The organism is Fulvimonas sp. R45 (assembly GCF_030504985.1).
GTDB lineage: Bacteria > Pseudomonadota > Gammaproteobacteria > Xanthomonadales > Rhodanobacteraceae > Rhodanobacter_A.
The window spans coordinates 110,662-165,925 of the sequence record NZ_JASERU010000007.1 but is presented as its reverse complement, the minus strand read 5'-3'; the positions used below and the strand labels follow the sequence as shown (position 1 = coordinate 165,925).

49 protein-coding genes and 1 pseudogene (2 of these 50 running past the window's edge) are annotated in these 55,264 nt (G+C 70.5%); 18 read left to right on the top strand and 32 right to left on the bottom strand.

The features are described 5' to 3' along the window. The 3 genes in view from QMK61_RS09035 to QMK61_RS09025 are tightly spaced (at most 10 nt apart) and all read right to left on the bottom strand, a layout consistent with a single transcriptional unit that may run on beyond the window. Window positions 1-359, bottom strand: the 5' portion of a protein-coding gene (locus QMK61_RS09035) for a hypothetical protein (RefSeq protein WP_302071865.1). 109 nt of this gene lie to the left of the window's left edge; only the first 359 of its 468 coding nucleotides appear in the window; its start codon is at window positions 357-359; its stop codon lies beyond the left edge, outside the window. Between the two features lies 1 nt (window position 360). After that, window positions 361-966, bottom strand: a complete 606-nt coding sequence (locus tag QMK61_RS09030) for a hypothetical protein (protein WP_302071864.1) — start codon at window positions 964-966, stop codon at window positions 361-363. A 10-nt stretch (window positions 967-976) separates the two neighbouring features. Beyond that, window positions 977-1,915, bottom strand: a complete 939-nt coding sequence (locus tag QMK61_RS09025) for an alpha/beta hydrolase (protein WP_302071863.1) — start codon at window positions 1,913-1,915, stop codon at window positions 977-979. A gap of 641 nt (window positions 1,916-2,556) precedes the next feature. Here QMK61_RS09025 and QMK61_RS09020 point away from each other — a divergent pair. From QMK61_RS09020 to QMK61_RS09005, 4 genes are all read left to right on the top strand, one after another. Beyond that, the gene (locus QMK61_RS09020) at window positions 2,557-3,105 is read left to right on the top strand and encodes a fimbrial protein (protein WP_302071862.1); all 549 of its coding nucleotides are present in this window, start codon (window positions 2,557-2,559) and stop codon (window positions 3,103-3,105) included. Window positions 3,106-3,180: 75 nt separating this feature from the next. After that, window positions 3,181-3,924 carry a fimbria/pilus periplasmic chaperone gene (locus QMK61_RS09015; protein ID WP_302071861.1) on the top strand — a complete coding sequence of 248 codons (744 nt, stop codon included), beginning with the start codon at window positions 3,181-3,183 and terminating at the stop codon, window positions 3,922-3,924. After that, window positions 3,924-6,701, top strand: a complete 2,778-nt coding sequence (locus QMK61_RS09010; protein WP_302071860.1) for a fimbria/pilus outer membrane usher protein — start codon at window positions 3,924-3,926, stop codon at window positions 6,699-6,701. Before QMK61_RS09015 ends, QMK61_RS09010 begins: the two co-directional genes overlap by 1 nt. Before the next feature lie 137 nt (window positions 6,702-6,838). Next, entirely contained in the window at window positions 6,839-7,861 is a 1,023-nt protein-coding gene (locus tag QMK61_RS09005) for a fimbrial protein (RefSeq protein WP_302071859.1), read from the top strand. A gap of 1 nt (window position 7,862) precedes the next feature. On the opposite strand, the gene QMK61_RS09000 is transcribed toward QMK61_RS09005, so the two are convergent. Both QMK61_RS09000 and QMK61_RS08995 read right to left on the bottom strand, forming a co-directional pair. Beyond that, window positions 7,863-8,222, bottom strand: a complete 360-nt coding sequence (locus QMK61_RS09000; protein WP_302071858.1) for a hypothetical protein — start codon at window positions 8,220-8,222, stop codon at window positions 7,863-7,865. Between the two features lie 408 nt (window positions 8,223-8,630). Continuing rightward, window positions 8,631-9,377 carry an FAD-binding oxidoreductase gene (locus QMK61_RS08995; protein WP_302071857.1) on the bottom strand — a complete coding sequence of 249 codons (747 nt, stop codon included), beginning with the start codon at window positions 9,375-9,377 and terminating at the stop codon, window positions 8,631-8,633. 92 nt (window positions 9,378-9,469) lie between these two features. Here QMK61_RS08995 and QMK61_RS08990 point away from each other — a divergent pair, with 92 nt between their 5' ends. Further along, window positions 9,470-10,438 (top strand): ABC transporter ATP-binding protein, encoded by a 969-nt coding sequence (locus QMK61_RS08990; RefSeq protein WP_302071856.1) that lies wholly within the window; start codon window positions 9,470-9,472, stop codon window positions 10,436-10,438. Beyond that, the gene (locus tag QMK61_RS08985; RefSeq protein ID WP_302071855.1) at window positions 10,435-11,211 is read left to right on the top strand and encodes an ABC transporter permease; all 777 of its coding nucleotides are present in this window, start codon (window positions 10,435-10,437) and stop codon (window positions 11,209-11,211) included. The genes QMK61_RS08990 and QMK61_RS08985 overlap by 4 nt, the downstream gene beginning before the upstream one ends. Window positions 11,212-11,375: 164 nt before the next feature. Here the strand turns inward: QMK61_RS08985 and QMK61_RS08980 are convergent, their stop codons facing one another. The 6 genes from QMK61_RS08980 to QMK61_RS08955 all read right to left on the bottom strand — a co-directional run bounded on the left by QMK61_RS08980 (window position 11,376) and on the right by QMK61_RS08955 (window position 21,214). Continuing rightward, on the bottom strand, window positions 11,376-11,849 hold the full coding sequence (locus QMK61_RS08980) for a hypothetical protein (protein WP_302071854.1): 474 nt from the start codon (window positions 11,847-11,849) through the stop codon (window positions 11,376-11,378). Window positions 11,850-12,156: 307 nt separating this feature from the next. Next, a complete protein-coding gene (locus QMK61_RS08975; RefSeq protein ID WP_302071853.1) occupies window positions 12,157-15,429 on the bottom strand; it encodes a TonB-dependent receptor in 3,273 nt (1,090 codons plus the stop codon). Window positions 15,430-15,665: 236 nt separating this feature from the next. Then, window positions 15,666-16,667, bottom strand: coding sequence for a FecR domain-containing protein (locus QMK61_RS08970; RefSeq protein WP_302071852.1), 1,002 nt, complete (start codon window positions 16,665-16,667; stop codon window positions 15,666-15,668). 2 nt (window positions 16,668-16,669) lie between these two features. Continuing rightward, window positions 16,670-17,257, bottom strand: coding sequence for an RNA polymerase sigma factor (locus QMK61_RS08965; protein ID WP_302071851.1), 588 nt, complete (start codon window positions 17,255-17,257; stop codon window positions 16,670-16,672). A gap of 378 nt (window positions 17,258-17,635) precedes the next feature. Beyond that, complete coding sequence (locus QMK61_RS08960; protein ID WP_302071850.1) at window positions 17,636-19,891, bottom strand: protease pro-enzyme activation domain-containing protein; 2,256 nt, start codon at window positions 19,889-19,891, stop codon at window positions 17,636-17,638. A gap of 633 nt (window positions 19,892-20,524) precedes the next feature. Continuing rightward, window positions 20,525-21,214 (bottom strand): winged helix-turn-helix domain-containing protein, encoded by a 690-nt coding sequence (locus QMK61_RS08955; protein ID WP_302071849.1) that lies wholly within the window; start codon window positions 21,212-21,214, stop codon window positions 20,525-20,527. A 125-nt stretch (window positions 21,215-21,339) separates the two neighbouring features. Here QMK61_RS08955 and QMK61_RS08950 point away from each other — a divergent pair, with 125 nt between their 5' ends. After that, window positions 21,340-22,059, top strand: a complete 720-nt coding sequence (locus tag QMK61_RS08950; RefSeq protein WP_302071848.1) for an SIMPL domain-containing protein — start codon at window positions 21,340-21,342, stop codon at window positions 22,057-22,059. Between the two features lie 18 nt (window positions 22,060-22,077). Here QMK61_RS08950 and hrpB read toward each other — a convergent pair whose 3' ends face one another. The 12 genes and pseudogenes from hrpB to gspE all read right to left on the bottom strand — a co-directional run bounded on the left by hrpB (window position 22,078) and on the right by gspE (window position 35,875). After that, window positions 22,078-24,729 carry an ATP-dependent helicase HrpB gene (hrpB, locus tag QMK61_RS08945; protein WP_302071847.1) on the bottom strand — a complete coding sequence of 884 codons (2,652 nt, stop codon included), beginning with the start codon at window positions 24,727-24,729 and terminating at the stop codon, window positions 22,078-22,080. A 76-nt stretch (window positions 24,730-24,805) separates the two neighbouring features. Beyond that, complete coding sequence (gspD, locus tag QMK61_RS08940; protein WP_302071846.1) at window positions 24,806-27,148, bottom strand: type II secretion system secretin GspD; 2,343 nt, start codon at window positions 27,146-27,148, stop codon at window positions 24,806-24,808. Window positions 27,149-27,151: 3 nt separating this feature from the next. Continuing rightward, window positions 27,152-27,877: a general secretion pathway protein GspN gene (locus tag QMK61_RS08935; RefSeq protein ID WP_302071845.1), complete on the bottom strand. Its 726-nt coding sequence runs from the start codon at window positions 27,875-27,877 to the stop codon at window positions 27,152-27,154. Beyond that, entirely contained in the window at window positions 27,874-28,527 is a 654-nt protein-coding gene (gspM, locus tag QMK61_RS08930) for a type II secretion system protein GspM (protein WP_302071844.1), read from the bottom strand. Before gspM ends, QMK61_RS08935 begins: the two co-directional genes overlap by 4 nt. Further along, the gene (locus QMK61_RS08925) at window positions 28,524-29,672 is read right to left on the bottom strand and encodes a type II secretion system protein GspL (protein ID WP_302071843.1); all 1,149 of its coding nucleotides are present in this window, start codon (window positions 29,670-29,672) and stop codon (window positions 28,524-28,526) included. Before QMK61_RS08925 ends, gspM begins: the two co-directional genes overlap by 4 nt. Continuing rightward, on the bottom strand, window positions 29,669-30,529 hold the full coding sequence (locus QMK61_RS08920; protein ID WP_302071842.1) for a type II secretion system protein GspK: 861 nt from the start codon (window positions 30,527-30,529) through the stop codon (window positions 29,669-29,671). The genes QMK61_RS08925 and QMK61_RS08920 overlap by 4 nt, the downstream gene beginning before the upstream one ends. After that, window positions 30,526-31,197, bottom strand: a complete 672-nt coding sequence (locus tag QMK61_RS08915) for a prepilin-type N-terminal cleavage/methylation domain-containing protein (RefSeq protein WP_302071841.1) — start codon at window positions 31,195-31,197, stop codon at window positions 30,526-30,528. Before QMK61_RS08915 ends, QMK61_RS08920 begins: the two co-directional genes overlap by 4 nt. Next, window positions 31,194-31,601: a prepilin-type N-terminal cleavage/methylation domain-containing protein gene (locus QMK61_RS08910; protein ID WP_302071840.1), complete on the bottom strand. Its 408-nt coding sequence runs from the start codon at window positions 31,599-31,601 to the stop codon at window positions 31,194-31,196. Before QMK61_RS08910 ends, QMK61_RS08915 begins: the two co-directional genes overlap by 4 nt. Beyond that, window positions 31,598-32,035: pseudogene (locus QMK61_RS08905) on the bottom strand (GspH/FimT family pseudopilin); the annotation flags it as partial. The pseudogene QMK61_RS08905 and the gene QMK61_RS08910, both read right to left, overlap by 4 nt. Window positions 32,036-32,154: 119 nt before the next feature. Next, window positions 32,155-32,658: a type II secretion system major pseudopilin GspG gene (gspG, locus tag QMK61_RS08900; RefSeq protein WP_302071839.1), complete on the bottom strand. Its 504-nt coding sequence runs from the start codon at window positions 32,656-32,658 to the stop codon at window positions 32,155-32,157. 13 nt (window positions 32,659-32,671) lie between these two features. Then, entirely contained in the window at window positions 32,672-33,889 is a 1,218-nt protein-coding gene (gene gspF / locus QMK61_RS08895) for a type II secretion system inner membrane protein GspF (RefSeq protein ID WP_302071838.1), read from the bottom strand. Window positions 33,890-34,141: 252 nt separating this feature from the next. Beyond that, window positions 34,142-35,875, bottom strand: a complete 1,734-nt coding sequence (gspE, locus tag QMK61_RS08890; RefSeq protein ID WP_302071837.1) for a type II secretion system ATPase GspE — start codon at window positions 35,873-35,875, stop codon at window positions 34,142-34,144. Between the two features lie 198 nt (window positions 35,876-36,073). Between gspE and QMK61_RS08885 the strand changes: the two genes are divergently transcribed. Further along, window positions 36,074-36,862 (top strand): TatD family hydrolase, encoded by a 789-nt coding sequence (locus QMK61_RS08885; protein ID WP_302071836.1) that lies wholly within the window; start codon window positions 36,074-36,076, stop codon window positions 36,860-36,862. A 24-nt stretch (window positions 36,863-36,886) separates the two neighbouring features. Here the strand turns inward: QMK61_RS08885 and QMK61_RS08880 are convergent, their stop codons facing one another. From QMK61_RS08880 to QMK61_RS08865, 4 genes are all read right to left on the bottom strand, one after another. Further along, window positions 36,887-37,423, bottom strand: a complete 537-nt coding sequence (locus QMK61_RS08880; protein ID WP_302071835.1) for a pseudouridine synthase — start codon at window positions 37,421-37,423, stop codon at window positions 36,887-36,889. 16 nt (window positions 37,424-37,439) lie between these two features. Continuing rightward, a complete protein-coding gene (locus tag QMK61_RS08875; protein WP_302071834.1) occupies window positions 37,440-38,321 on the bottom strand; it encodes a methyltransferase in 882 nt (293 codons plus the stop codon). Between the two features lie 73 nt (window positions 38,322-38,394). Then, window positions 38,395-39,057 carry an NYN domain-containing protein gene (locus QMK61_RS08870; RefSeq protein WP_302071833.1) on the bottom strand — a complete coding sequence of 221 codons (663 nt, stop codon included), beginning with the start codon at window positions 39,055-39,057 and terminating at the stop codon, window positions 38,395-38,397. Window positions 39,058-39,129: 72 nt separating this feature from the next. Then, window positions 39,130-40,083: a LysR substrate-binding domain-containing protein gene (locus QMK61_RS08865; protein ID WP_302071832.1), complete on the bottom strand. Its 954-nt coding sequence runs from the start codon at window positions 40,081-40,083 to the stop codon at window positions 39,130-39,132. A gap of 107 nt (window positions 40,084-40,190) precedes the next feature. Between QMK61_RS08865 and QMK61_RS08860 the strand changes: the two genes are divergently transcribed. Next, on the top strand, window positions 40,191-40,394 hold the full coding sequence (locus QMK61_RS08860) for a hypothetical protein (protein ID WP_302071831.1): 204 nt from the start codon (window positions 40,191-40,193) through the stop codon (window positions 40,392-40,394). A 21-nt stretch (window positions 40,395-40,415) separates the two neighbouring features. On the opposite strand, the gene QMK61_RS08855 is transcribed toward QMK61_RS08860, so the two are convergent. Further along, on the bottom strand, window positions 40,416-42,611 hold the full coding sequence (locus tag QMK61_RS08855) for a glycoside hydrolase family 3 C-terminal domain-containing protein (protein WP_302071830.1): 2,196 nt from the start codon (window positions 42,609-42,611) through the stop codon (window positions 40,416-40,418). A gap of 78 nt (window positions 42,612-42,689) precedes the next feature. Here QMK61_RS08855 and QMK61_RS08850 point away from each other — a divergent pair, with 78 nt between their 5' ends. Further along, complete coding sequence (locus QMK61_RS08850; RefSeq protein WP_302071829.1) at window positions 42,690-43,634, top strand: aldo/keto reductase; 945 nt, start codon at window positions 42,690-42,692, stop codon at window positions 43,632-43,634. 52 nt (window positions 43,635-43,686) lie between these two features. Next, entirely contained in the window at window positions 43,687-44,319 is a 633-nt protein-coding gene (locus tag QMK61_RS08845; protein WP_302071828.1) for a LysE family translocator, read from the top strand. 6 nt (window positions 44,320-44,325) lie between these two features. Here QMK61_RS08845 and QMK61_RS08840 read toward each other — a convergent pair whose 3' ends face one another. The 3 genes from QMK61_RS08840 to secB form a co-directional block, all read right to left on the bottom strand. Beyond that, window positions 44,326-47,346 carry a DEAD/DEAH box helicase gene (locus QMK61_RS08840; protein WP_302071827.1) on the bottom strand — a complete coding sequence of 1,007 codons (3,021 nt, stop codon included), beginning with the start codon at window positions 47,344-47,346 and terminating at the stop codon, window positions 44,326-44,328. A gap of 90 nt (window positions 47,347-47,436) precedes the next feature. Then, entirely contained in the window at window positions 47,437-48,462 is a 1,026-nt protein-coding gene (locus QMK61_RS08835) for an NAD(P)H-dependent glycerol-3-phosphate dehydrogenase (protein WP_302071826.1), read from the bottom strand. An 8-nt stretch (window positions 48,463-48,470) separates the two neighbouring features. Beyond that, window positions 48,471-48,977 carry a protein-export chaperone SecB gene (gene secB / locus QMK61_RS08830; protein WP_302071825.1) on the bottom strand — a complete coding sequence of 169 codons (507 nt, stop codon included), beginning with the start codon at window positions 48,975-48,977 and terminating at the stop codon, window positions 48,471-48,473. Window positions 48,978-49,266: 289 nt separating this feature from the next. Here secB and rpmB point away from each other — a divergent pair, with 289 nt between their 5' ends. From rpmB to QMK61_RS08815, 3 genes are all read left to right on the top strand, one after another. Beyond that, window positions 49,267-49,503 carry a 50S ribosomal protein L28 gene (rpmB, locus tag QMK61_RS08825; RefSeq protein ID WP_302071824.1) on the top strand — a complete coding sequence of 79 codons (237 nt, stop codon included), beginning with the start codon at window positions 49,267-49,269 and terminating at the stop codon, window positions 49,501-49,503. A gap of 11 nt (window positions 49,504-49,514) precedes the next feature. Beyond that, window positions 49,515-49,682 (top strand): 50S ribosomal protein L33, encoded by a 168-nt coding sequence (gene rpmG / locus QMK61_RS08820; RefSeq protein ID WP_302071823.1) that lies wholly within the window; start codon window positions 49,515-49,517, stop codon window positions 49,680-49,682. A gap of 383 nt (window positions 49,683-50,065) precedes the next feature. Beyond that, window positions 50,066-50,587: a DUF3016 domain-containing protein gene (locus QMK61_RS08815; protein WP_302071822.1), complete on the top strand. Its 522-nt coding sequence runs from the start codon at window positions 50,066-50,068 to the stop codon at window positions 50,585-50,587. 118 nt (window positions 50,588-50,705) lie between these two features. Here the strand turns inward: QMK61_RS08815 and QMK61_RS08810 are convergent, their stop codons facing one another. After that, window positions 50,706-51,899: a fatty acid desaturase gene (locus QMK61_RS08810; protein WP_302071821.1), complete on the bottom strand. Its 1,194-nt coding sequence runs from the start codon at window positions 51,897-51,899 to the stop codon at window positions 50,706-50,708. Window positions 51,900-52,080: 181 nt separating this feature from the next. Here QMK61_RS08810 and QMK61_RS08805 point away from each other — a divergent pair, with 181 nt between their 5' ends. The 4 genes in view from QMK61_RS08805 to QMK61_RS08790 are tightly spaced (each overlapping or abutting the next) and all read left to right on the top strand, a layout consistent with a single transcriptional unit that may run on beyond the window. Then, window positions 52,081-52,830, top strand: a complete 750-nt coding sequence (locus QMK61_RS08805) for an ABC transporter ATP-binding protein (protein ID WP_302071820.1) — start codon at window positions 52,081-52,083, stop codon at window positions 52,828-52,830. Next, a complete protein-coding gene (locus tag QMK61_RS08800) occupies window positions 52,827-53,612 on the top strand; it encodes an ABC transporter permease (RefSeq protein ID WP_302071819.1) in 786 nt (261 codons plus the stop codon). Before QMK61_RS08805 ends, QMK61_RS08800 begins: the two co-directional genes overlap by 4 nt. Continuing rightward, the gene (locus QMK61_RS08795) at window positions 53,612-54,961 is read left to right on the top strand and encodes a Gldg family protein (protein WP_302071818.1); all 1,350 of its coding nucleotides are present in this window, start codon (window positions 53,612-53,614) and stop codon (window positions 54,959-54,961) included. The genes QMK61_RS08800 and QMK61_RS08795 overlap by 1 nt, the downstream gene beginning before the upstream one ends. After that, window positions 54,958-55,264, top strand: partial view of a hypothetical protein gene (locus QMK61_RS08790; RefSeq protein ID WP_302071817.1) — the 5' portion only. 182 nt of this gene lie beyond the right edge of the window; only the first 307 of its 489 coding nucleotides appear in the window; its start codon is at window positions 54,958-54,960; its stop codon lies beyond the right edge, outside the window. The genes QMK61_RS08795 and QMK61_RS08790 overlap by 4 nt, the downstream gene beginning before the upstream one ends.

Genomic DNA, 55,264 nt, shown 5'->3' with positions numbered 1-55,264 from the left:
CAGCAGACGCCCAGGCCCAGCCAGGCGGCGATCGCCGCCACCGCCAGCGCCACGCCTTCGACGCGCCGCTGCAGTTCGTCCATCGCCACCACCCGGCGCACGGACAGCGCCACGATCGCCACGATGAACGGCAACGGCAGCAGGGCCACCGGCGCGCGCAGCGGCGACCTCACCAGCTGCGGCAGCCAGGCGCGCGATGCCAGCAGCGCGGCGAAGTAGCCCAGCAGCGCCCATGCCTGGCCGCGCGTCATGCGCCGGGCAGGTTCCACCGCGCGTTCCATGCGTTCCACCGCGCGGCGCGCCTGCGCGCGGGCCTGCCAGTCGTTGAAGCGGTCCAGCCATGTACGAAGCGCGTGCATGTCAAGGCTCCTGCCCGTGGCGGCGCGCGCGGACATGGCGCCACCGGGCCCATGCGGCCAGCACCGCGAAGAGGCCTGCCGTGGCGGCGAACCATGCCGCCTCCCGCGGGAGATGGCGCCACCACACGTACAGCGCGAGCAGTCCCATCAGCGCGCCAATGCCCGCGAAGTACCACGGCAGCCACTCGGTGCCCTCGCCGTCGCACATGCCCTCCATGCCGTAGCGGCGGCCGACCCGGCGGCTGGCCATCCCGTAGCCGAATATCAGCACCGGGAACACCCAGATCAGCACGCTGCCGTCCAGCTCCAGCACGCCGTCGGCGGCGAGAAAGCCGACCACCATGCTGAGCGCGGACACCAGCGCGGTCGCCGCGCCCAGCGACACCAGATGCATGCGCTGCTCCAGTTCGTCGCTGTCGCGGATGCGGCGCCATATCAGCGCGATCACGTAGAGCATCGGCAGCACCGGCACCACCGCCAGCATCGCCTTCAGCGGCAGGCTCGCCACGACGTGCACCAGCGAGCCGGCCCCGAGCAGCACGACCACATAGACGGCCATGGTCAGCATCAGCTGCTGCTGGTAGCGCTTGTTGGTCAGGCGCGACATGCCACGGCCCTCACGGCGATTCCAGGAAACCGTCCAGCACCTGCCGGAACTTCGCCGGCTGGTCGAGCATCACGAAGTGGCGCGACGGCGAGACCGACACCACCTTCGCATAGGGCGCATTCGCCAGCAGGCTCCGGTAATAGGTTGCCTTCTGTTCCTCGCTCATCACCGGCTGCTTGCTCATCGCGGCCGCGGCCGCGAAATCCGGCGCGTTGTACGGCGATATCTCGAGGATCGGCACGTTCGCCTGCTTCAGGCCGGGGCGATAGTCGGCCGCAAGGTCCGCGGCCATGTAGTCGGCGGTGGCGGCGGCGTCGCTGCGCGCCAGCCGCGGCGCGGCGCGCGCGGCCAGCTGCGGATCGATCACGCCCATGATGCGCATGTACGACAAGGCCGCGGCCTGGAATTGCGCCGGCGTCATCGCGGCGTACCTGGCCTTCATCTGCCCGGCCATGGCCTGGCGCTGCGCCGCGCCCACCCGCTCCATGCCGGGGAAGACCGGCAAGCCGTCCACCGCTACCACGCCCGAAAGCAGGTCCGCGTGTTCGCCGGCGAAGCGCAGCGCCAGCGTGCCGCCGATGCTGTGGCCCACCAGCACTGGCTTGTCGAGGTGCCTGCGCTCGATCAGTTTAAGCAGCGAGGCGTCGGCGCGATCCAGCAGCGTGCCGGCCTTCGCGTCCGGCGCCGGCGCGGGCACGCCGTCGAAGCCGGCCAGCGTCACCGCGTACACCACGTGGTCCTTTTCGAGGTCGGCGATGGTCCGCTGCCATACCCACGGGCCGCACTCCAGGCCCGGGATCAGGATCACCGGGCGGCCGCGATCGCCGTGGCGCTGCACCTGCAGCGTGCCGATCCGCTCCGCCGGCACGGCCTCCGCCGCCATCGACGCCCCGGCCAAACCGGCCAGCGCCACCACCAAGGCGTACCGCCAGCCACGATGCTTCCGCATGACACTCCTCCCGCGCATTCAGCGCCCATGTAAAGCAAGCTTTACACATGAAAGGGTGTAAAGCAAGCTTTACATCGCGCCTTGCGGGAAAAGGATCACCATTGCCAGCGCTGTCACCCGATTTTTTCGGAATCGTCCTACTGCCGACGTCGAACCGGGAGCCTAAGCTAGCGCCAGCCCAGCCGGCCCGGCTTTCGTGCTGGGCAGATACGGATCGGAGAATCCGAAAGCAACGGCTTCCGTTCCAGGCGGCCGTTGCCCAGCGCTCTTTGTAGAGTCCGGCGGCGCGCCATTGGCGTGCAGCGCGGATGATCGGGGGAGAAGGTGAAACGGAATGAACCCGTTGCCGCCCACTTGGGGCAATTGCCAGACAAGGCGTTTGACGCACCGCGTCAGCTTTGGACAACACCGCCTTCTTTTCAGCACCCCAACCATACCTGAACGGCTTCGTCCATAGGACTTATGGCCGAAAACGTGGCCGATCGGGCGACAAAATGTGGGGCATATCACACTATGGCACGATGATTGCTCTAGCTCCCGCCGGCGGCACAGCTCGATTGCCCGCCGGAAAGCGGCGCCCACCGAACCTGCCGCACACGATGCCGCACACCTCAATTCACTGTGGAACCCAAGGAAACATCATGAACAAGCTGCTTCTCACCTCTGCGCTTGCCGTCGCCTTCGGCGCCGCGGCGTTCGTCCCGCAGGCGGCCCGCGCCGCCGACGGCACCGTCACCTTCAACGGCAAGGTCCTGTCCTCGACCTGCACCGTCAGCAATGCGACCGGCGGCAACGTGGCGGTCACCCTGCCCGACGTCCCCGTCAGCAACTTCACCGCCCAGGGCTCCACCGCGGGCCTGACGCCGTTCTCGCTGAACCTGACCGGCTGCCCGACGACCCCGTCGGGTGTCGTGGTGGGCGCGGCGTTCTCCGGCGCCAGCATCGACGGGACGACCGGCGCCATCAAGAACGCCACCGGCGCGGGCAACTCCAACGTCGAGGTCCAGATGACCAACGCGGGGGGCACTGCTGTCAACCTGAACACGAACCCCAACCCGGTCAACGCCACCATCTCCGCCGGTGGCACGGCCACGCTGAGCTACCAGGCCCAGTACTACCAGCCGACGTCCACGGCCGTCACCGCCGGCACGGTGGCCGCGTCGGTGACCTACACGCTGACCTACAACTAAGCGCACGCCCCCCGGCTGCCGCATTCGCACGAATGCGGCAGCCGGCTGCAACCCGCCCCCGCCGCAGAGGTTCCCATGAACACCCTGACCCGTGCATTTGGCACGGCGGTACTCGCTTTGTGCCTGTCGATCCCGGTGGCCCGGGCCGGCATCGTCATCGGCGGCACCCGCGTGGTGTTCCCCGCCCAGCAGGGCGAGGTCACCGTACGCCTGTCCAACGAAGGCGATCACCCTGCGCTGGTCGAGGCGTGGATCGACACCGGCAACCAGGATTCGACACCCGACAGCGTCAGCACGCCGTTCCTGATCACGCCCCCGCTGTTCCGCATGGATCCGCACAAGGACCAGAGTCTGCGCATCCTCTCCACGCAGGGCTCCCATCCGCTGCCGACCGACCGCGAGTCGCTGTTCTGGCTGAACGTGCTGGAGATCCCGCCCAAGCCCACCGGCGCCCAGTATGCCGGCCGCAACTATCTGCAGTTCGCGATCCGTTCGCGGCTGAAACTGTTCTACCGTCCGGCCGGCCTGGCGGGCGATGCGCTGAAGGCATCCGACAAGCTGGTCTTCAAGGCCGCCGGACAGGGCGCGGCGCTGGAGGTGCACAACCCCACGCCGTACTACGTCACGATCAGCAGCCTGTCGCTCGGCGCCGGCAGCAAGCCTCTCCCTGAGACCAACGGCATGGTGGCGCCCTTCGGCGACCTGTGCCTGACCCTGAAAGGCGCTGCGCAGGCGCCTGCCGCGGGCACGCCGGTCGTGTTCGTCACCATCAACGACTTCGGCGCGGCAGATACCCACCAGGGCACCGTGGCGCCGTAATGGAACCGCAGCGCGCCCGCTCCGGCCACCTGCCGACGCGCCGCGCCGCGCTCGCGGTGGCCTGTGGCGTGGCGCTGGCCGCCGCCCTTGGCGGGTCCACTCCCGCGTGGGCGGCAGCCGCTGCGAGCGCGGCCCCCGGAGGCGCCGCCGCCGATGCCAGCGCCAGCGGCGGCTTCGCCAATTTCGACCGCAGCCTGCTGGCCGGTGCCGGCGGCAGCGCCGCCGATCTCGCGCGCTTCGAGCACGGCAACCCGGTACTGCCCGGCATCTACAACCTGGACGTCTACCTCGGCGAGAACTGGATCGGCCGGATGGACGTGCGTTTCGCCGCCCCCTCGCCCGACGCCAGCGCCGTGCCGTGCGCCAGCACCGACCTGCTCGACCGCATGGGCCTGGCGCCCGTCAAGTCCGCCGCCGCGGCCGCCGCGCGACTGCAATCGCCTGGCGCCTGCGTGGGCCTGGGCGAGCTGATTCCGGGCGCCAGGCTGGTGCTCGACATGCCGAACCTGCGCCTGGACGCCAGCGTGCCGCAGGCCTACATGAACCAGATGCCGCGCGGCTGGGTCAACCCGACGTCGTGGAGCGCGGGCGTGCCGGCGTTCCTGCTCAACTACAACTTCAACAGCTATCGCACCACCAGCAACGGGCAAGGCCAGACCAGCACCTACCTGGGACTTCGCGCCGGCCTGAACATCGGCCTCTGGCAGCTGCGGCAGGACAGTACCGTCACCTGGCAATCGGGGACGGCCAGCCGGTCCGGCCAGCGCCATTGGCAGAACATCGACACGTACGTGCAGCGCGCGCTGCCCAAGTGGCGCTCCGTGTTGAACATAGGCGACAGCTATACCGACGGCGCCGTGTTCGACAGCTACGGCCTGCGCGGCGTGCAACTGGGCACCGACGACCGCATGCTGCCCCAGTCGCTGCGCGGCTATGCGCCGGTGGTGCGCGGCGTCGCCGACACCAACGCCAAGGTCACGGTGAGCCAGAACGGCATGCAGATCTACCAGACCACCGTGGCGCCGGGTGCGTTCGTCATCGACGACCTGTACCCGACCGGCTATGGCGGCGACCTGGACGTGACCGTGACCGAAGCCGACGGCCGCCAGCACGGCTTCAAGGTGCCCTATGCCTCGGTGGCGCAGCTCATGCGCCCCGGCATCACCCGTTTCGACGTCGCCGTGGGTCAGCTGCGCGACACCGCCCTGCACGACAAGCCGGGCGTGGTCCAGGCCGCCATGCAGCACGGCTTCGGCAACCGCTTCACCGGCTACGCCGGCGTGCAGGGCTCGCAGGGCTATGCCGCGGCGCTGGTCGGCGGCGCGTTCAACACGCGCTTCGGCGCGCTGGCGCTGGACGTCACCCAGGCCCATGCGGTCATCCCGGGCAACGGCACCTACAACGGCCAGAGCTTTCGCGTCACCTACAGCAAGATCGTCCCGGAGACCAACACCTCGCTCAGCGTGGCGGCCTACCGCTATTCCACCAGCGGCTTCCTGAGCCTCAACGACGCCGAGTCCGCACGCGACTACGCGCGCCGCGGCCTGAACGCCCTGCAATACCTGCCGACCAACGTGCAGACGATCGACGGCGTGCCCGTGCAAAGCCTGCTCACGCCGGCCCAGATCGCGGCCCTGAACGGCTCGGCCTACAACAGCAACGGCCTCTACACCTCGCGCGGACTGCTGCAGCAGCGCAACCGCTTCACCCTGACCCTCAACCAGCAGCTGGGGCACGATGGCAGCTCGCTGTACGCCAACGCCACGGCCAACGACTACTGGAACCACAACGGGCGCGACACCCAGTTCCAGCTTGGCTACAACAGCCATTTCCACCGGCTGGCCTGGGGCGTGTCCGTCAGCCGCGGGCGCACCGAGTTCGGCGGCTACGACAACCAGGTCTTCTTCAACGCCAGCCTGCCGCTGGGCGACGCCCCGCATGCCCCCAGCCTTTCGTTCAACGTCAACCGCGACGACAACAACGGCACCCAGGAACAGGCGACCCTCAACGGCACGCTGGGCCAGTGGAACCAGTTCACCTACGGCGCCTCCGCCTCGCACGGCGGCGACGGCACCGGCAACACCTTCAGCGTGAATGCCGGCTACAACAGCCCCTACGCCACGCTCAACGCCAGCGTCGGCCACGGCAACGGCTACTCGCAGACGTCCTTTGGCGCCAGCGGCGCGGTCGTCGCGCACCAGGGCGGCGTCACCTTCGGCCAGCCGACGGGCGATACCGTGGCGATCGCGTACGCACCCGGCGCCGCCGGTGCGCATGTCGTCAACGCACCGGGCGTGCGCGTGAACCGCTCCGGCTACGCATTGGTGCCGTATCTTGCGCCCTATCAACTCGACACCGTCCAGATCGACCCGCAAGGCCTGCCGCTGGGCGTACAGCTGGACGCCACCAGCGCCCGTGTCGCGCCCTACGCCGGCGCGGTCGTGAAGGTCAATTTCAAGAGCCGCTACGGCCGCGCGCTGATCGCACGCATCCGCATGGCGGACGGCAAGCCGCTGCCCTTCGGCACCGAGGTGCAGGACGCCAAGGGCCAGGCGATCGGCACGGTGGGCCAGGGCGGGATGGCCCTTTTGCGGGTGGCCGGCCAGTCGGGTCGGCTCGGCGCGCAGTGGCAAGATACGCAAGGCGTCGCGCACGCGTGTTCGTTCGCTTACGCGGCGCCCGCCACGAAACAGCCCGCGCAGGCCCAGGCCGTCGTCGATGCCACTTGCACCATGGACGGACAGGCCGCCGCAGGGCACAGCGGTAGCGCACCATGACCACTCCATCATCCCTACCGCATGCAAGGCGGATCGTCATGCAGGCAGCCACCCGGCCACACCGTGATTCGCGAGGTCATGACATGTCTCCGGCCACCCCGTTCACGTCGACGATCCGCGGGTCTTCGGCAAACCGGATGCAGCGCCTGTTCGGCCTGTTCTGCACATGCCTGTTGCTGGTCGGCATGGCTATCGTGCCGGGCACGGCCAAGGCGACGTGCTGGTTCACCAGCGGCGCCGCGACCACCGTCAGCTTCAACGCCGGCACCATCACGCTGACGCCAAGCACGCAGATCAATGCAGTGCTGTGGACGTCGAACACGGCCAACCCCTCCAATCCGCCGGTGCTGGATTGCAATGGAAACACCAACGGCGGCATCGTCAACACCATCGCCGCATCGACCCCGGTCAACGGCGACAACACGCTGATCCCCACCGGCATCCCGGGCATTTCCTACCGTCTGCTGCATCCCGACAGCAGCACCTTGCTGGCGCTGTACCCCAATTACCCGGTCGGCAGCGGCAGCTCCACGTACAGCGTCACGTCCAACCTGCAACTGGTCTATACCGGACCTTACCTGCCTCCCAGCAACAGCACCCTGACCGGCCAGCTGTCGCAGTGGAAGATCGATATCTGCAGCAACCCGAATATCTTTTTCGGCTACTACCTTGGGTGCAACGGCTCCGTGGCGGCGCAGCCGGTGGAAACCTTCAACATCAGCGCCAACATCATCATCCAGGTCCCCACCTGCAGCGTCGATCCGGGTTCGGTGAACAAGACGGTCACCCTGCCGGGCATCAACACCGTGCAGCTTTCCGGGCAGGGCTCGACAGCCGGCAGCACGCCCTTCAGCCTGCAACTGACCAACTGCCCCACCAACCAGGGCGTCGTCATCACGCTCGGTACCGCCAACCCGCAACCCGGCGCCACCGGCGTGATCGCGCCCACGACGGGGTCGGGCTATGCAAGCGGCGTCGGCGTACAAGTCCTCAAGGCGGATGGCGCCACGCCCGTCACCTTCGGCACCCCCTTCAGCACGGGCACCACCTCCGCCAGCAACTACGCCATCAACCTGTATGCCCGCTATTACCAGACGGGCACGACCGTGTCGGCCGGCACGGTGAAGGGTGTCGCCACCTACACGCTGAACTACCAGTAGCCTATTCGTAGGTCCGCGTCACCAGCTGCGCGTCGGCGGCATGCATGGAGGCGCGGTAGTCGACGAAGTACTGCAACAGCGGGCTGCCGGCAGTCGCCGCCTTGTCCAGGCGCATCACTGAAAGCCGATACGTCGACGTGTCGGCGTGGCCTGTGGCCTGCGCCCGGCCACCGCAGGCGAAGGAACGGCTGGCCGGGACGTTCCGGGCGGCTTCCATCTCCGGCTCGACCGGGGCCGCGCAGGTCGGCACCACGATGGCGCCATTGAAGGTGATACGGCCGCTTTCCGCCCGTGCGGGAAACGTCAGGGACATGCCGCACACGAGGCATGCCGCGAGCACCGGACGAATCAGACCCATCATGCTGCCTCCTGCCGCCCTCTCTGGTAAGAGAGACGCCTGACGTGCAGATCGGCAGTCGACAATCGAGCTTTAGCGGCGCGCCGGACCGGCGCGCCGCCAAGCAGATCCCTGGTGCCCCCTGCCACTGCAACCCGATCGCGTCATGCGAGAGGTCACAATCGGCGCAACCGTGCGCTTTTCGGGGGAATACTCCGACGTATGTAATTGCGGCGTGAGCACCGGGCGGGACCTTTTCCAGGCGAATGGGCAGCATCAGAAAACGTGATACAAATCACATTCCCGGCCAAGACGAAAGGCCGCCCATGCCGCAGCCCAGATGCATGCCATGCCTCCGCACCGGCGCGAAAGGCCGGCGCCCTCCCCCTGCCACCCGGCCGGCCATGAGGAAGCGGCCAGCGCATCGGGCGATCAGCGCGAGGAGATGTACTTCTCGCGCCGGATCTGCGCCACCGGCAGGCCGTATTCCTTCAGCGCGTTGAAGGCCGCGTCGACCATGTCGGGGTTGCCGCACAGGTAGGCGATGTCGCGGTCGGCGCGCGGGGCGAGTTCGGCCAGCACGCCCTGCACGTGGCCGCTGCGATCGTTCGGACGCGGTACGGCGCGCGGCTGGCGGCTGAGGCAGCCGTGGAAGGTGAAGCCCGGGTGGGCCTGGGCAAAGGCTTCGAACTCCTCGCCGTAGAGCAGTTCGGTCTCGTTGCGGGCGCCGTACAGCAGCACCACCTCGCGATCGCCGGCGGCGAGCAGCTTTTCCAGCTTCGGCAGCATGGCGCGGTACGGGGTGACGCCGGTGCCGGTGGCCAGCAGCAGGTAGCGCGGATGGACGTCGGCGTCCTGCAGGCAGAAGCGGCCGTAGGGGCCGCTGGCGTCGACGGTGCCGCCGAGGGGCAGTTCGCCCAGCAGCTTCGTGGCCGCGCCGCCTTCCACGTAGCTCACCGCGATCTCGATGCGCCGCACCGGCGAGCTGCCGTCGCCCACCGTACCCACCGAATAGCTGCGCTTGGTCGGCATGCCGTCGTCGTAGTGGAAGTGGATCTGCAGGAACTGGCCGGGCACGAAGGCCAGCGGCTGGCCGTCCGCGCGCTCGAAGGCAAGGTGGCGCACGGTGGGCGCCAGCATGCGGCTGTCGACGAGGCGGAGCTGGAAATGATCGGCCATGGCGGTTCCGGAAACGGTGTGTATGTCCGGCGTGGCCAGACGGCAGGATGCGGCCCGTTATAATAAGGGGCTCAGCCTCCCCGGTGCAGCCCATGTCCCAGCCACACCCCGAGACGACGCCCGCGCTGGTCGTCGACAGCCTGCGCAAGACCTACGGCAACGGCGTCGAGGCGCTCAAGGGCGTCTCGCTGACCGTACAGCCCGGCGACTTCTTCGCCCTGCTCGGCCCCAACGGCGCGGGCAAGTCCACCCTGATCGGCATCCTCTCCTCGCTGGTCAACGCCAGCGGCGGCGACGCGCGCGTCTTCGGCGTGTCGGTGAACCGGCAGCGCAGCGAGGCGATGAAACTGATCGGCCTGGTACCGCAGGAAATCAACTTCAACCAGTTCGAGAAGCCGTTCGACATCTGCGTGAACGAGGCGGGCTTCTACGGCATCCCGCGCCGGGTCGCCGCCCCGCGCGCGGAGAAGTACCTCAAGGAGCTGCGCCTGTGGGACAAGGCCTTCGGCCAGGCGCGCGAGATGTCCGGCGGCATGAAGCGTCGCCTGATGATCGCCCGCGCGATGATGAACGAGCCGAAGCTGCTGATCCTCGACGAGCCCACCGCCGGCGTGGACATCGAGATCCGCCGCTCGATGTGGCAGTTCGTCAGCGGCATCAACGCCGCCGGCACCACGGTGATCCTCACCACGCACTACCTGGAGGAGGCCGAGCAGCTGTGCCGCAACATCGCGATCATCGACCGCGGCACCATCGTGGAGAACACCTCGATGAAGGCGCTGCTCGCCAAGCTGGACGTGGAGACCTTCGTGCTGGACATCGCCGCGCCGGCCGCCGAGCTGCCCGCGCTGGCCGGCATCGCGCTGCGCCGCCTGGACGCGCACACGCTGGAAGCGGAGATGGCCCGCACGCACGACCTCAACTCGCTGTTCGCGGGGCTTTCCGCGTGCGGCATTACGGTGACATCGATGCGCAACAAGACCAACCGGCTGGAAGAACTGTTCGTGCGCCTGGTCGAAGGCGGCCGCAACGGCCAGGCCGCCACGGAGGCCTCCGCATGAGCAACCTCGCCGCCAACCTCGTCGCCTACCGCACCATCGCCCGGCGCGAGATCGTGCGCATCCTGCGCATCTGGACGCAGACGCTGATCCCGCCGGTGATCACCATCACGCTGTACTACGTGATCTTCGGCAAGCTGATCGGCAGCCGCATCGGCACCATCGAGGGCTTTCCCTACATGCAGTACCTCGTGCCCGGCATGGTGATGATGAGCGTGATCAACAACAGCTACATGAACATCTCCAGCTCGTTCTTCGGCGCCAAGTTCCAGCGCTCGGTGGAGGAGATGCTGGTGGCGCCGATGTCGCACTGGGCGATCCTCTCCGGCTACGTCACCGGCGCGGTGGCGCGCGGCCTGGCGGTGGGCGCGCTGGTCCTGGTGGTGGCGCTGTTCTTCACCAGCCTGCACGTGGCGCATCCGCTGGTGGCGCTGGTGTCGATCCTGCTGGGCGCCACCATCTTCGCGCTGGCCGGCTTCATCAACGCCATCTACGCGAAGAAGTTCGACGACATCGCGCTGGTGCCCACCTTCGTGATCACCCCGCTCACCTACCTGGGCGGCGTGTTCTACTCGATCAGGATGCTGGGCGAGCCATGGCAGGCGATTTCCCGCGCCAACCCGATCCTGTACATGGTCAATACCTTCCGCTTCGGCGTGCTCGGCATCAGCGACGTGCACGTCGGCACCGCGCTGCTGGTGATGGTGGCCTTCGTGGTGGTGCTGTCCGTGTTCGCCCTGGGCCTGCTCAAGCGCGGCGTCGGCTTGCGTTCCTGATGAGCAGGCCAGCTCATCTCCAGAACCCGGCCAGATAGCACGCAAAGCAACGCCATCCGGCCGGGCGATGTGGAGAGTTGGCCGGCCCGTCCGGCGGCGGCCGTATGCGGTTGCCAGGACCGCGGCCCTTCAAGCTGAAGCGCCGCCGGAGCCCTGCCAGGCTCTCAGCCGTTTATCTTCGGGCTGCTTGGCAGCGTGCCGCTGGAAATGGCACAAACACCCAATGACCCGCTGAAACTGGCATCGCCATTGGCATTCACGGCAATGGATGCGTTGCCCGAGCAATTGAAGATGCCCGCCGCCGTCACATTGATACCGGAAACCGTACCGGTCCACGGCCCGCTTCCCGAAGGAGCGCTGATCATCCACGGCAGACGGTTCGCCTTGATCGACGTGCATACCGAACTGCCCGTGAAACTGGCCGCCGTCACCACCGCCACGCCGCTCGTGACCTGCACGGTAAACGTGCCGGTGCATGGGTAGGAAATCCCCAGGAAACTGAGATTGGTCGGGCCGGCTCCGACGATGCTGGTGCCGCTCGAGCTCCCTCCGACGGTCCATTGCGCGAACGCCGACGACGCACCCAACGTGCCCGCAAGAATCAGGGAACCCAACACCAGGGACTTGATCGCTTTCATGTGTTTCTCCTTGTGCATGTAAAGACTCGACAGGAAAGCGCGGCAGTGGCCCATGAGGGGCCGAACCGCCGCGGGGCTTGCTCGGCGGCAACCCCGTCACGCTCGACAGGATGTCGTCGGTCCCGGCGCGTTCACTTCCGTCTGCAGGTCGCCTCGAAAACCCGCAATCCGCTTCATCCGGCCTTCACCGGAAGATGCGCAAAAACCCGGTCGTTCGAGGTTCTCCACATGACGGCGTGTCGCCGGAAAGGGGGGTCCGGAATCGGTGCTCGCATGCCCCGGGTCAAATCCCCGGCCATGGCATGGCTCAATAGAACCCTTTGCGGATGGACAAACCGATGATCCGCGGATCCAGGGTGAAGACATTGGTGGTCAGGCCGCTGTCGGAGCTGTTGAGAAAAGCGCCGGTGATCGGCGTCTTGTCGAACAGGTTCTTGGCGTACAGCTGCACGGTCAGGTCGTTGTCCGGGTGCTCCCATGTGAGCGACAAGTTGGCATTGCTCCACCCACGAAGCCGGTCGATGGGGTCGTTGTACACGCGCGCCCAACTTGGTCCTTGACGATAAAAGTCACCACGCAGGACGAGGTCCGAAGCGCCCAGGAAGAAGGTGTACTGCGCGCCGATGTCGTAGGTGTAATGCGGCGCGTTCGGCAAGTCGTTGCCGCCGACATTGGTTGAGATGCCTCGCCCTCCATTGGGAGCCGTGGCGGGGTCATACACCACTCCGGTATAGCCCGAGTAAGGCGAGCCAGGCAGGTAGCCTCCCTGGATCAGGGGCGAAGTCTGCGTGCACAGGCCTGCCAGATAGGTTCCGGCACCGCCACCAATGGAGTCGACGTACTGAACGATCTTGGCCACGGCGGCAACCGGCGCGATGCAGCTTTGCGCAGCCTCGATGAAAGGCTGCACGGCAATCCAGTTCGGATCGCCATCGGTGAGGTTCATCGGGTCGATCGAGTACTGGCGGCCGCCGATGCGCGTACCCAGCAGGCCTACGCTGCCGTCCAGTCGGAAGTAATTGGTGGGCTGCCATGCAGCCTGCAACTCCGCACCCCATACTTTGGCATCGAAGTTCTCGTTCAGCGTGCCGCGGTTGCTGATTTGCGACACCTGGTAATTGCGGTAGTCGTAGTAGAACACGTCGGCATTCAGGCTCAGCTTGCCGCCGGCCAGCACGTTCTTGGTACCCAGCTCGAAGGCATTGACGAATTCGGGCTTGAACGTCGAGGGGTTGGGCGTATAGCTCATCAACGCAGGGTTGATATCGATGCCCGGTGAATTGGTACCACCCGCCACGTAGCCGCGCGAGTAGGAGGCATACAGCAACGTGCTGTCGGTAAACGGGAGCCGCGGCGTCCAGCTCAGCACCACCCGGCCGGTGGGTTCGGTCCAGCGCTGGTTGATGTTGGGCTGGGCCGGGTATCCGGAGTTGACGTAGCCGACCTGAATCGGCGTGAGGTTGGAAGAATCGGTAAGAGGCGACAGCAGCAACTGGCTGGGTATGGGCGTCGTGGTCTTGCGGTCACGGGTAATGCGCAGGCCTACCGTCAGTTTCAGGTCGTCGGCCAGTTGCCAGTAACCTTCGCCAAAGACCGCCGTGGAAAGCGTACGGGCGATATTGTCGCTGCGAAAGTAGTTATGGCCCTGGCCATTGATGCTTCCCAGCGCGTTGGGATCGATGTAGACGCAGCCATATGTGGCGCCCGGCGCGCAGGGCTGCGGGTTATTTCCCGGAAACGCGATGATGTCCGGCGTGCTGAGATTGAACGTATCCTCGGCGAGGGCCGTGAATACGTTATTGAAAACGTAGTAATTCTCGTCGATGTGGAAGTCCAGGAAATTGACGCCCACGTTGAAGTTGAACGGGCCATCGAAATCCGACTGAAGGCGGAACTCCTGCGACCACTGCCGGCTCCAGGACTGGCTGCGATCCACCGACAGCATGCCGCTGGACGCGCCCAACTGCGGATCGACGAACACCCCGCCCGGGGTCACACCGGGGTTGGTGGGGTTGCCGAAGAAATCGAGCAGCCCCGTCGAGTTGCCGAAGATCGGCACCGACGGGAAGCGGTTGTAATCCTGCTCGGAAAAGTAGGAATCGCGATCGAACAGGGTCTGCGAAACGAGTTTCAACGAAGGGCTCACCTCGCCATGCAGGTTGAGCTGCACCACGTCGTTCTTGGCATGGAAGATCGGGTCGAAAGTGGTGGCAATGGTGCGCAGGTTGGTCGACTGGGTGACGCCGGCATAAGGGTTGCCCATCACCAGGGGGACCACTGCCGAGAAGTCGGGCAAGATGCCGACCGCTGCCGGGCTGTTGCCGGCGATGACCTGTGGCAACGCATACCCGTTGGGTACGCCGAACGCGCCGCTGCCGTAGAGCGAGCCGTCCATGCACCCCGTGCTGAGGGAGCCGCGGGTACGAGGGTTGGCCACCGCCACGCCCCCTACCGAGCTGGGACCCGGATCGGTGTGGCACAGCTGCTTGCCGGTGCGCGCGCGATCGTCGTGCTCGCCGAAATGCTCCCAGATCAGGCTGGCGGTGAAGCGGTCGCTGGGTTTCCACAGCATGCTGGCACGCCCGCTCCACAGATTGCGGCCATCCACGTCCTTGTGGGTGACGGTGTTGCGCATGTAGCCGTCGCGATCGGTCCATGCACCCGCCAGGCGGAAGGCCAGCGTGCTGGACAGCGGCACGTTGAGCATGCCGCTGAAGCGGCGGGTGTCGTAGTTGCCGGTCTCGGCCTTGACCCAGGACTCGAAGCCATCCGGGTTCGGCAGGTTGGGGATCATGTTGACCACGCCGGCAGTGGCGTTGCGGCCGAACAGCGTGCCCTGCGGGCCGCGCAGCACCTCGACGTTATTGACGTCGAAGTACTCCTGCTCGAACAGGCGATTGCGCAGCAACGGGGTGTCGTTGAAGCTCACCGCCACGGCCGGATCGGTGGTGACCGACAGCGCCTGCGTACCGATGCCGCGGATCTGGAAGTTGTAGCTGGCGAAATTGGTCTTGCTGAAGGTGACGTTGGGGGTGACCTTGACCAGATCGCCGCCCGTCTCGATTTTCTGATTGTCCAGCTGCTGGCCGGTGAAAGCCGAGATGGCGATGGGCACCACCTGGATGTTCTCGGTCTTCTTTTCCGCCGTGACGTTGACGGTGGCGAGCTGGACGGGCTTGCCCGCGTCGGCGCCGTTCGCCGCTGCCGCGGCGGGTCTGGCAGCCCGCTTGACGACCACGGTGTGGCCATCGGTGAACTGGTATATCAAGCCGGTGCCCTTGAGCAGGGCCTCGAGCGCGGCTCGCGCGGATAGCCGGGCGTCGAGGCCGGGGGATTTCTTTCCGGCCACCAGCGACGGGTCGAAAAGCACCTGCAGGCCACTCTGTGCGTTGAACTGATGCAACGCCTCGCCCAGCGGCCCCGGCGCGATATGGAAGGGCGTGACTGCAGCCACGGCAGCCGACGCCGACTGCGCCATGGCGGCAGGGCCGCCGATAGCCATCCCGATGACGACAGCCAGCAGCGCCCGCTGGCAACCGCTGCACGAACGAACCCCACGACGAACCCCGGATGCGCGCATGTTCTCCCCTTTCCCAGGCCTTCAAACGGCCGTTCGACAACAAGAACGCTGCCGGCCGAAAGAACCCCTAGAAAAAACTTGCGCAATTTTTCGCCCCTCATGCGAACCTCGGGCGACCCGACGCTTTTGCTGGAGCGCACTTCGCCGATACGCACACCGTTTGCCCCGGGCGCAGCGAAGCGGGGCGGTAGTCGGGCGAAAGTCGTGGGGGGCCGGTCTGATAAGGCGCGATGCACTCAGCGCCGGCTGAGCAACGTCTCGCCACGGGCCTTGTCGAGGCGGGCGCGAATCCGGAACGCGCTCTGCAAGGCGCGCACCAGCGAAGCGGTTTGCCCGATCCTGAAATCGCCGCTGATGGGCAGCTTCTCCAGCGCCGGATCGACGATGACCAGGCGCCCGGGCCCGTAGCGGTTGACCTGGGCCACCGCCTCGCCCAGCGGGGTATCGCGAAACACCAGCTTGCCCTGCGTCCAGCCCACCGCGACCGAGGGATCGATGCTGCGCCGGCTCCATTCGCCTTCGCCGCTGACCAGCTGGTCGCCAAGGGCAAGCGTGGCAGCCTGGCCTTTTCGCGCCACGCTCACGACGCCTTCGACCACGGTGATGCTGGCCCGCGAACCGGCCACATGCACGTCGAAGCGCGTACCGATGTCGCGTATCGTGTTGCCAGCGGCGTACACGGTGAAACTCCGCCGCGGCTCGTGCACGACATCGAAAACGGCTTCACCCCTGGTCAGATGGACGATCCGCGCATGCGGACCCACGCTGGCATCCAGCACGGTATCCACGTTCAGGGTAAGGCTGGAGCCATCCGGCAAGACCACATGACGGACCTCTCCCGGCCTCGTCGCATAGTGGGTGACCACCGGAAGCGCCGCGACGGCGACATCCGCCGGGGCGCGCCATGCGAAGTATCCGCCGAGCAATGCGCCGGCGGACAACGACGCGGCCACGGCCCATCCATAGCGGCGCCTTGCCGCGGAGCGGGAGGCTTCACTGTTGCGCGCGGCGACCCTGGCTTGATGTCGCCAACCAGCGACCTCGCCGTCGCCGGCCAGGGCCGACAACTCGCCCCACAACCGTTCACTTTCGGCATAGGCGGCTGCATGGTCCGGATCGCTTGCGCGCCAGGCCTCGAAGGCACGCCGATCCACCGCGGAGCAATCGTGCGCATTGAGTCGCGCCAGCCAGCGCTCAGCCTGGTCGAAGCTCGATTCGCGGTCGTCATTGCGATCCATGGTTACTTAAACGCTCTTCTGCGATTTTCCCCTAGCGCTTTCCGGCAAATGGCCAGTGCGTGCGCGATCTGGTTTTCCACTGTGCGCTCCGAAATGCCCAGCTGCCGTGCGATGTCGCGGTAGCCCAGGCCCTCGAACCGATGCAACAGGAAGACATGGCGGCAGCGCGGCGGCAAGCCGCGAATGGCTTCCTTGACGCAATCCAGGCTCTGCCGGTCGGACAGCATGCGGTCCGGCTGCGGCTCGGGCGAGACCAGTTCCAGCTGTTCCATGTCGCAATGGCGGTCCCGCTGCCGGGTATGCGCTTGGCGGCGGTGGTCGGCGACCACATTGGCGGCAACCCGGAATAGCAGCGCACGTATTTCGCCCGCATTGCCGCACTGGCGATAACGCAGCATGTGCAGAAAAGCTTCCTGGACCGCGTCTTCGGCCATGTCCGTGTCCGCCAGCTGCCGGCGCATGTAGCGGCGGAGTCCCGGCTGCAAGGACTGCAGTACGGCAGCGAAATCGCTTTCGTCAGCGTCCGGGCCGGCGGCGCCGGCAACGGAAGCTGCGGATATCGACTGGGTACTGGAAGCGCGGGTCGACATGAGTGCTCTATGGCAAAGGCGGCCTGACCGACGAAAGCGACGCAACGTGATGGGCTGCCAGAGACCTATGTCCTGCACAACCGATGCGGACCAATCACCTCGACCTATTTAGTACCCTTTCCGACGCCGAGTACATTTGCAGCGCACCAAAGGCCGCCGGCCGATCGACCTCGCCACCCCGGCGACACAGGCGCCTGGCACGCGACCGCACTCGCGGACGGACGCCTGCTCCTCCGCTCTCCATGGCCTGCGAGCGAACAGATCCATGCGCGCGCCGAGGAAGCGCGATCCTCCCGACGCAGAAAGGCCCGGCCATCACTGGCCGGGCCTCCGGATGCTGGGCGACGACTGGCGCGCGTCCCTACGCGCCCCTTGTCATCAGAACGTCAGACTCCAGCTGTTCAGCTTGCCGCTGTCGCCGAGGTACCACGGGTCGTTGTCGATCACCTTCAGCTTCCAGGTGCCGTTGCCCTGCACCGACGAGGCGTTCACCGTCCAGGTGGCGTTGATGTTGCCGTCGTCGTTGTAGTCCGGCTGCTGCAGGATCGCGTAGGCGCCGTTCGGGGCGTACAGCACGATCTCCAGGTCGCCGGACCAGTTGTGCGTGATGTTCACGTGCACCTGCAGGTTCGAGGGCGCCGCGCCGGGTTCGCCGGTCACGCTGATGTTGCTGGTGATGGTGGCGTTGTCGCCGATCGTCTTGGCGGTATTGTTGCTGAACGTGCCGCCGTTGCCACCGCCGCTGGCGGTCACCGTCACCGACTCGGTCTTGCTGGCGCTCTTGCCGTTGCTGTCGGTCACCGTCTCGGTCACGTTGTAGGTGCCGGCCGCGGCGTAGGTGTGGCTCGGGCTGGCCGAGGTCGAGGTGCCGTTGTCGCCGAAGTTCCACGAGTGGGAACTGATCGTGCCGCCGGTATCGCTGGAGCCGTCGGTGAAGCTCACGGTCAGCCCGCTCGCGGTGTAGGTGAAGTTCGCGGTCGGGCCCGACGGCGGCGGCGTGCTGCCGCCACCCGCCACGTGGCTGACGAAGTTGGCGATGTTGATCGAGCCGAAGCCGGTGGTGTAGTCCCAGCCGGTGGCGGCCGTCTCACCCGAGTTGTTGCCCGAGGTGACGTCGTGGAAATCCGCGGCGTAGTTGGTCTTGGCGTCCGCGTAGATCAGCGGGGCCGCGAAACCGAGCTGCGGATTGGTGGCCAGCGTGCGGGCCCACACGCCGACGAACAGCGGCGAAGCCAGGCTGGTGCCGCCGATCTGCTCCTGCTGGCCGTCCACCAGCACCAGCGAGCCGGATTCCGGGCTGGCGTCGAAGGCCACGTCGGGCAGGCCGCGGTACTGGCTGCCCGCGTTCTGGCCCACGCCGTTCTGCCAGCTCGGCTGCGGCTCGAAGGTGCTGGGGCTGCCGCCGGTGGCGCCTTCGTTGGAGCTGAGGTTGTTCCACACCGTCTCGTTGGTCCAGGTGGTGCCCGAGGTGTACAGCTCGGTGCCGCCCACCGACACCACGTACTGCGAGTCGGACGGCCAGCTCGGGGTCACGCCGCCGTCGCCGCACTCGTCCGCGCCGCTGTCGCCGGAGGAGATCGAGAAGGTCTGGCCCTGCGCGGACGCCTGTTCGAAGATGTTGTCGCCGGTGGCCGCGCCGTTGGTCTCGGAGCCGGTCTCGCAGCCGCCGATGGACACGTTGATCACGCGCACCACGTTGTCGGTCACCGCCTTGTTGAAGGCGTCGAGCAGCGGCTGCGTGTTGAGGCTGGAGGTGTCGTACAGGTACAGCGCCTTGACGCCGCCGGAGATGCCGGCGATCGACTGGGTGTCCATGTCCCACTCGCCATCGCCGCTGGTGTCGCTGCCGGCGCCGTCCACCGCCACCACGTTCAGCGGGATGCTGCCGAGGCTCGGGTTCTGGCTGAGGAAGCTGCTGAAGTCGCTCTTGACGTTGGTCATGCTGCCTTCGGTGATCACGCCCACGTTGATCGTGGAGCCGGTGGCGGTGCTGCCGGCGTTGTAGATCTGCGCGAAGTCGGTCATCTTGTGGCCGGTCGCCGAGCCGCTGGCGTCGACGTGCACCGGCTTCAGCACGTGGAAGATGTGCACGTTCTGCAGGCCGACGACTTCCTGCACGATGTCCTGCAGCGAGGCGGGGATCTTCACGTCGCTGGAGGTGGCGTAGGCGTTGCGCCCGTCATGCGTGTGCACGCGCACGAACGAGGTGTGGAACGCGCTGGCCGCGGTGGCCGCCTGGCCGGAAGCGGTGACCAGCTGGCGGTTCGGCGCGATCTGGACGTTGGCGAAACCCTGCTTCTTCAGGAAGTTCGCCACGGCCTGCGCCTGCGCCTGGGTCGGCGCGTACGTCGCGTTGAACTGCGCAGGAGTCAGGTTCGGGTGGTGCGGGTTGGCCACGAACGCGTCGAGCTGGGCCTTGTTGCGCAGCTTCAACGAGACGGCCACATTCATCGACTGGCCCTGGCTCAACGCGCCCAGTACCGTGTCGCCGGCATGCAGCCGGGTGGCATGGTGGATGGTGTGCAGCGACAGGTTGTTCGTCGCGGCCTGGCTGGCGGGTGCCGCGTACAACGAGGCCGCGGCGGCCAGGCCGATGGCGGCGGTCAATGCCTTGATGCGAAAACGGTTGGACATTTGGTACTCCCCAAGTCTAGGGACGAGCCGGCCTTACGCGGCCGCTGCGACCCCGTGGCAATGAACATGTCGCACCCTCGTGCGACTCCGATTAGCTCAACGATTGCCTACCGGTTCCCGAGCCTGTCGTGGTCGCCGCTTTCCGTCGCGAAAATGCACCCGGTCGACTCATGCGGCGAACGACCCCCCGATCGCTGCGCCGCGCAGGAACCGTCCAACAGAACGTATGCCCTGCTCGACTCCCCCCGCCTGTTTCTCCTCCTGCCCCGCAAGGGCTTCGATTTCGTCGATGCGGTCACACTTGTGCGGGGAACCATCGCAAGCTGATCGATCCAACCACCCTGGACCGCACTTTTTTGCGCCGCTTCGTTCGATGCATGCATGCCGCTTCTTGACGCCGCGTTGACATCGGCCGGCATCGCGCGATGCACGCGCGTACGCACCGGCGCTGGCGTGCAAGGCATGCGCCACACCTGCAGGCCAACCCGCATTGGCGCATGCGCGGCCCGCACGCGCACACGTCACGCCATCGTTTGGACATCCAGACGGTCAGCCGTGCCTCGGAGCCTGTTCAGAGTCTCCCCGTAACTCGCGTTGCCTTGAACGGACGCTCAGGAGAATCGCAACTCCGGCTCAGTCCAGCCGGACGCCCAGGCCGGCCAGGCGGCGCAGGCCGTCGGCGCTCGGCAGCAGCGCGCGGCCGCTTCCCGCGCGGCGCAGCCAGCCGGCGTCGAGCATCGTCTCGGTCAACGCCACGCCCAGCGGCCCACCCACGTGCAGGCGGCGCTCGGTCCAATCCAGGCAGCCACGGCCACGCAGGCGCGGCAGGTTCGCCGTGAGCGCAGGGGCGCAGCCCGCACGGCGCAGGGCCTCGGCCGCATCCCCGGCGAACCGCAGGCCATCCGCGGAGGAACGCAGCCAGCCACGTTCCAGCCAGGCGTCGCACACCGCCACGCCCAGTGCGCCGGCCAGGTGCCGGTAGCAGGTGCGCGCGCGGCACAACGCGGCGTCCGCCGATGCGGCGGGCAGCGAACGCGGCGCATGCGGCAAGGCCATCGCCTCCAGCCAGGCGGCCACTTCGTCGCCGGCCAGCCGGTAGTAGCGATGGCGTCCCTGCGCGTGCACGCCGAGCAACCCGCCCTCGAGCAGCCGCTTGAGGTGCGCGCTGGCGGTAGCCGCGCCCACGCCGGCCGCGCGCGCCAGCTCGCCGGCCGGGCGTGCGCGCCCGTCCATCAGCGCCAGCAGCATCGCCGCCCGCGCCGGCTCGGCGAGCAGGGCGCCGAGCTCGGCGAGCTGGTAACGGTTGAGCGGCGCGTCGGACATGGCGCCAGTCTAGCCGTGCGGCCGCGGCGACGCTTCGGCGTACGCCGAAACCTGCCCGCGCACGCGCCGGCCACGGCCACCTCGTCGTGGCACACTGGCCGTGTCGCCACCACCGGAGTCGCGCCATGAAGTGGATCGTCAGCGCCCTGTTGCTGGGCATCGGTTTCGTCATGGGCGGCTGGTTCGTCGGCCACGGCTTCGAGCGCGGCCACAACGCGCGCTACGTCACCGTGAAAGGCCTCGCCGAGCGCGACGTGAAGGCGGACCTGGCGCTATGGCCGATCCGCTTCGTCGAGGCCGGCAACGACCTCGCCAAGGCGCAGGCGAAGATCCAACAGGACGACGCGGCGGTGCTCGCCTTCCTGCAGCGGCACAAGCTGGGCGCGGACGCCATCGCGTTCCGCCAGCTCGACGTCACCGACCGCGCCGCGCAGGCCTACGGCAACGGCCAGTATCCCAGCCGCTTCATCATCGCGCGCACGCTGATGGTGCGCAGCGCCGACGTGGACGCGGTGGCCGCCGCGGCGCAGGCCACCGGCGAGCTGGTGGCCGACGGCGTGGTGCTGGCGGACGAGAACGGCCCCGGCAACGGCGGCCCCGCCTACCTGTTCGACGGCCTCAACCGGCTGAAGCCGGCGATGATCGCCGAGGCCACGAAGAACGCGCGCGCCGCCGCCGAGCAGTTCGCGCGCGATTCCGGCAGCCGGCTCGGCGGCATCCGCCGCGCCAACCAGGGCGTGTTCGAGATCCTGCCGCGCGACAAGGCGCCGATGCTGCAGGCCGACAAGCAGGTGAACAAGACGGTGCGCGTGGTGGCCACCCTGGACTACCGGCTGGCGGACTGATCGCGGCGCCCGCCCGCTTCAGGTACCGCGCGGCTTGGCGCGGTGCGTGGGCGTGGCGTCCCACGGGTCGTCGGGCCAGGGGTGCCGGGGATAGCGGCCCTTCAGTTCCTTCTTCACTTCCGGATAGGTGCGTTCCCAGAAGCCTTTCAGGTCCTGCGTGACCTGGATCGGGCGGCCGGCCGGCGACAGCAGGTGCAGCGTCACCGGCACGCGGCCGCCGCCCACGCGCGGGGTGTCGGCCAGGCCGAACAGTTCCTGCAGCTTCACCGCCAGCACCGGCGGCGCGTCGGGCGCGTAGTCCAGCCGGCGCGCCTGGCCACTGGGCACGACCAGGCTGTCGGGCGCCTGCGCGTCGAGCAGGCGCCGCTGCTCGTGGCCGAGCAGGGACGACAGCGCCTGCGACAGCGCGTCCTCGCCCAGCGCGTCGAGCCGGCGCTTGCCGTGCAGGCAGGGCGCCAGCCAGTCCTCGAGCGTGGCGAGCAGGTGCTCGTCCGACACGTCGGGCAGGCCCGCCTCCGGCATCCATGCGCGCAGGGCCTGCATGCGCAGGCGCAGGCGGCGCGCGTGGCCGCTCCACGGCAAGGCGTCGAGGCCCTTGTCGCGGATCGCGGCGAGCAGCGCCGGCAGCGCGTCTTCCGGCTGTACCGGCACGCTGCGCCGTTCCAGCACGATGGCGCCGAAGCGCCGCTCCTCGAACGCTTCCACCGCGTCGCGCGCCTCGTTCCAGCGCAGCGCGCGCCCGCGCGTGAAGCGCTGCGGGAAGTCGCGCTCGAGCAGGCGCGGGTCGAGCGGCGCGGCGGCCAGCACCAGGCTGTCGCGCGCCTCGTGGCGCAGATCCAGCACCACCAGCCACGGCTCGCCCAGCAGCGCCGTCTGTTCGTGCAGGCGCGCGCCGCGGCCGTTGGCGAGCGTGTAGCGCAGCGGGTTGGCGTCGTCGCGGCGGGCGATGCGGTCGGGGAAGGCGTGCGCCAGCAGGTCGCCCACCGCGTGGCTGTCGGGCGTGCCGCTGGCGGCGCTGCGCGCGCCGAGGCGACGGCGCCAGCCTTTCGCGGCCTGCTCGATCGCCGCCAGCGCGCCGGCATCGGCCTCGCGCGCGCCGCCGCGGCGGTCGCGCCAGGCATGCAGGGCGGCCACGCGCACGCGGAAGTCGTCGCTGCGCGCCGCCTCGCCGCGCAGCGGCGAGCGCGCTTCCATCAGCGCCAGCAGGTCGGCGGCCAGCGGGCGCAGCCCCCCGGGTGCCCGCAGCGCGGCGGCGGCGAGGCGCGGCGCGGCGCCCAGTTCCAGCATGCGCCGGCCCAGCGGGGTGATGCGGCCATCCGCCTCCAGCGCGCCGAGCGCGGCGAGCAGCTCGCGTGCCTGCGCCAGCGCGCCGGCGGGCGGCGGATCGAGCCATGGCAGCCCGGCGCTCCCCCAGGCCGCCAGCTCCAGCGCGAGAGCGGACAGTTCCGCCTGGGCGATCTCCGGCATGCGCGCCGGCTCCAGCCGCCGGCTCTGCGGCCACAGCCGGTAGGCCGTGCCCTCGGCCACGCGGCCGGCGCGGCCGGCGCGCTGGTCGGCCGAGGCCTGCGAGATGGCCACCGTCTCCAGCCGGGTGAAGCCGGTATTGGGGTCGAAGCGCGGCTCGCGCGCGAGGCCGCTGTCGATCACCGTACGGATGCCCGGCAGGGTGACGCTGGACTCGGCGACGTTGGTGGCCAGCACGATGCGGCGCGTGCCTGTCCTGAGCGTGTCGAACGGGCCGGGGTCAGCGGGGGACAGCGCGTGCTGCTGCTCGGCCAGCGACAGTTCGCCGTGCAGTGGCACGATGTCGATCAGCAGGCCTTCCCCTCTCCCTTCGGGAGAAGAGCCTGCCCCGGACTCGATTCGGGATACCCCGGCTGGGGCGGATGAGGGTACGGGCGAAGCGCGATGCCCCGCTCCGCCCGTACCCTCACCCCCGGCCCCTCTCCCGAAGGGAGAGGGGAGCAATTGCTCGAGCACCGCCTGCGCGCGGGCGATCTCGCGGCGGCCGGGCAGGAAGGCGAGCACGTCGCCGTCGTTCTCCGCCAGTGCCTGCCTCGCCACGCGGGCCAGATGGTGTTCCAGGCTTTCCTGCGCACGCGCCGGCGGATGCTCGATGCGCACCGGATGGCTGCGGCCGGGGCTGGTGATGCGCGGCGCGTCCAGCCACTGCGCGATGCGCTCGCCGTCCAGCGTGGCGGACATCACCAGCAGGCGCAGGTCGGGCCGCAGCGTGGCCTGCACGTCCAGCGCCAGCGCGGCGCCGAGGTCACCGGCCAGGTGGCGCTCGTGGAATTCGTCGAACAGGATCGCGCCGATGCCGGCCAGCTCGGGGTCATCCTGGATCAGCCGGGTGAGGATGCCCTCGGTGACCACCTCGATGCGCGTGGCCGCGCCCGTCTTCGACTCGAAACGGATGCGGTAGCCGACGGTCCGCCCCACCTCCTCGCCCAGCTGGCGCGCCATGAACTGCGCGGCGGCGCGCGCCGCGATGCGGCGCGGTTCCAGCATCACGATCCTGCGCCCGCCCAGCCACGGCGCGTCGAGCAGCGCCAGCGGCACCTGGGTGGTCTTGCCCGCGCCGGGCGGCGCCTCCAGCACCAGCCGCGGCCGCGCGTCGAGCGCGGCGCGGATCTCGGGCAGCAGGGACGTGATCGGAAAAGCGGGCATGGGCGGCGTCATGACGCGCGCATGATAACGGCCCGGCCAGCCGTCTCCCGCCGCAGTGGGCGGGAGACGGCGAAACTCAGCGCGCCGGGGCCGTCTCCACGGCGGCCTGCGGCTTCGCGCGCAAGGGCTTCAGCGATTCGAACTCGCGCTGGTATTCGTTGGTGACGTCGCGCGCCTCGCTGCTGTTGCGGATCACCCGCGGGGTGATCAGCACGATCAGCTCGGTGCGGTTGCGGTGGCGCGAGGTGCTGCCGAACAGCCGGCCGAGCACCGGGATGCGGTTGAGCCCCGGGATGCCGGTGTCGGCGGCGCCCTCGTCCTGCTGGATCAGGCCGCCCAGCAGCACGGTCTGGCCGCTCTGCACCGCCACCTGGGTGCCGATCTCGCGCTGCGAGATGGTGGGGTTGCCGTTGCTGCCGCTGGCGTAGTTGGGCGTGCTGACCTGCTGCTGGATGTCGAGGTAGATCAGGCCGCCCGGGTTGACCCGCGGCTGCACGTTGAGGATCACGCCGGTGTCCAGGTAGTTCACCTGGTTGTAGGTGTTGTCGGTGCCGACGGTGGAGACGCTGGTCTGGTTGATCGGCACCTCGTCGCCCACCGCGATGTGCGCGGTCTGGTTGTTCATCACCACCAGCGAGGGCGCGGACAGCGTCTTGGTGTTGCCGCTGGTCTCCACCGCGCGCAGCGCCACCTGCAGGTTGTGGTTGACGAAGGAGTAGAACAGCGCATCGCCCGGCTTGGTGCTGCTGCCCGGGAAGTAATTGACGCCGCCCTCGCCCAGCGCGCCCTGCTGCTGGTTGCCCGGCTGGCCCGGCACGTAGCCGCCCTGGCCGTCGGGATGGCCGCCGATCAGCCCTTCCAGGTACCACTGCACGCCGAACTGGAACTGCCCGGTGAGGTTCACCTCGAGGATGCGCGTCTCGATCTGCACCTGCAGCGGCACGTTGTCCAGCTTCTGGATGGCACCCTGGATCTCCGCCCACTGCGAAGGCCGCGCGCGCACCAGCAACTGGTTGTTGTTGTCCACCGAGCCGATCCGGATGCTGCCGTCGGCGGAGCTGTATTCCTGGTCCTGGCTGGCGCCGTTGCCGCGGTTGGTGCCCGACATGGCGCCATTGCCCATGCCCTGGCCGAAACCGCCGCCGCCGAAGCCGCCGCGTCCGCCCAGGCCCGACGAGGTGCCGCCGGCCAGGCCGTTGCCGCCGTTCATGCCGTTGTTGTTGCCGAAACCGCCGAAGCCACCGGCGCCGCTGCCCATGCCGCTGGCGTTGCCGCCGCCCAGGCCCAGCGAGCCGGACGCCAGCCCCGGGCCGACCTGGCCGCCGTTGTCGCCGCCGCCGCTCCCGCTGCCGTTGGTGTAGATCTGCGCCAGGTACTTGGCCAGTTCCGAGGCCTTGATGTTGCGCACGTCGTAGACGTACAGCCGCGGCTGGTTGCCGCCGCCCTGGTCGATGCGCTCGATCCAGTCGCCCACCTCGTTGACGTAGCCGGGCTGCGTGCTGATCACCACCAGCGCGTTGGTGCGCTTGATCGGGATGAAGCGCAGCATGCCGGCCAGCGGAGTGTCGCCCTTGTCGCCGAACATCTTGTCGAGCTGCGGCATCAGCTCGTCCACGCTGGCGTACTGCAGGTTGTACACGCCCACCGACATGCCCTTGAGCCAGTCCACGTCGAAGGTGTGGATGGTGCGCGCGTAGTTGGCCAGGTCGTCCGGCGTGCCGGACAGCACCAGCACGTTGCGCGCCGCGTCGGCCAGCAGGATCGCGTCGGGCCGCGCGAACGGCTTCATCAGCTTCTGCATCTCGGTGGCGGAGATGTAGTGCAGCGGGAACAGCCGCGCCTGCAGGCCGGCCTGGGGCGCGGGCGCGCCCAGGCTGGGCACCAGGTTGCCGGCCACCGCGTCCTTCGCCGGCATCACCACGTAGCCGCCGGCGCGCTCGACCAGCGCGTTGTTGGTCCACGACAGCAGCGTCTCCAGGATCGGCAGCGCCTGGCTGGCGTCCACCGGCTCGGAGGTGGAGAAGGAGATGTTGCCCTGCACGCCGGGCACGATGGTGTAGTTCTTCTTCAGCAGGTCGCCCAGGATCGCCTTCACCACCGCCTGCACCGGCTGGTTCTCGAAGTTGAAGGTGACCGCGTTGGCGCCGCTGGCCGCCGCGCGCGGATGCGCCAGCGGCACCGGGCGCACGAAGGTGCCGGTGCCGGTGCGGACCTGCGCGGTGGAGACGGCTTCCTGCGACGGGGCGAGGCTGTTGTTCAGCGGCAGCGGCTTGGGTGGCGGCGACTGGGTACCGGCCATCGCCTCGCGCTGCAGGGCGCCGTCGTCCCGCGGCTGCGGCAGGCTGGCGCAGCCGCCGAGCAGGACCACCAGCGCGACCGCGCCGGTACGGGTGAACGGGTGCAAGGACGTGCGGGGCATGGATCAATGGTCTCCGTCGTCGGCCCGCTGCTGGCGGGCGCGCTGTTTGAGGATGGCTTCCTTGAGCCGCAGCATGCGCTGCAGCTGGGCGCCCTGCGGCGGCGGCGCCACCGGCGGCTGGCCGGTGCGCAGGCCGCCGGCGGGCAGCGGACGCGCACCGGCGGCGGTCCGCGGCTGGACGGCGCCGGGTGACGGCCTGGCCGGCGGCGCAGCGGTCGGCGCCGCGTCGATCGGCGCGCCGGCCGGCAGCTTCAGCACGGTGCGGCCGCCGGCCGAGGCGAACGTCACCGAGCGCGGCTGCAGCTCGACCAGCTTCCAGCGGCCGTCGGGCAGGGATTCGCCCTCGCGCACGCGCACCTCGGCGCCCGGCTTCTTGTCGTCGCCGACGCTCTTGTCGCGCAGCAGGGCCATGTGCAGGTTCGGGGTGAGGATGATGCCGGTGAGCTCCAGCTCGCCCAGGCTCACCCGCGCGTCGCCGCCGCCGGCGTCGTCCATCGGCTTGCGGTCGCTGCTGAACAGCGGATGCTGCCAGACCTCGGCATAGTGTTCGGGTGGCGTGACCGGCGGCGGCGCGGCGCGATGCAGCGGCGGCAGCGGCGCGGGCGGGCGTGGCGCATCCCAGCGCACGCCGCGGCCGATGCCGCCCAGCAACGCCAGCAGCAGCGCGCCGAGCAGCGCGACCGCCCCGACCAGCCACGGCGTCAGGCGGCGTTGCGCGGCGGCGTTCATGGCGCGTCTCCCGCATCGGCATCGTCGCCGGGACCCCGCTCCGGCGGCGAAGGCGTGGCGGGCGCGCCGCGCACGTAGCCGGACAGGGTGAACTGCACTTCCAGCGCGGCCGCCTGCCGCTGCGCGGCCACCGGGTTGCGGTACAGGCTGAAGTCGCTGACGAACAGGTACGGCGTGCCGTGCTCCAGCGTGTACAGCAGGTCGGTCAGCGGGCGCATGCCGCAGCGCAGGCTGATGCTCACCGCGACGCGGCGGTACGGGCCGTCGTCGTGGTCGGGCGGGTTCGGTACCGGCATCTTCTGGGTCACTTCGCAGCTGCCGTCCTGGGCGTGGGCGGCCGCGTCGTCCACCACGCGCTGCATCAGCCCGGCCGCCGCCGCGCCGGGGTCGCGTTCGGGCAGGAAGGCCCGGCTGTCGGCCTGGCCCTGGCCGAGCTCGGCCAGGCGCCTGCGCAATTGCGGCTCGCTGGCGATCGCGGCGGCGTAGCGGCTCTGGGTGTCGCGCAGCTCGTCCATGCCGGCGTCGATGTCGCGCAGCGGCGCCACGAACCACCAGTGCAGCAGCACCAGGTAGGCCAGCGCCAGCGCCAGCAGCAGCAGCAGGACCGCCGCCACGCGGCGCTCGGCGGGACGCAGGGGCTTGAGCTTCATCGCGATGCCTCCGGCGCGGGCTTCGCCGCGGCGGGCGCGCGGACCTGGGCCACCATGTAGAAGCGCTCCTTGCCGGTGTTGGGATCGCGCTGGATCACGCCCTGGAAGCTGGGGTCGGCGAGCAGGCGGCTGCCCTGCAGCGCGTCGACCAGCTGCGCGGCCTTGGCGCTCTGGCCCTGGAAGCCGACGTGGCCCTGGCCATCCACGGTGAAGCGTTCCAGCCAGGTGTCGTCGGGCAGGTGGCTGGTGAGGTCCTGCAGCAGGTCGAGCACGCCGACGGTGCCGGCCTTGCGCTGCGCCAGGAAGCCGGCGGCGCCGGCGTTGTCCAGCAGCTGCTGGCGCAGCAGCGCCACCTGCCGCGCCTGCGCGTGCATGCCGTCCACCTGCGCCTGCATCGCGGCCAGCGCGTCCTCGCGGTTGCGCAGCCACTGGCCCAGGCACAGCACCAGCAACAGCGCGGCGGCGCCGGCCAGGGCCAGGTTCAGGCGGCGGCGCGGGTCGCGCCGCACGCGCGCCTGTTCCGGCGGCAGCAGGTTCGTGCCGAGCCGGCCGTCGCCGTCGGCGAGGTCGGCCGCGTCCACCGCGATGCCGGCCTCGCGCAGGCGCTGCAGCTGCGCGTCGAGCTGGCCGCGCGGCACCGCCACCAGTTCGGCGTTGAAGCGCCCGGCCGGCGCGACGCCAGGCAGTTCGCGCACGGCATAGTGCACCTGCTCGGCGCGGAACGGGGTCTGCCGGTCCATCTCGAAGGCGCCGACCTGGCGCAGGTTGTCGCGCGCGGCCAGCGGCAGCGACAGGCGCCGGCGCAGCACCTGTTGCGGCGGCAGGCACAGCGCCAGGCGCAGGTCCTGCGGCGCGGTGCCGGCGGTGGCGGCGGCGAGCGCGGCCTGCTGCGCGGCGGCGTCCAGGCTGTCGTTCCATCGCGCCAGCGGCGCGGCGACGCCGGGCTGGCGCAACGTCCAGCGCCCGTCGGCATGTTGAAGCAGACGCCATTCCGCGCCGCCGCCGAACAGGCCGCGCCAGCGCGCCGGCAGCAGCGCGCGCAATTCGCCGCCCCACCACGCCAGGAAGCCCGGCAGCGGCGAGCCGCGCCAGGCGCGCTGCAGGCGCTCGAGCTGCGGGCGCAGCGATTGCGATGCGGAATTCATTCCCCCTCTCCCTCCTGCCAGCGCAGCACCGCGAAAGGCTGCGTCCCGTTGCGGCCGTAGCGCGTGCGCACGGTGGCGCGCAGCACGGCGCGCGTCCCGTCGGCCAGCACCGCGACCGAACGGATACTATGCGTTACCCCGCCGATCGCGGCCAAGGCCGCGTCGCCGGTGCCGGCCGCGATGCGGTCAGTGAACTGCGCCGTGGCGCCGGCGAGCGTCGTGCCGGTCAGCGCCGCCAGCGCCAGCGGCGGCGCGGTGGCCGGGTCGGGGCTGGCGCGGCCGGACCAGATCGTCACCACCGGCGCCACCTTCGCGTACAGCGCGGGCGTCATGCCCAGCACCATCTGCAGTTCCTCGATGCTGGCGAAGGCGCCGTCGCGCGGGCCGTAGCTGCGCCCGGCCGCGGCGTAGGCGGCGGCGCGGCGCTGCTTGTCCTCGGCGCTGACCGCGAAGCTGCGCCAGTCGATCACCGCCTGCGCCAGCGCCTTGGCATGCCCGGCGTCTTCGCCGGCGACGCGGAACAGCCTGGCGAGCAGGTCCGGCGTGGCGGTGTTGAGGTCCACCTTGCCGCCCTCGTCGGTGACCGACACGCTGACTGCCGCGCCGTCGAAGCGCATCGGGTAGACACGGCCGTCGGGGCGCCAGCGGTCCTGCGGGCGGGGCGCCTGCAGGGCGTAGATCGCGCGCATCAGGCCGGCCTCGGCGGCGTAGTGCGCGCGGGTCTGCTCGAACTGGTAGCGCGCCTGCAGGCCCTCGGTGCGCGCCAGCGCGGCGTAGCCGCCCAGCACGATCGCCAGCAGCGTGCAGGCCCACATCACGACCAGCAGGGCCACGCCGCGTTGCGCCCGCGCGTTCATCGCACCACGCCCTGGGCGCGCAGGGCGCCCAGCGGGTCGTTCGCGCCGCGCGCCGCGGCGGCGTCCACCCGCAGCGGCACGCTCAGCGTGGGCCAGTCGCGGCCGTCGTCTAGGCCCAGGCGCACCTGCACCAGCTCGGGCATGCGTCGGCCGTCGGGCCAGTCGGCCGACCAATCGCCGGGCTTGCCGTCCCTTCCGCGGCCGCGGTAGCTGAAGCCGCCGTCGTGGATGCCGCGCAGCAGCACCTGGGTGTCGCCCAGCGGCCTGGGCGCGCTGCCGTCCGGCGGCAGCACCGCGAAGCTGGCTTCCAGGCGCTGCGTGCCCGACCCGTCCGGCGCCAGCTTCAACTGCAGCAGTTGCGGCCCGTAGCGGCCCAGGTAGCCGGGCATCGGCGCCACGAAGCGCATTTCCGTGGCGCTGCCGGCAAAGAACAGCGGCAGGCCCTGGTCGGTGTGGTCGATCGGCTGCGCCAGCGCCTGCGCCAGCTCGCGGCGCAGGAAACGCTGCGCCGAGCTCACCTGGTCGAACTGCGCCACGCGCAGGGCACCGGCGCGCGCGCTGCGCATGGCGGTGCGGATGCCCGCGTACACGCCGACCAGCAGGAAGGCCAGCAGCGCCAGCGCCGCCAGCACTTCGAGCAGGGTGAAGCCGGCCATGCGACGCTTCATGCCGGGGGGCTTCCCGGCGTCGCCGACACCGCGCGCAGCGTGCTGAAGCGGGCGTGGTCCGGGTGCGACGACGCGCCCCAGGAGACGTCCAGATCGAGTCGGTACAGGCGCAGCGCGCCGTCGGGCGCCGCCCCGGGTGGCGTCCATGGCGACACCTGCAGGCGCCAGCGGTAGCCGTCGTCGAAACGGCCCTCGGTGACGCCCGGCACCGGTGCGTCCAGCACGAACGCGCTGTCGAGCAGGCTGCGCGCCCACATCGCCGCCTCGTCGTGCGCGGCGGCGCGGCGGGTCAACCCGGCCGCGCCGCCGGCCACCCGCATCAGCGCGGCGAAGGCCACCGCCAGCAGCAGGATCGCCACGATCACCTCGAGCAGGCTGAAGCCGCGCGCGCGCCGTGCGTTCATCGCCGCGCCGCCATGTCGACCACGTCCACCGCGCCGGTCAGCCAGGACACGTTGACGTGCCATTCGCGCCGCCCGCTGGCGAGGGTGATCCGTCCGCCGGTGGAACTGCCGTCGGGAAAGAAGCGGATGCGCGCCGTGCCGTCGCCGCCCTGGTCCATGCGCGCGCTGGTGATGCCCACGCGCATGCCGCGCGGCAGTTGAACGTCGCGGCCGCCGGCGGCGTGGTAGCGGGCGTCGCGCGTGTCCAGCACGAAGCTGCGCTCGGCACCGTGCACGATCGCCTGGGTGCGCGTGGCGCGCAGCGCGGCGGCCAGTTCGCCGCTGGCGGCGTCGATGCGCGCGCTGGCCAGCCCGCGCGTCACCGACACCGCCATCGCCGCCGCCGCGATGCCGATCAGCAGGATCACCGCCAGCATCTCGAGCAGGGTGAAGCCGCGGGCGCGCGCTGCGCGCTGCGCGCGGGGAACGGGGAACGGGGAACGGGGCGGGCACGGGCGAACGCGGGCGCTGCCGCGCCTCCGTTCCCCGTTCCCCGTTTCCCGCTCCCGGCCGTTCATTGCCAGTTGCCCACGTCCTTGTCGTAGCCGTCGCCGCCGGCCTTGCCGTCGCGGCCGTAGAAGATCAGGTCGTAGTTGCCGTGCTCGCCGGGGTACTGGTAGCCGAAGTCGTGGCCCCACGGGTCCTTGAGCTGCGATGCCTTCGCGTAGGGCCCCTGCCAGTTCGGCGCGCTGGCCGGCTTGGTCAGCAGGTCCGCCAGCTGGCGCGGCGGCGCGCCGTTGTCCAGCGCGTAGCTGTCGATGTCCTGGCCCAGCGTGGTGAGCTGCGCCTTGCCGGCGCCGTACTTGCCCTTGTCCACGCTGTGCCCGACCTGGCGCACCACGATGGTGCCGATGATGCCGATCAGCACGATCACCGCCAGCATCTCGAGCAGGGTGAAGCCTCGCGCGCGATGCGCGCGCGGGGAACGGGACGCGGGGAACGGGGAACGGCCACGCCGATGCGAACCCGCGCCTTCCCCGCTCTCCGCTTCCTGTTCCCTTCTCTTGTTCAGCATCATCTCGTTCTCCGCATCACTGGATGTTGTTGGTGAGGTTGAGCAGCGGCATCAGGATCGCCGCCATGATGATCGCCACCAGCACGGTCATCACGATGGTCAGCGCCGGCACCAGCGCGGCGAGCAGGCGGTCGATGCTGCGCCGGCTTTCCTGCTCGAAGGTGTCGGCCACCTTCAGCAGCATGCCGTCGAGCTGGCCGGCTTCCTCGCCCACCTGCACCATCTGGATCGCCAGCCGCGGGAAGCGCCTGGACTGCGCCAGCGCCAGGCTCAGCCCGCCGCCGTCCTTCACCTGCTCGGCGGCCTGCGCCAGCGACTCGTCCAGCGCGCGGTTGGACGTGACCTGGCGCGCGATGCCCAGCGCCGACAGCAGCGGCACGCCGTTCTTCAGCAGCGTGCCGAGCGTGCGCGCGATGCGCGCGGTCTCCACCTTCAGCAGCAGCGGGCCGACCACCCGCGTCGCCAGCAGCCGCGCGTGCCAGGCCAGCCGCGCCGCCGGGTCGCGCAGGCGCGCGCGCCACGCGAACGCGCCGACGATGGCCAGCAGCAGGATCAACCACCACCACGCTTGCAAGGTATTGCCCAGCGCCAGCACCGCGCGGGTGATCCACGGGATCGGCACCTGCATGTCCTGGAAGATCGGCACGAACTGCGGCACCACGTAGGCCAGCAGCAACACCAGCGAGCCCAGCACGCCGACCATCAGGAAGGCCGGGTAGATCAGCGCGTTGACGATGCTGCCGCGCAACTGTTGCGCGCGCTCGAGGTAGTCCGCGAGGCGCCGCAGGGTCTCCTCCAGCGAACCGCCCGCCTCGCCCGCGCGCACCAGCGACACGTACAGCTTGGGGAACACGCCGTGCTCGTCCTCCAGCGCCTGCGACAGCGGCGTGCCGCCGCGCACGCGGTCGCGCACGCGCTCGACCAGCTTCCTCGCGCGCTCGCCTTCCGGCAGGTCGAGCAGGATGCCCAGCGCGCGGTCCAGCGGCTGGCCCGCGCCGAGCAGGGTGGCGAGCTGGTGGGTGAACTGGGCGAGCTGGTCGCCGTTGAACGGGCCGCGCCTGAACAGCCCGGCGACGCCGGAACCGCCACCCGCCGCGTCGGCCGGCTGCGCTTCCAGCGGCACGTGGCCCTGGTCCTGCAGGTGGCCGACCACTTCCTCGACGCTGGCCGCTTCCATCTGGCCCTGCAGCAGTTCGCCGGCGGCGCTGACCGCTCTATATCTGTACAGGCTCATGGGACCCAGTACTCCCAGGTTCCGGCCAGCTCAAATACATGCGAACCCGCACGGCACGCTGGCCCCCTCTCCCCCCCGGGGAGAGGGTTGGGGTGAGGGGCCAACCTCGCCACGAGCCCGCTTCGAAGCGCGCTCCGGACATGCGCCACCGCAAGCACCCGCCCCTCACCCCGGCCCTCTCCCCAAAGGGGAGAGGGCGTCATGGGCCGGCGCGCTCCCCCAAGGGGAGAGGGAGAAGTACCGGAAGTTGCGTCAGCCCTCCTGCGTGACACGCAGCACCTCCTCGAGGGTGGTCACGCCCGCCACCGCCTTGGCGATGCCGTCCTCGTACATGGTGCGCATGCCCTCGGCGCGCGCCTGCTTCTCGATCTCGCCGGCGTCGGCCTTCTGCATCACCAGGCGGCGCAGCGGGTCGCTCAGCACCAGGAATTCCATGATCGCGCGGCGGCCGCGGTAGCCGGTGGGGTTGGCGGCGCTGCTGCCGGGCTTCCACAGGCGGATCGGGCGCTGGTCGGTGTATTTCTCCAGCTCGAACTCGGCGACCACCTCGGGCGAGGGCTCGTACGGAACCGCCGTCTCCGGGTCGAGCCGGCGCACCAGCCGCTGCGCCAGGATGCCGTTGACGGTGGAGCCGAGCAGGTAGTCCTCCACGCCCATGTCGAGCAGGCGCGTGATGCCGCCGGCCGCGCTGTTGGTGTGCAGGGTGGACAGCACCAGGTGGCCGGTGAGCGCGGACTGGATCGCGATGCGGCAGGTCTCCAGGTCGCGCATCTCGCCGATCATGATCACGTCCGGGTCCTGGCGCATGATCGAGCGCAGCGCGTTGGCGAAGTCCAGCCCGATCTGCGGCTTCACCTGGATCTGGTTGATGCCCTCGAGCTGGTATTCGACCGGGTCCTCGACGGTGATGATCTTCACGTCCGGCGTGTTGATCCGCGACAGCGCGGTGTACAGCGTGGTGGTCTTGCCCGAGCCGGTCGGGCCGGTCACCAGCAGGATGCCGTTGGGGCGCTCCAGCACGCCGGTGAAGCGCTGCTCGAAGGCGTCGGTGAAGCCCAGCGAGGCGAAGTCGAACACCACCGATTCGCGGTCGAGGATGCGCATCACCACCGACTCGCCGAAGCTGGTCGGCACGGTGGACACGCGCAGGTCCAGTTCCTTGCCCTGCACGCGCAGCTGGATGCGGCCGTCCTGCGGCAGGCGGCGCTCGGCGATGTTGAGCTTGGCCATGATCTTCACGCGCGAGATCACCGCCGCGGTGCTCGACGCCGGCGGCGCCTCCACCTCGTGCAGCACGCCGTCGATGCGGTAGCGCACCTTCAGCCGGTTCTCGAACGGCTCGATGTGCACGTCGGAGGCACGCTGCTCCACCGCGCGCTGCAGGATCAGGTTGACCAGGCGGATCACCGGCGCCTCGGAGGCGAGGTCGCGCAGGTGCTCGACGTCGTCCTCTTCCGCCGCGCTGCCGTCGAGGTTCTCCACGATGGTGCCCATGGCGGAGCGGCCGGAGCCGTAGTAGCGCTCGATCAGGTCGTCGATCTCCGAGCGCAGGCCCACGCGCAGCGCCACCGGCTTGCCGGCGGCCAGCGCCACCGCCTGCAGCGGGTACGGGTCGGCGGGGTCGGCCACCGCCAGCGCCAGGCCGTCGTCGCCCTCGCGCAGCGGCACCACGTGCTGCTGCTTGAGAAAGCGCACGGAGACGTCCAGTTCGGCCGGCGGCAGCTCGGGCGCCTCCTTCGCCACCAACAGCGGCGCGTCCAGCAGCTCCGCCCAGGCCTCGGCCAGGTCGCGCTCGGAGACCAGGCCCAGCCGCGCCAGCAGCGCGGTGAGCGTACCGTCGGGCGATTCCTCGTGCAGCCGCCGGGCCCGGGCCAGGTCGTTGTCCTTCAGGCGCCCGCGCGCCACCAGCAGCGCGCACACCGCCGCCTCGCGGTCGTCGACGACCGTGGCTTCCCCGTCCCGCGCCGGCTGCACGACTGCCGACATATGCCCACCCCGCTCGTGATGACACCGATTCGTAGTAAAACGCTTTCCCGGCCCTGTTCCCCACGCACGGCCGGGCGAATCCGCATAGGTAGCACAATGGCGAAGCGGCTGGCGAGCGCCGCATCCCGGACTGCGCCGGGCAGCCGGCTTGCCGCCCTGCCCCAGTCTGGGACAATGGCGTTTTTCATCGGGTTCCCCATGCAGCTCGTCGACATCGGCGCCAACCTCACCCACGAGTCCTTCCGTCACGATTTCGACGACGTGTTGACCCGGGCGCGGAACTCGGGCGTGACGCGAATGGTCGTCACCGGCGCCTCGCGCGAGGGCAGCGAGGCGGCGCTGGCGCTGGCGCGTGCCCACCCCGGCGTGCTGTGGGCCACCGCCGGCGTGCATCCGCACCACGCGGTGGACTACGACGAGGCCACCGACGCGCGTCTGCGCGAGCTGGTGCGCCTGCCCGCGGTGCGCGCGGTCGGCGAGACCGGGCTGGACTACCACCGCAACTACTCGCCGCGCGAGGCGCAGCTGGAGGCATTCGAACGCCAGCTGGCGATCGCCGCGGAACTGGGCAAGCCGCTGTTCCTGCACCAGCGCGACGCGCACGCGGACTTCCTCGCCCTGCTCCGACGCTACCGCGACCGCGTGCCCGCGGCGGTGGTGCACTGCTTCACCGACACCCGCGAGGCGCTGCACGACTACCTGGCGCTGGACTGCCACATCGGCATCACCGGCTGGATCTGCGACGAGCGCCGCGGCACCCACCTGCGCGAGTTCGTGCGCGAGATCCCCGCCCACCGCCTGCTGATCGAGACCGACGCGCCCTACCTGCTGCCGCGCACCGTGCGCCCGCAGCCCAGCCACCGGCGCAACGAGCCGATGTACCTCAGGCACATCTGCGAGGAGATCGCGCGCGACCGCGGCGAGCCGGCCGAGATCACCGCCGCGGCCAGCACGGCGGCGGCCGAAGCGTTCTTCGGGCTGGCCTAGGCGGCGCGCCGACCGGCGGGAAGCTCAATCGGCCAGCACGCGCGTCTGGCCCGGCGCCAGCCCGTCCAGCACGTACGGCCCGATCCGCACGCGGACCAGCCGCAGGGTGGGAAAGCCCACCGCGGCCGTCATCCGCCGCACCTGGCGGTTGCGGCCCTCGCGCAGGGTGATCGACAGCCAGCTGGTGGGGATGGACTTGCGGTAGCGCACCGGCGGATCGCGCGGCCACAGCCAGTCCGGCTCGGCGGCGTGTTCGGCGCTGGCGGGCAGCGTGGGACCGTCCTTCAGCAGCACGCCGCGGCGCAGCGCGGCCACGGCCGCGTCGGTGACGGCGCCGTCCACCTGCACCAGGTAGGTCTTGGGCTGCTTGTGGCGCGGATCGGTGAGGCGATGCGCAAGGCGGCCGTCGTCGGTGAGCAGCAGCAGGCCTTCGCTGTCGTGGTCCAGCCGTCCGGCCGGATAGACGTCCTTCTGCGCCACATAGTCGGCCAGGGTGGGACGGCCGTCGTCGCCGGTGAACTGGCACAGCACACCGTACGGCTTGTTCAGCGCGATCAGCATGCGGCGAAGGCGGAACTCAGGGTGCGGAGGCCGCCGGCGCGGGCGCCCCGGGCTTCACGAAGCGCAGCGTCATGCGGTCGGACTCGCCGATGGCGAGGTACTTCGCGCGGTCCTGCTGGCCCAGCGCCAGCGTGGGCGGCAGCGTCCACACGCCCTTGGGGTGGTCGTGGCCGTCCTTCGGGTTGGCGTTGATCTCGCTGCTGCCGTCCAGCTCGAAGCCGGCGTCGGTGGCCAGCTTCTCCACGTAGGCCACCGGCAGGTAGCCGCTGTCCTTCACCGCCGCCAGCGTGGCGCCGGCGGCGGCGCGGTGGTCGGTCACGCCCAGCACGCCGCCGGGCCGCAGCACGTCGAAGAAGGCCTTGAACATCGCCGGCGCGGTGCCCGCCTCCACCCAGTTGTGCACGTTGCGGAAGGTCAGCACCGCGTCGGCCGAGCCGGGCGGGCCGAACACCGGCGCCTTCGGGTCGTACTGGACGATGGTGGCCTTGCCGTACACCGCCGGGTCGGCGGCGAACTTCGCCCGCAGCGCGGCATCATTGCGCTGCGCCTCGCCGCCGGACGGCGCCGGCTCGGCGGCGATGTAGTTGCCGTTGTCGCGCAGCAGCGGCGCCAGGATCTCGCTGTACCAGCCGCCGGCCGGATTGATCTCCACCACCGTCTGGTCGGGCCGGATGCCGAAGAACTGCAGCGTGGCCTTGGGATGGCGGTACGCGTCGCGGGCGCGGTCCGCGGCGGGGCGCCAGCTGCCGGCCAGCACCGCGTCGAGCTGGCTGGCGGTGAAATCGCTGGCGCTGGTGGGCGGCACCAGTTCGCCCTCGGGCTGGTCCTGCTGCGCGTGCGCCACGCCGCCGGCGAGCAGCAGCGCAAGGCAACAACCGGCGACGGACAGGCTATTCATGGCAGGCTCCTTCGCCTGGACAGCCGCCACAGGATGGCGGCCGGTGCGTGCAGAAAGGGTGGACGGACAGAGTCTAGAACGGACGCGGGCACACCGACTGCAGGCCGTCGATGTGTTCGTGCAGGTCGGGCGCGATGCCCTGCCACATCGGATCGAGGATAAAGTCGATGCCCTCGTAGCGGGCCAGCTTGGCGGCCGGGATGAAGTCGGCGTCGCCGGCCACCAGGATGATCTGGTCGACCAGCTTCTTGTAGGTGAGCGCGGCGATGTCGATGCCGATCTTCATGTCGACCTGGGTCTGGCGCATGTCCGGTTCGAAGTGCTCGTCGCCCAGGTCGTCCGAATGCAGGTCGCCGTCGCGCAGCTGCTGCAGCGCGTTGTACTTCAGCTTCCACTCGCCGCGTTCGGCCAGCCGGCCCAGGCGCAGCGCCATCTTGCGCTGGCGGCGCAGCTGGTCGTGCAGGTCGCGGCGGAACTCGGCGGCGGCGGTGCGGCCGAAGTCGACGCTGTCGCCGCTGATCGGGCGCACGAAGCGTTTGTCCAGCGGCGGGCAGTCGTAGAAGAAGATGCGGTACAGGGATTCGCGCGGGCGGTCCAGCGCCTTCAGGTGCTCCAGCGCCATGCCGAACACGGTCTTGGCCACGGTGCGGGCGTCGTTGGCGTCGCGGTCGCTCCACACCTTGCGGTAGCGGGCGAGGAAAAAGGCGCCGTCGACGAGGATGGCGGTGCGTTGCATAGGGGATCCTTATGGAAAAGCATTGGATACGACAACGGGATGGTGCCGGCGCGTGCGCCGGCGGCGCCCATTCTACGCAATGCGCGCCGCGTCCGGCGCGTGCCGCGCGGCGGGCGGATGCGCGTCCGGTTCCCAGGCGGACATCTGGCCGCGGTAGACCTGCGCCTCGGCCAGCAGCCAAGTGCGGAATGCCTGCAGCCCCAGGTGTCCCTGCGAGCGCGACGGATACACCAGCCAGTACGCATCCGCCACGCGCAGGTAGCGCTCGCCCAGCACCACCAGCCGGCCCGCGTCGATCAGCGACTTCGAGGTGACCATCCGGCCCAGCGCCACGCCCAGGCCTTCCAGCGCCGCGTGGCGCTGCGCCTCGAAACTGTCGAAGTGCGCCACGTAGCGCCTCGGCGGCTCGCCGCCGAAGCGCTCGAACCAGTCGTGCCAGCGGCTGGCGGGGTTGGGGTCGCCCAGCAGCGGCCAGCGCGCGAGCTCGTGCGGGTCGGCATCGCCCATGCGCGCCACCAGCGACGGCGCGGCCACCGGCGCGATCCATTCGCCGAACAGGTGCTCGCAGTGCAGGCCTTCCCATTGGCCGCGGCCGTAGCGCAACGCGCAGTCCACCGGCTCGCGGTCGAAGCGCACCAGCGTCGAGGTGGTCTGCAGGTTCAGCTCCAGCTCCGGATGCGTCGCCACCAGGCCGGGCAACCGCGGCACCAGCCAGCTCGACATGATGCCCGGGCTGGCGCTGAGCGTGAGCGCGCCGTGGCTGCGCTTGCGGTAACGCGACAGCGCATGCTCGATGCCGTCGAAATGCGCGCCCACCGCTTCCAGCAGGCCGCAGCCTTCGGTGGTCAGCGTCACCCCGCGCGGGCCGCGCTCGAACAGGCGCCGCTCCAGCCGTTCCTCCAGCTGGCGCATCTGATGGCTGAGCGCGCTGACGGTGAGGTTGGCCTGCTCCGCCGCGCGCGACAGGTTGCCCTGCCGGGCGACCAGCACGAACTGCTGCAACAGGCCCAGCGGGATGCGGCTCACCTTGAATGCCCCTCAAGACTGGCTTGCAAATATATCGCTTTTTGGGGACATGGGCCGGCGGTAGCTTGAGCGTCCCCACACCCCCCAAGCCCACGGATCTCCCCGCCATGAGCTCGCTCTGGACCGATCTGCTGTTCCTGCACGGCCACATCCACGACCCGGCGCTGGCCCGGCGCCTGGCGCGCCTCGACCCCACGCCGAAGCCCGGCCGCAAGCGGCCGTCCGCGCCCGCCGCCCCGGCGCCGGCCCGCTGGCCCGCCCGGCTGGCCGGAGCGCTGCGGCTGCCGACCGATCCGCAGGCCTGCGGCTGACGCGATCTTCGCGTGATCGCGTCAGTCGCGCGCGGGCAGCCGCACGTGCACCGGCGCCGCCAGGTCGGTCGCCGACCTGCCGACGTACAGCGCGTAGTCGCCGCCATGCAGCACCCAGCGCTGCTTCGCGACGTCGAAGTCGGACAGCAGGCGCGGCTCCAGCGCCACCTGCACCGTGCGCGATTCGCCCGGTTCCAGCGCCACCTTGGCGAAGCCGGCCAGCCGGCGCACGGTCGAACCAGGCACCTGCGCATACACCTGCACCACGTCGGCGCCGGCGCGCTTGCCGACGTTGCGCACCGCCACGCTCACCTGCGGCAGGCCGTCGTGCAGGGCCACCTTCGCCGCGCCCTGCTCGAAGCGCGTGTAGCTCAGCCCGTAGCCGAACGGGAACAGCGGCTGCAGCCCCTGGCGCTGGAACCAGCGGTAGCCCACGTCGGCGCCCTCGATGCCGTAATCCACCGACGCCGGCGGCGGCGCGCCCGCGGGAGCGCCGGCGCCTTCCAGTACCGGGCGCGGCAGCTGCGCCCGGTCGCGCGGCCAGGTGATCGGCAGGCGGCCGGAAGGATCGACCTTGCCGAACAGCAGGTCGGCGATCGCCTCGCCGCCCGCGCTGCCCGGGTACCAGGCCGCCAGCACCGCGTCCACCCGGTCCAGCCACGGCATCGCCACCGGGCTGTTGGTCTCCAGCACCACCACCGTGTGCGGGTTGGCCTTGGCCACCGCCTCGACCAGCGCGTCCTGGCGGTCGGGCAGCGCGAGGTCGGCGGCGTCCACCGACTCGGCCGCCCATTGCCGCGCGAACACCACCGCCACCTGCGCCTTCGCCGCCAGCGCGGCGGCCGCGGCCACGTCGTCGCCGGAGGCGAAATCCACCCGCGCCTTGCCGGCCAGCGCGCGGATCGCCGCCAGCGGCGCGGACGGGTCGTACACCACGGGGCCGGGCCAGCTTGTCGGCTTCAGCCCCGGCACCGCATTGCCGCCGCGCGGCAGCACCAGCGAGGAACCGCCGCCGGCCAGCACGCCCTTGTCCGCGTGCGCGCCGATCACCGCGATCGACGCCGGCCGCGCCAGCGGCAGCAGGTCGTGCTGGTTGCGCAACAGCACCGCGCCGGCTTCCTCCGCGCGCCGCGCCACCGCCATGCTGGCCGCCACGTCGATCGGCGCCTTGGCGGCGGGATGGTCGAACAGCCCGGCGGCGAACATGCTGCGCAGGATGCGGTGGACCATGTCGTCCAGCCGCGCCTGCTTCACCTCGCCGCTGGCCAGCGCGGCCTTCAGCGGCGCGTCGAAGTACACCTGGGCGTCGAACGCGTCGCCGGCCGATTCCTGGTCCAGGCCGGCATTGGCCGCCTTGGCCGCGCTGTGCACCGCGCCCCAGTCGGACATCACGAAGCCCGGGTATTTCCAGTCGCCCTTCAGCACCCGGTTGAGCAGGACATCGTTCTCGCAGGCCCAGTCGCCGTTGACCTTGTTGTACGAGCACATCACCGCACCGGGGTGGCCGTGCTCGATCGCCAGCTCGAAGGCGAGCAGGTCGGACTCGCGCGCGGCCTGCTCGCCGATGCGCACGTCGACGGTGGTGCGCGCGGTCTCCTGGTCGTTGAGCGCGTAGTGCTTGATGGTGGACAGCACGTGCCGGCTCTGGATGCCGCGGATCGCCGCGCCGACCATGGTGCCGGCCAGCAGCGGGTCCTCGCCGGCATATTCGAAGTTGCGGCCGTTGCGCGGCTCGCGCTCGAGGTCGATGCCGCCGGCCAGCAGCACGTTGAAGCCCTTGGCGTGCGCCTCGCCGCCGATCATCGCGCCGCCGGCGTAGGCGATCGCCGGGTCCCAGCTGGCCGCCACCGCCAGCCCCGCCGGCAGCGAGGTCGCACCGTCGCCGGGGCGCACTTCGAGGGGGTTGGCCACGCCCAGGCCGGCGTCGCTCTCCTGCAGCGCGGGGACGCCGAGCCGGGGAATGCCCGGCACGTAGCCGGCCGAGCCCAGCGCGCCGGCGGGTTTCGGCAGGCCCTTGTCCGGGCTGGGTTCGCCGAACAGGCTGTGGACCAGCTGCAGCTTCTCGCCCTGGGTAAGCTGCGACTCCAGTGCGGCGGCGCGGGCGTCGGGCGACTGCGCGGGATTCATCCACGGATGCGTCGCGGCGGCGGCGGTGCCGCCCAGCAGTGCCGCGGCGAGGACGGTGGCGCGCAACAGGTGCCTGGACTTGCCTTTCATGCAGCCTCCCTTAGGGTCGGAACCATGCCGCCGCACGGCGACGGACTCCCGATCATACCCATCCCCACGGAGAAACCCATGCAAACGCGCAGACTCGGCCACTCGCCCCTGCAGGTGGCGCCGCTCGCCCTCGGTGGCAACGTGTTCGGCTGGAGCGTCGACGAACGGCGCTCGTTCGAGCTGCTGGACGCCTTCGTCGACGCCGGCTTCAACCTGGTCGACACCGCGGACGTCTATTCCGCCTGGGTGCCGGGCAACCGTGGCGGCGAATCGGAGACCCTGATCGGCAAGTGGCTGAAGCAGGGCGGCAAGCGCGACCGCGTGCTGATCGCCACCAAGGTGGCGAAGTGGGCCGAGCATCCCGGCCTGTCGCCGCTGAACATCCGCCAGGCGGTGGAAGGCTCGCTGCGCCGCCTGCAGACCGACCGCATCGACCTCTACCAGGCGCACCAGGACGACGCCAGCGTGCCGCTGGAGGACACCCTGGGCGCGTTCGCGCGGCTGATCGAGGAAGGCAAGGTGCGCGCCATCGGCGCCTCCAACTACGGTGCCGACCGCCTCGCCGAGGCGCTGGCCGTGTCGCGGCGACACGGCCTGCCGCGCTACGAGAGCCTGCAGCCGGAATACAACCTGGTGGCGCGTGCCGGCTACGAGGACGCGCTGGAGCCGCTGGCGCGCCGCGAGGAACTGGGCGTGATCTGCTACTACGGCCTGGCCAGCGGCTTCCTCACCGGCAAGTACCGCAGCGAGGCCGACCTGGCCAAGAGCGCCGCGCGCGGCGGCGCGGTGAAGAAATACCTGGACCCGCACGGCCTCGGCGTGCTGGCCGCGCTGGACGAGGTGGCGGCCGCGCACCGCGCCACCCCGGCCCAGGTGGCGCTGGCCTGGCTGATGGCGCGCCCCGGCATCACCGCGCCCATCGCCGGCGCCACCCGCGTGGAGCAATTGCACGAACTGCTGGGCGCGGCGCGGCTCGAGCTGGCCGCCGACGAGGTCGCGCGGCTGGACCAGGCCAGCCGCTGAAGCACACGGCCGCGCGAGCGGCGCACACACATCACCCCTCGGAATATGCCCCATGCCCGACCCTGCCAAGCTGCTCGCCTTCGCCCTCGTCGCACTCGGCCTCGTGCTGACGCCGGGACCGAACATGCTCTACCTGATCTCGCGCACGCTCTGCCAGGGCCGCGCCGCGGGCCTGCTCTCGCTGGCGGGCGTGGGACTGGCCTTCCTGCTGTACATGCTGTGCGCCGCGTTCGGCATCACCGCGCTGCTGCTCACGGTGCCGCTGGCCTACGACGCGCTGCGCCTGGCCGGCGCGGCCTACCTGCTCTACCTGGCCTGGCAGGCGGTGCGGCCGGGCGGGCGCTCGCCGTTCCAGTTGCGCCAGTTGCAGCGCGATCCGCCGCGGCGGCTGTTCGCGATGGGCTTCCTCACCAACCTGCTGAACCCGAAGGCAGCCGTGCTGTACCTGTCGCTGCTGCCGCAGTTCATCACGCCCGGGCACGGCAGCGTGCTGCTGCAGTCGGTGGTGCTGGGCGCCACGCAGATGGCGATCAGCCTGAGCGTGAACGCGCTGATCGTGCTGAGCGCCGGCGCCATCGCCGGCTTCCTCGCTGCGCGCCCCGGCTGGCTGGCCGTGCAGCGCTGGCTGATGGGCACCGTGCTGGCGGCGCTGGCGGTGCGCATGGCGACCGAATCGCGCCGCTGAGCCGCCTCACCCCGGCGCCAGCAGCGCCTCCAGGTCGCCCTCGTCGAAGCTGAGCCGCTCGCGGGCGCCGCCGCCCTCGAGCACGGCCTCGGCCAGTTCCGCCTTGCGCGCCTTCATCTCCTCGATGCGTTCCTCGACGGTGCCGACGGTGATCAGGCGGAACACGAACACCGGCTTGTCCTGGCCGATGCGGTGGGCGCGGTCGCTGGCCTGCGCCTCGGCGGCGGGGTTCCACCACGGGTCGTAGTGGATCACGGTATCGGCGGCGGTGAGGTTGAGGCCCACCCCGCCGGCCTTCAGCGAGAGCAGGAACAGCGGCACCTCGCCGTCCTGGAAGCGGCGCACCGGCTCGGCGCGGTCGCGCGTCTCGCCGGTGAGCAGCACGTAATGCAGGCGGCGGCGCTCCAGCTCGGCGGCGATCAGCTTCAGCATCTCGGTGAACTGCGAGAACAGCAGCACCTTGCGCCCCTCGGCGAGCAGCGCGGGCAGCATGTCCATCAGCAGCTCGAACTTGGCCGAGTCGCGCACGCCGCGCGCGGCCTCCAGCTTCACCAGGCGCGGATCGCAGCAGACCTGGCGCAGCTTCAGCAGCGCGTCGAGCACCACGATGCCGGAATGCTGGATACCGCGCTGGGCGATCACCTCGCGCAGCTCGTCGGCCAGGGTCAGGCGCAGGCTTTCGTACAGTTCGCGCTGGCGGCCATCGAGCACCACGCGGCGGGTGATCTCGGTCTTCGGCGGCAATTCGGACGCGACCTGCGCCTTGGTGCGGCGGAGGATGAACGGCGCCAGCCGGCGGTTGAGCCGCGCCTGGCATTCCTCGTCGCGCTGCTTCTCGATCGGCACGCGGTAGTGGCGGCGGAACGCGCCTTCGTCGCCGAGCAGGCCGGGCACCGCCAGGTCCACCTGCGACCACAGCTCGCCCAGGTGGTTTTCCAGCGGCGTGCCGGTGAGGCAGATGCAGCGCGGCGCGCGCAGGCTGAGCGCGGCGCGGCGCGCCTGCGTGCGCGGGTTCTTCACCTGCTGCGCCTCGTCCAGCACGATCAGCGCGAACGGCTGTTTCCTCAGCGTGATCACGTCGCGCGGCAGCAGCGCGTAGCTGGTCAGCACGATGTCCTGGCCGCCGAGCTGGGCGAAGTCGTCGCTGCGCTGCGGGCCGTGCAGGGCCAGCACCTTCAGCGCCGGGGCGAAGCGCGCGACCTCGGCCTGCCAGTTCGGGATCAGGCTGGTCGGCACCACCACCAGCGCGGGCTGCTCCAGCGCGCCGCGCTCCTTCAGCGCCAGCAGGTGGGTGACCAGCTGCAGCGTCTTGCCCAGGCCCATGTCGTCGGCCAGCACGCCGCCCACGCCGGCCTCGGCCAGCGCGTTGAGCCAGCGCAGGCCCTCGCGCTGGTACGGACGCAGCTCGACGGTGAGGCCGGCGGGCACGGCGTCGCTGGCGCGCTCGGCGGCGTCGCGCAGGCGCGCGGTGAAGCCGCGCAGCACGTCCGGCGCCTGCAGCTCGCCGCCACCGGGCAGCGCCTCGGACAGCTCGTCCAGGCGGCCGGCCTGCACGCGCGGCAGGTGCAGCTTCTTCCGCGGCTTCTCCAGGTATTCGGCCAGCGGCGCCAGCATGCCGCGCAGCTCGCGCAGGCGCACCGGCACGCGGCGACGCTCGTCCACCGGCGCGTACCACACCGCGTCCTCCGGCTCGTTCGGCGTGGGGCGCAGGTTGAGCTGGTGCTCGGCCAGTGCCTGCGCCACCGCGGGCAGCAGGTTGTGGCGCTTGCCTTCCACCTCGATGCCGATCTCCAGGTCGAAGGCGTGGTCGTCGGCGTCCTCCACCGCGTTGCCGTACCAGCGCACCGGGCCGTCCAGCACCTCGAACGGGAAGCTGGGCGCGTAGTCGAGCTGGAAGCCCTCCGCCTCCAGCCGCGGCCGCAGCGCCAGCCAGCGCGCCGGCGTGTTCACCTCCAGCGCGCCGGCGTGGCCCTTGCCGGGGAACAGCCAGGCATCGTCGGGCAGGGTGTCGGCCAGGTCCCAGGGCAGGCCCTCGGTGTCGACGCCCGGGGTGAGGCCGGCGCGTTCGAGCTGTTCCATCGCCGACAGTTCCTCGGCGCGGCGGCGCGCGATCTCCACCAGCCGGCCGTTGCGCACGCGCCGCACCAGCGGCTCGCCGCCGCGGCCCGGCAGGCGCTCGCCGGCGTAGTCGAAGCTGAGCCGCGCATAGGCCAGCGGCGGGGTGCCGGCGGCGAGGCGGGCATGGCGGGTCAGCGCGTGCAGGACGAGTACCGGCTTCGGCGCCAGTTCCTCGCGCTGCAATTCGCCGAGCACCTGCGGCAGCGGCACGCGGTGGGCCAGCCGGCTGTGCGGCAGGGCCTGGCGCAGGGCCGGGGCGTCGTCGTGGCGCAGCGGCGGCAGGTCGAGCCAGCGGGTTTCCTCGGCCGGCGCTTCCAGGTGGCCCAGCTCGGCGCGCTCGACGTCGAGGTACCACAGCGCCTCCAGCCGCAGCAGGCGCTGGCTGTGGCCCAGCGCGGGCAGCAGGCGCTGGCTGCCGTCCTGCTCCAGTTGCCAGTGCCAGTTGAGCTGGTGCGAGCGGCCGCGCGACAGGCGCAGGCCGCCCAGGCCGCCGAGGAAGCACGGCGCGGTGTCGAGCATCTCGGCCAGCAGCGCGTCGCCCACGTGGCCGTCCAGCCGCGCGTAGCTGCGGCCCTTGCGCAGCGCCTGCGGCAGGCCGAGCACGGTGGTGGCCAGGCGCAGCTCGGGCGGCGGCAACGCGGCGTGCGCCAGCTGTTTGCTGTCCAGCGGCACCGGGCGCACGAAGCGGCCGTGCTCGGCCACGGCCAGGGTCACCGGGGCCACGTCCAGTCGCGCCCAGGGCGCACCGTCCTCGGGCAGCACCTCGAAGAAGAAGCCCAGCACGCCCGGCTCGCGCGCCGCGGCCGCCGCCGGCGCGGCCAGCAGGCGGCGCCACGGCGTGGGCAGCGCCTCGCCGCCGGCGTGGGGCGAGTCCTGCCCGCCGCGGGGTTTCTCGTCCGATGGCTGCATGCGGCTGCGATCCGTGGGCGATGAAACTTCCGAGCTTAGCAGGCCAGGCGTGCAGGCCGGCAAGCGGGCCGCGGAAATCGCCGCGACGGCTCAGCGTGGATCGAACAGCCCGGTGGGGTATTCGGGCTTCTGCTCGCGGGCCATCAGCGCCTTCAGCCCCTCGACCGGCGTGACCTCGCCGTGCAGCACGGCGCGCACGCCGGCGGAGATCGGCAGGTCCAGGCCGTGCTTGGCGGCCAGCCGCATCACCTCGTCGGCGGTGAGCACGCTTTCCACCACCTGGCCGATCTGGCGCACCGCCTCGTCGATGGCCACGCCCTTGCCCAGCGCGAGGCCCAGCCGGCGGTTGCGCGACAGGTCGCCGGTGCAGGTGAGCACCAGGTCGCCGAGGCCGGACAGGCCCATCAGCGTCTCCGGCCGCGCGCCCAGCGCCACGCCCAGGCGCAGCATCTCGTTCATGCCGCGGGTGATCAGGCCGGCGCGGGCGTTCAGGCCCAGGCCCATGCCGTCGGCCACGCCGGTGGCCACCGCCAGCACGTTCTTCATCGCGCCGCCCAGCTCGGCGCCGAGCACGTCACTGCCGGAATAGGCGCGGAAGTCGGGCGCGTGCAGCATCGCGGCGAGCTTCTGCGCGAACGCCGCGTCCTCGGAGTGCACGGTGACCGCGCTGGGCATGCCGGCCGCCACTTCCTTGGCGAACGACGGCCCGGTGATCACCGCCGCCGGCCGGCCCGGCAGCTTCTGCGCCACCAGTTCGTGCAGGAAGCGGCCGGTGCCCGGCTCGAAGCCCTTGGTGGCCCAGGCGATCGCGGCGCCCGGCTCGAGCAGCGGCGCGATCTCGTCCAGGATCGAGGCGAACGCATGGCTGGGCACCACGATCAGCACGACCTCCGCGCCGCGCAGGGCGGCGCCGAGGTCGCTTTCGTAGGCCAGCGATTCCGGCAGTTCCAGGCCGGGCAGGTAGCGCTGGTTGCGGCGGCTGGCGGCCATCGCCGCCAGCGCCCGGGGGTCGCGTCCCCACAGTCGCGTGGGCGTGCCGTTGCGCGCGGCCAGCGCGGCCAGCGCGGTACCCCACGAGCCGGCGCCGAGGACGGCCAGGGTCGATGCTTCGGCCATGACTGGGCTCAGCTGTTGAGGGTCGGCGCCTCGTTGCCGCCCATCGCGCGGCGCTGCTGCTCGGCGGCGAACAGCGCGTCGAAGTTGATCGGCTGCAGCAGGAACGGCGGGAAGCCACCTTCCAGCACCAGCGAGGAGATCAGCTGCCGCGCGTACGGGAACAGCAGGTTCGGGCAGTAGCTGCCCATGATGCCGGCGCGGTCGGCCTCGCTGAAGCCGGCGATGCCGAACACGCCGGCCTGCTGCACCTCGGCCAGGTAGGCGGTGCGCTCGCCGATGGTGCAGGTCAGGGTGAGGCTGAGCACCACTTCGTACAGGTCGCCGCCCATGTCGGTGGCGCTCTGGCCCAGGTTCAGCTGCACCTGCGGCTGCTGGTCGGTCTCGCCGATTTCCTGGAAGATCTGCGGCGCGTTGGGCGCCTCGAAGGACACGTCCTTCACGTAGATCTTCTGCAGCACCAGCTGCGGCTGGCCGGCCTGGCCGTCGGCCTGGTCCAGGGTGGTCACTTCTGCCATCGGAAAGCCCCTCGTCGTGAAACGTTGCGTATGCGAAAGGGGTCGATTGTTCCATACATCCCCGCCCGCCGCCATCGCTCGGCTGGACAAAACTTGCGCAGCCACCTGTTTTTGCGGGAGAATGCGCGGCTCGACTTCCGCCAGCCCGGCTTTGCAGGGCGTGCCCGCGACGCGATGCGGCTTCAGGCGACGGCGAACGCAACAGCTCCGGCATCGCGTGGCGCAAGGCGCCGCTGGGCCGATGTCGCCCTGGCCAACGGGCGGTCAACAGAACACTACGGAGGTCATCATGGCCCGTGTATGCCAAGTCACCGGAAAGGGTGTGCAGACCGGCAACAACGTCTCGCATGCCAACAACAAGACCCGCCGCCGCTGGTTGCCGAACCTGCACGAGCGCCGCTTCTGGGTCGCCAGCGAGAACCGCTGGGTCAAGCTGCGCGTCTCCAACCACGCGCTGCGCACGATCGACAAGAAGGGCATCGAGGCCGTGATCGCCGAGCTGCGTGCCCGCGGTGAGAAGGTCTAAGGAGAACAATCATGGCCAAAGGCGCAAACGACAAGATCCGCCTGATTTCCTCGGCCGGTACCGGCCACTTCTACACCACGCAGAAGAACAAGAAGAACACGCCCGACAAGTTCGAGTTCAAAAAGTACGACCCGGTCGTGCGCAAGCACGTGATCTACAAGGAAGGCAAGATCAAGTGACGCAACGGCGCGTTCGCGCTCCGCGCGGACGCCCTTGCCGTTGCGTCATCCCGGCGCAGGCCGGGATCCAGTGAAGTACTCAAAACCCGCCGCAAGGCGGGTTTTTCTTTGCCCAGCAGCACTCCCCCGTCAAGGCCGCCCCCCCCCCCCCCCGGCGCAAGCCGGAGGCGCTTTCCAACAGACGAAAAATCGGTCGTCCAGCCACGACCACGCCAGCCCAGCCGCACGGCTACTGGATTCCGGCCTGCGCCGGAATGACGAACAAAAGCGCGATGGCGGCATGCACTGCGGGGGCGCCGCGCCAACCGGCGCCCCCTCGCTCGCGCCACCTTCGCGCGCCCTGCTGTAACGTAGCGCCAGCATCGGCACCCCGGAGGCCCGCCATGTCCACCGTCCGCATCCGCCCGTTCCTCGGCCTGGCCCTGGGCCTGTTCGTCGCCGCGGCAGCCGCCGCAACCGCCACCCACGGCACCGCCAGCGTCCGCTACGACCATCCCGAGAATTTCTCCGAGACCCGCGAAGTGCGCGCCTTCGCGCCCACGCGGGCGGATTCCGGCTACCTCGCCACCCTCAAGGCCTACATCGAGAAGCGGGCGGCGGCCATGCTGCCGCCGGGCGAGCGGCTGGACATCGTCGTCACCGACCTCCATCGTGCCGGCTCCTACCTGCCGACGGCGGGTTCGTTGAATCCGGTGCGCATCATCAAGGACATGTATCCGCCGCGCATCAGCCTGCGCTTCCGCCTGCTCGACAGCGACGGGAAGGTGATCCGCGAGGGCGACCGCCGCCTGGTCGACGCGGGTTTCATGTACGGCAGCCCCGGCGGGCTTGCCGACAGCGATCCGCTGCGCTACGAGAAGCGCCTGATCGACCGCTGGCTGGCCCGGGGGACGGCGAAGCTCTGACGGGGGGCGCGCGCTTGCCGCACCTCCTGCGGCAAGCGGCCAGTGGCGGCCCGCATCGCCACCAACGAAAAAGGCCCGCCATCGAGGCGGGCCTTTTCGGTTTTCACCGGCGCTCCGCTCAGGCGGTCGCCACGCTGTATCCCTTCAGCCGCTGCGCGAAGTCCTGCAGCGCGCGGATGCCGCTTTCCTCGGCCTCGTGGATCCACTGCTGCAGCCCCTTCAGCGCCTGCTCGGCGCCGCGTTGCTCCATCAACGCCGCCAGGCGGTTGCGGAAGTCGCACACGGTGCTCAGGGCGGGACGCTTGGCCAGCACCGCCTGCAGGCGGGCGCTGCCCTCGCTGTCCAGCCAGCGGCCACCGTCGGCCAGGGCGCGGCGCAGGCGGCGCGGCACGGCCTTGAGGTTCTCGCCGGCGTGGGCGGCTTCCTCGCGCAGGGTGGGCACGATCACGCCGCGGTAGTAGTCGGTCATCGCCTGGAAGCGGTGCGTGAGCACGGCCTTCAGCGTGTCGGCGTCGGGCAGGTGCACGTTGGGGCGCACGTCCAGCGTGGGCGCCACGCGCAGCACCTTGGCCAGGCCCACCGCGCGCAGGGCGCAGATCGCCGCCCAACCGATGTCGAACTCCCACTTGCGCAGCGCGAACTTGGCCGAGCTGGGGAAGGCGTGGTGGTTGTTGTGCAGCTCTTCGCCGCCGATCCAGACGCCCCACGGCACCAGGTTGGTGGCGGTGTCGGAGCTCTCGAAGTTGCGGTAGCCCCACCAGTGGCCGACGCCGTTGACGAAGCCGGCGGCCCAGAACGGGATCCACATCATCTGTACCGCCCAGATCGCGCCGCCGATCACGCCGAACAACGCCAGGTCGATCACCGCCATCAGCGCCGGGCCCCAGTACGGGTGGCCGCTGTAGAGCGCGCGCTCGATCCAGTCGTCCGGGGTGCCGCGGCCGTACTTCTCCAGGTCTTCCTTCACCTCGCTGGCATCGCGGTACAGCGACACGCCGTCCCAGAACACCTTCTTGATGCCGTAGATCTGCGGGCTGTGCGGGTCTTCCTCGGTTTCCACCTTGGCGTGGTGCTTGCGATGCACCGCCACCCATTCCTTGGTGACCATGCCCGTGGTGAGCCAGCCCCAGAAGCGGAAGAAGTGCGAGACCGACCAGTGCAGGTCGATGCCGCGGTGGGTCTGGCAGCGATGCAGGTACAGCGTCACCGTGAAGATGGTGAGCTGGGTCACCACCAGCAGGTAGACCAGCATGCCGACCCAACTGGCGTGGGCCACGCCGTGGGACAGGAAATTCAGTACGGCATCAAGCATCGAAGTAGCACTCGGGTACGTTGGGGGCAGTCTAGGGGAGGGGTTTCCGTACCCGCCAGCATGGATGGACGGCTGAACGTGCCATGGTAGGTCACGTGCCCCGCCCTTGCGTTAAGCCAAGGTAGGCGCAGTGTGATCGCCGCCGGTTGTTAAACGATGGGGCCGCCGTGACAATCATGCAATGATCGCGCCCGCCACCGGTTCAACCCCTGTATTGCAATGTGATCGCCTGTCGCGGCGCCGGGCGGGACGCCCGGCCGTGCGCGAGCTGAGCCTGGCACTGGCTTCCGGCGAGGTGCTGGGCCTGCTGGGCATCAACGGCGCGGGCAAGTCCACCACGCTGGCGATGATCGCCGGCGCGCTGCGGCCGGACAGCGGAACGATCCGGCTGGGCGGCGTGGATTTCCTGGAACATCCGGAGCTGGCCCGCGACCGCCTCGGCTGGCTGCCCGAACGTGCCCCGCTGTGGCCGGAACTGACCGTGCGGGAACACCTGGACGCCCACGGCCGCCTGCGCGGCCTGGCCGGCGCCGCGCTGCGGCAGGCACGCGAACGCATCGTGGAGCGGCTGGAACTGGCGCCGCTGTCGCGCCGCCTCGCCGGCGCGCTGTCGCAGGGCCAGCGCCAGCGCCTGGGCCTGGCCTGCGCGCTGCTGCACCGGCCCGCCCTGCTGGTGCTGGACGAGCCGGCCAACGCGCTCGACCCGGTGCAGAGCGCCGCGCTGCGCGCGCTGATCCGCGAGCAGGCCGCCGCCGGCACCGCGGTGATCCTGTCCACCCACCTGCTCGGCGAGGTGACCGCGGCCTGCGATCGCGTGGCGATCCTGCACGAGGGCGCGCTGCGCCACGACGGCCCGGTGGACGCGCACGACCACGCCGCGCTGGAGCGCCGCTTCTTCGACATCGCGATGGCCGGGGCGCGCGCCGCATGAGCACGTCCGCGGTGATGCGGCTGGAACTGCGCCGCCTGTTCGTGCGCCCGCTGGGCTGGGTGCTGGCCGCGCTGACCCTGGCCGAGCTGGCCTGGCGCTTCGTGCTGCTGCTGGGCAACTTCCTCGCCATGCAGGTGCGCCTGGCCGCCCTGCCCGGCGCCCCGGGTTTCACCGACCTGGCCGGCGTGCCGCTGCTCAGCAGCCTGCTCACCGGCGGCTTCATCCCGTTCGGCTTCACCGAGCTGGCGCTGATCGTGGTGCCGCTGCTGGCGATGTCCACGCTGGCCGGCGAGCGCAGCCAGGGCACCCTGCCGCTATTGTTCGGCAGCGGCCAGTCGGCTGCCGCCATCGTGCTGGGCAAGTATCTCGCGCTGATGGTCTGGCTGCTGCTGTGGCTGGCGCTGACCCTGGCGATGCCGCTGGCGCTGGCGCACGCCGCCACGCTGGACTGGGGCAAGCTGGCCGCCGCGGCGCTGGGCATGGTGCTGCTGCTGGCCGCGCTGGCGGCCGTCGGCATCGCCTGCTCGGCGTTCGCCTCGCACCCGGCCATCGCGGCTGCCTCCGCGATCCTGCTGGTGCTGGCGCTGTGCTCGCTGCAGATCGGCGCGCAGAGCGCCGGCGTGGACAGCGGCCTGGTCAACTGGCTGGCCCTGCCCAGCCATCTCGAACCCCTGCTGCGCGGGCTGGTATCCAGCGCCGACGTCGCGTGGTTCCTGCTGCTCGCCGCCGTGGCGCTGGCGCTGGCGGTGCGCCGCGTCGCCGCCGAGAAGGAGCGCGACTGATGCGCGACCTGCTCCGGCGCCTCGACGGCTGGCTGTTCGCGCTGCTGCTGCTGGCCGGCGCGGGCGCGCTGGGCTTTCTCAGCCTGCACTACGGCCGTACCGCCGACTGGACCGCCGGCGGCCGCGCCAGCCTGTCGCCGGAAAGCCGCGCGGTGCTCGACCGGCTGCCCGGCCCGGTGGAGATCGTCAGCTACGCCAATCCGCAGGGCGACCTGCGCCAGACCATCGCCGCCTTCGTCGAACGCTACCGGCGGGCGAAGCCCGACCTCACGCTGCGCTTCGTCGACCCCGAGCAGGACCCGGCGAAGATGCGCCGGCTCGGCATCACCGTGAACGGCGAGCTGGTCGCGCACTACCACGGCCGCGAGGAACGCCTCGACGAACTGTCCGAACGCAGCCTGACCAACGCGCTGGAGCGCCTGGCGCGCGGCGGCGAGCGTATCGTCGCCTTCGTCACCGGCGACGGCGAGCGGCTGGCCGGCGGCAAGGCCAACGCCGACCTCGGCACCTTCATGGCGCAGCTGGAGCCGCAAGGCCTGCGCGCGGTGCCGCTGAATTTCTCGCAGGTTACCGCGGTGCCGCAGGGCACCGACCTCGTGGTGCTGGCCAGCCCCGCGCTGCCGCTGCCCGCCGGCGCGGTGAAGGCGCTCACCGACTACCTCGCCGGTGGCGGCAACCTGCTGTGGCTGACCGAGCCCGGCGCGCCGGTGCCGCCGCCGCTGGCCGACGCGCTGGGCATCCGCGTGCTGCCCGGCGTGCTGGTGGACGGCGCCGGCGCGGCACTGGGGCTGAAGGACCCGCGCATGGTCGCGGTGGGCCAGTATCCGGCGCAGGCGATCACCCGCGGCTTCGCCCTCGCCACCCTGTTCCCGCAGGTCGCGCCGCTGGCCGAGGCCGACGCCAGCCAGTGGAAGATCGAGCCCCTCCTGCGCTCCGGCGCGCAGAGCTGGAACGAGCTGCAGCCGGTCGACGACGCCCATCCCTCGACCATCCGCTACGACGCCGGCAGCGGCGAGCTGAAGGGGCCGCTGGACTTCGGCTTCGCGCTGTCGCGGCTGTCGCCCGACCCGGGCAAGAACGTGCAGCGCGCGGTGGTGATCGGCGACGGCGACTTCCTCTCCAACAGCTTCCTCGGCAACGGCGGCAACCGCGCGCTGGGCGAGCGCGTGTTCGACTGGCTGCTGGGCGACGACGCGCTGGTCGACCTGCCGCCGCGCGGCGCGCCGGACCGCGTGCTGCGCCTGTCGCAGGCCGGGCTGGACGCGCTGGGCATCGGCTTCATCGTGGGCCTGCCGCTGCTGCTGCTGATCGCCGGCGGCTTCATCGCCTGGCGCCGGCGCCGCGGATGAAGCGCGCCGCGCGACATCGGCTGGCGCTGCTCGCTGGCGTGGCCGCGCTGCTGGCGCTGGCGCTGTGGCAATGGCGCGTCGACCGCGCCGCCGCACCCGGCACCCTGCTCGACATCGACCCGGCCGCCGTGACGGCGGTCGAGCTGCAACTCGACAGCACGTCCATGCACTACGCCCGCCGCGACGGCCACTGGTGGCGCACCGACGGCACGCCCGCCCGGGCGGACGACGCCCGCATCGATGCGCTGGCCGCCATCGCCGCCGCCCCGGTCGGGCACTGGCGCCCGGCCGCCGACTTCGACG

Coding starts and splice junctions, on each gene's coding strand:
- QMK61_RS09030 (WP_302071864.1), bottom strand. CDS start 966: ATGTCGCGCCTGACCAACAAGCGCTACCAGCAGCAGCTGATGCTGACC.
- QMK61_RS09025 (WP_302071863.1), bottom strand. CDS start 1,915: ATGCGGAAGCATCGTGGCTGGCGGTACGCCTTGGTGGTGGCGCTGGCC.
- QMK61_RS09020 (WP_302071862.1), top strand. CDS start 2,557: ATGAACAAGCTGCTTCTCACCTCTGCGCTTGCCGTCGCCTTCGGCGCC.
- QMK61_RS09015 (WP_302071861.1), top strand. CDS start 3,181: ATGAACACCCTGACCCGTGCATTTGGCACGGCGGTACTCGCTTTGTGC.
- QMK61_RS09010 (WP_302071860.1), top strand. CDS start 3,924: ATGGAACCGCAGCGCGCCCGCTCCGGCCACCTGCCGACGCGCCGCGCC.
- QMK61_RS09005 (WP_302071859.1), top strand. CDS start 6,839: ATGCAGCGCCTGTTCGGCCTGTTCTGCACATGCCTGTTGCTGGTCGGC.
- QMK61_RS09000 (WP_302071858.1), bottom strand. CDS start 8,222: ATGATGGGTCTGATTCGTCCGGTGCTCGCGGCATGCCTCGTGTGCGGC.
- QMK61_RS08995 (WP_302071857.1), bottom strand. CDS start 9,377: ATGGCCGATCATTTCCAGCTCCGCCTCGTCGACAGCCGCATGCTGGCG.
- QMK61_RS08990 (WP_302071856.1), top strand. CDS start 9,470: ATGTCCCAGCCACACCCCGAGACGACGCCCGCGCTGGTCGTCGACAGC.
- QMK61_RS08985 (WP_302071855.1), top strand. CDS start 10,435: ATGAGCAACCTCGCCGCCAACCTCGTCGCCTACCGCACCATCGCCCGG.
- QMK61_RS08980 (WP_302071854.1), bottom strand. CDS start 11,849: ATGAAAGCGATCAAGTCCCTGGTGTTGGGTTCCCTGATTCTTGCGGGC.
- QMK61_RS08975 (WP_302071853.1), bottom strand. CDS start 15,429: ATGCGCGCATCCGGGGTTCGTCGTGGGGTTCGTTCGTGCAGCGGTTGC.
- QMK61_RS08970 (WP_302071852.1), bottom strand. CDS start 16,667: ATGGATCGCAATGACGACCGCGAATCGAGCTTCGACCAGGCTGAGCGC.
- QMK61_RS08965 (WP_302071851.1), bottom strand. CDS start 17,257: ATGTCGACCCGCGCTTCCAGTACCCAGTCGATATCCGCAGCTTCCGTT.
- QMK61_RS08960 (WP_302071850.1), bottom strand. CDS start 19,891: ATGTCCAACCGTTTTCGCATCAAGGCATTGACCGCCGCCATCGGCCTG.
- QMK61_RS08955 (WP_302071849.1), bottom strand. CDS start 21,214: ATGTCCGACGCGCCGCTCAACCGTTACCAGCTCGCCGAGCTCGGCGCC.
- QMK61_RS08950 (WP_302071848.1), top strand. CDS start 21,340: ATGAAGTGGATCGTCAGCGCCCTGTTGCTGGGCATCGGTTTCGTCATG.
- hrpB (WP_302071847.1), bottom strand. CDS start 24,729: ATGCCCGCTTTTCCGATCACGTCCCTGCTGCCCGAGATCCGCGCCGCG.
- gspD (WP_302071846.1), bottom strand. CDS start 27,148: ATGCCCCGCACGTCCTTGCACCCGTTCACCCGTACCGGCGCGGTCGCG.
- QMK61_RS08935 (WP_302071845.1), bottom strand. CDS start 27,877: ATGAACGCCGCCGCGCAACGCCGCCTGACGCCGTGGCTGGTCGGGGCG.
- gspM (WP_302071844.1), bottom strand. CDS start 28,527: ATGAAGCTCAAGCCCCTGCGTCCCGCCGAGCGCCGCGTGGCGGCGGTC.
- QMK61_RS08925 (WP_302071843.1), bottom strand. CDS start 29,672: ATGAATTCCGCATCGCAATCGCTGCGCCCGCAGCTCGAGCGCCTGCAG.
- QMK61_RS08920 (WP_302071842.1), bottom strand. CDS start 30,529: ATGAACGCGCGGGCGCAACGCGGCGTGGCCCTGCTGGTCGTGATGTGG.
- QMK61_RS08915 (WP_302071841.1), bottom strand. CDS start 31,197: ATGAAGCGTCGCATGGCCGGCTTCACCCTGCTCGAAGTGCTGGCGGCG.
- QMK61_RS08910 (WP_302071840.1), bottom strand. CDS start 31,601: ATGAACGCACGGCGCGCGCGCGGCTTCAGCCTGCTCGAGGTGATCGTG.
- gspG (WP_302071839.1), bottom strand. CDS start 32,658: ATGATGCTGAACAAGAGAAGGGAACAGGAAGCGGAGAGCGGGGAAGGC.
- gspF (WP_302071838.1), bottom strand. CDS start 33,889: ATGAGCCTGTACAGATATAGAGCGGTCAGCGCCGCCGGCGAACTGCTG.
- gspE (WP_302071837.1), bottom strand. CDS start 35,875: ATGTCGGCAGTCGTGCAGCCGGCGCGGGACGGGGAAGCCACGGTCGTC.
- QMK61_RS08885 (WP_302071836.1), top strand. CDS start 36,074: ATGCAGCTCGTCGACATCGGCGCCAACCTCACCCACGAGTCCTTCCGT.
- QMK61_RS08880 (WP_302071835.1), bottom strand. CDS start 37,423: ATGCTGATCGCGCTGAACAAGCCGTACGGTGTGCTGTGCCAGTTCACC.
- QMK61_RS08875 (WP_302071834.1), bottom strand. CDS start 38,321: ATGAATAGCCTGTCCGTCGCCGGTTGTTGCCTTGCGCTGCTGCTCGCC.
- QMK61_RS08870 (WP_302071833.1), bottom strand. CDS start 39,057: ATGCAACGCACCGCCATCCTCGTCGACGGCGCCTTTTTCCTCGCCCGC.
- QMK61_RS08860 (WP_302071831.1), top strand. CDS start 40,191: ATGAGCTCGCTCTGGACCGATCTGCTGTTCCTGCACGGCCACATCCAC.
- QMK61_RS08855 (WP_302071830.1), bottom strand. CDS start 42,611: ATGAAAGGCAAGTCCAGGCACCTGTTGCGCGCCACCGTCCTCGCCGCG.
- QMK61_RS08850 (WP_302071829.1), top strand. CDS start 42,690: ATGCAAACGCGCAGACTCGGCCACTCGCCCCTGCAGGTGGCGCCGCTC.
- QMK61_RS08845 (WP_302071828.1), top strand. CDS start 43,687: ATGCCCGACCCTGCCAAGCTGCTCGCCTTCGCCCTCGTCGCACTCGGC.
- QMK61_RS08840 (WP_302071827.1), bottom strand. CDS start 47,346: ATGCAGCCATCGGACGAGAAACCCCGCGGCGGGCAGGACTCGCCCCAC.
- QMK61_RS08835 (WP_302071826.1), bottom strand. CDS start 48,462: ATGGCCGAAGCATCGACCCTGGCCGTCCTCGGCGCCGGCTCGTGGGGT.
- secB (WP_302071825.1), bottom strand. CDS start 48,977: ATGGCAGAAGTGACCACCCTGGACCAGGCCGACGGCCAGGCCGGCCAG.
- rpmB (WP_302071824.1), top strand. CDS start 49,267: ATGGCCCGTGTATGCCAAGTCACCGGAAAGGGTGTGCAGACCGGCAAC.
- rpmG (WP_302071823.1), top strand. CDS start 49,515: ATGGCCAAAGGCGCAAACGACAAGATCCGCCTGATTTCCTCGGCCGGT.
- QMK61_RS08815 (WP_302071822.1), top strand. CDS start 50,066: ATGTCCACCGTCCGCATCCGCCCGTTCCTCGGCCTGGCCCTGGGCCTG.
- QMK61_RS08810 (WP_302071821.1), bottom strand. CDS start 51,899: ATGCTTGATGCCGTACTGAATTTCCTGTCCCACGGCGTGGCCCACGCC.
- QMK61_RS08805 (WP_302071820.1), top strand. CDS start 52,081: ATGATCGCGCCCGCCACCGGTTCAACCCCTGTATTGCAATGTGATCGC.
- QMK61_RS08800 (WP_302071819.1), top strand. CDS start 52,827: ATGAGCACGTCCGCGGTGATGCGGCTGGAACTGCGCCGCCTGTTCGTG.
- QMK61_RS08795 (WP_302071818.1), top strand. CDS start 53,612: ATGCGCGACCTGCTCCGGCGCCTCGACGGCTGGCTGTTCGCGCTGCTG.